Annotated in this window: 45 protein-coding genes (2 of these 45 only partly in view); 21 read left to right on the forward strand and 24 right to left on the reverse strand. The window is 48.3% G+C overall.

The window, feature by feature from the left end; genetic code table 11:
• The 3 genes from IC230_RS13635 to IC230_RS13645 all read right to left on the reverse strand — a co-directional run.
• A protein-coding gene (locus IC230_RS13635) for a response regulator (RefSeq protein ID WP_191039582.1) crosses the window boundary here: on the reverse strand, positions 1 to 847 show its 5' portion. It extends 260 nt beyond the left edge of the window; the window shows 847 of its 1,107 coding nt (coding positions 1-847); the start codon lies at positions 845 to 847; its stop codon lies beyond the left edge, outside the window.
• Positions 844 to 3,282 (reverse strand): sensor histidine kinase, encoded by a 2,439-nt coding sequence (locus IC230_RS13640; protein ID WP_191039583.1) that lies wholly within the window; start codon positions 3,280 to 3,282, stop codon positions 844 to 846. Before IC230_RS13640 ends, IC230_RS13635 begins: the two co-directional genes overlap by 4 nt.
• A 145-nt stretch (positions 3,283 to 3,427) precedes the next feature.
• Positions 3,428 to 3,835: a response regulator gene (locus tag IC230_RS13645; RefSeq protein ID WP_191039584.1), complete on the reverse strand. Its 408-nt coding sequence runs from the start codon at positions 3,833 to 3,835 to the stop codon at positions 3,428 to 3,430.
• 536 nt (positions 3,836 to 4,371) lie between these two features.
• Here IC230_RS13645 and IC230_RS13650 point away from each other — a divergent pair.
• Positions 4,372 to 5,235 (forward strand): sugar phosphate isomerase/epimerase family protein, encoded by an 864-nt coding sequence (locus tag IC230_RS13650; RefSeq protein ID WP_191039585.1) that lies wholly within the window; start codon positions 4,372 to 4,374, stop codon positions 5,233 to 5,235.
• Between the two features lie 115 nt (positions 5,236 to 5,350).
• On the forward strand, positions 5,351 to 6,688 hold the full coding sequence (locus tag IC230_RS13655) for a Gfo/Idh/MocA family protein (RefSeq protein ID WP_191039586.1): 1,338 nt from the start codon (positions 5,351 to 5,353) through the stop codon (positions 6,686 to 6,688).
• Between the two features lie 185 nt (positions 6,689 to 6,873).
• On the opposite strand, the gene IC230_RS13660 is transcribed toward IC230_RS13655, so the two are convergent.
• The 3 genes from IC230_RS13660 to IC230_RS13670 form a co-directional block, all read right to left on the reverse strand.
• Positions 6,874 to 7,059 carry a CsbD family protein gene (locus IC230_RS13660; protein ID WP_191039587.1) on the reverse strand — a complete coding sequence of 62 codons (186 nt, stop codon included), beginning with the start codon at positions 7,057 to 7,059 and terminating at the stop codon, positions 6,874 to 6,876.
• A gap of 57 nt (positions 7,060 to 7,116) precedes the next feature.
• Positions 7,117 to 8,274: a flavin-containing monooxygenase gene (locus tag IC230_RS13665; RefSeq protein ID WP_191039588.1), complete on the reverse strand. Its 1,158-nt coding sequence runs from the start codon at positions 8,272 to 8,274 to the stop codon at positions 7,117 to 7,119.
• A 78-nt stretch (positions 8,275 to 8,352) separates the two neighbouring features.
• On the reverse strand, positions 8,353 to 8,802 hold the full coding sequence (locus IC230_RS13670) for a DUF2147 domain-containing protein (protein ID WP_191039589.1): 450 nt from the start codon (positions 8,800 to 8,802) through the stop codon (positions 8,353 to 8,355).
• 217 nt (positions 8,803 to 9,019) lie between these two features.
• Between IC230_RS13670 and IC230_RS13675 the strand changes: the two genes are divergently transcribed.
• Together IC230_RS13675 and IC230_RS13680 are read left to right on the forward strand one after the other, a co-directional pair.
• Positions 9,020 to 9,535, forward strand: coding sequence for an acyl-CoA thioesterase (locus IC230_RS13675; RefSeq protein ID WP_191039590.1), 516 nt, complete (start codon positions 9,020 to 9,022; stop codon positions 9,533 to 9,535).
• An 84-nt stretch (positions 9,536 to 9,619) separates the two neighbouring features.
• Positions 9,620 to 10,891 (forward strand): dicarboxylate/amino acid:cation symporter, encoded by a 1,272-nt coding sequence (locus tag IC230_RS13680; RefSeq protein ID WP_191039591.1) that lies wholly within the window; start codon positions 9,620 to 9,622, stop codon positions 10,889 to 10,891.
• Positions 10,892 to 10,999: 108 nt separating this feature from the next.
• Here IC230_RS13680 and IC230_RS13685 read toward each other — a convergent pair whose 3' ends face one another.
• Positions 11,000 to 14,134, reverse strand: coding sequence for a TonB-dependent receptor (locus tag IC230_RS13685; RefSeq protein WP_191039592.1), 3,135 nt, complete (start codon positions 14,132 to 14,134; stop codon positions 11,000 to 11,002).
• A 269-nt stretch (positions 14,135 to 14,403) separates the two neighbouring features.
• On the opposite strand from IC230_RS13685, the gene IC230_RS13690 reads away from it, so the two are divergent.
• The 3 genes from IC230_RS13690 to IC230_RS34785 all read left to right on the forward strand — a co-directional run bounded on the left by IC230_RS13690 (position 14,404) and on the right by IC230_RS34785 (position 17,813).
• On the forward strand, positions 14,404 to 14,883 hold the full coding sequence (locus tag IC230_RS13690) for a hypothetical protein (protein WP_191039593.1): 480 nt from the start codon (positions 14,404 to 14,406) through the stop codon (positions 14,881 to 14,883).
• A gap of 230 nt (positions 14,884 to 15,113) precedes the next feature.
• Positions 15,114 to 17,171, forward strand: a complete 2,058-nt coding sequence (locus tag IC230_RS13695) for a M3 family metallopeptidase (RefSeq protein WP_223860654.1) — start codon at positions 15,114 to 15,116, stop codon at positions 17,169 to 17,171.
• A gap of 477 nt (positions 17,172 to 17,648) precedes the next feature.
• On the forward strand, positions 17,649 to 17,813 hold the full coding sequence (locus tag IC230_RS34785; protein WP_191039754.1) for a toxin-antitoxin system HicB family antitoxin: 165 nt from the start codon (positions 17,649 to 17,651) through the stop codon (positions 17,811 to 17,813).
• 43 nt (positions 17,814 to 17,856) lie between these two features.
• Here the strand turns inward: IC230_RS34785 and IC230_RS13705 are convergent, their stop codons facing one another.
• Positions 17,857 to 20,529, reverse strand: coding sequence for an MGH1-like glycoside hydrolase domain-containing protein (locus tag IC230_RS13705; protein ID WP_191039594.1), 2,673 nt, complete (start codon positions 20,527 to 20,529; stop codon positions 17,857 to 17,859).
• A gap of 256 nt (positions 20,530 to 20,785) precedes the next feature.
• Here IC230_RS13705 and IC230_RS13710 point away from each other — a divergent pair, with 256 nt between their 5' ends.
• A complete protein-coding gene (locus IC230_RS13710) occupies positions 20,786 to 21,298 on the forward strand; it encodes a GNAT family N-acetyltransferase (protein WP_191039595.1) in 513 nt (170 codons plus the stop codon).
• A gap of 25 nt (positions 21,299 to 21,323) precedes the next feature.
• Here IC230_RS13710 and IC230_RS13715 read toward each other — a convergent pair whose 3' ends face one another.
• Positions 21,324 to 21,914, reverse strand: coding sequence for a phosphatase PAP2 family protein (locus IC230_RS13715; protein ID WP_191039596.1), 591 nt, complete (start codon positions 21,912 to 21,914; stop codon positions 21,324 to 21,326).
• Positions 21,915 to 21,943: 29 nt separating this feature from the next.
• Positions 21,944 to 23,119 carry a serine hydrolase domain-containing protein gene (locus tag IC230_RS13720; protein ID WP_191039597.1) on the reverse strand — a complete coding sequence of 392 codons (1,176 nt, stop codon included), beginning with the start codon at positions 23,117 to 23,119 and terminating at the stop codon, positions 21,944 to 21,946.
• A gap of 322 nt (positions 23,120 to 23,441) precedes the next feature.
• On the opposite strand from IC230_RS13720, the gene IC230_RS13725 reads away from it, so the two are divergent.
• From IC230_RS13725 to IC230_RS13735, 3 genes are all read left to right on the forward strand, one after another.
• Positions 23,442 to 24,803 (forward strand): hypothetical protein, encoded by a 1,362-nt coding sequence (locus IC230_RS13725; RefSeq protein WP_191039598.1) that lies wholly within the window; start codon positions 23,442 to 23,444, stop codon positions 24,801 to 24,803.
• A 148-nt stretch (positions 24,804 to 24,951) separates the two neighbouring features.
• Positions 24,952 to 25,629: a response regulator transcription factor gene (locus IC230_RS13730; protein WP_191039599.1), complete on the forward strand. Its 678-nt coding sequence runs from the start codon at positions 24,952 to 24,954 to the stop codon at positions 25,627 to 25,629.
• An 80-nt stretch (positions 25,630 to 25,709) separates the two neighbouring features.
• Entirely contained in the window at positions 25,710 to 27,272 is a 1,563-nt protein-coding gene (locus IC230_RS13735; RefSeq protein ID WP_317171792.1) for a glycosyltransferase family 39 protein, read from the forward strand.
• A gap of 520 nt (positions 27,273 to 27,792) precedes the next feature.
• On the opposite strand, the gene IC230_RS13740 is transcribed toward IC230_RS13735, so the two are convergent.
• Positions 27,793 to 29,133, reverse strand: coding sequence for a hypothetical protein (locus IC230_RS13740; RefSeq protein ID WP_191039600.1), 1,341 nt, complete (start codon positions 29,131 to 29,133; stop codon positions 27,793 to 27,795).
• Positions 29,134 to 29,559: 426 nt separating this feature from the next.
• On the opposite strand from IC230_RS13740, the gene IC230_RS13745 reads away from it, so the two are divergent.
• Positions 29,560 to 30,207, forward strand: a complete 648-nt coding sequence (locus IC230_RS13745; RefSeq protein ID WP_223860636.1) for a hypothetical protein — start codon at positions 29,560 to 29,562, stop codon at positions 30,205 to 30,207.
• A 197-nt stretch (positions 30,208 to 30,404) separates the two neighbouring features.
• Positions 30,405 to 30,731, forward strand: coding sequence for a hypothetical protein (locus IC230_RS13750; RefSeq protein WP_191039601.1), 327 nt, complete (start codon positions 30,405 to 30,407; stop codon positions 30,729 to 30,731).
• Between the two features lie 37 nt (positions 30,732 to 30,768).
• Here IC230_RS13750 and IC230_RS13755 read toward each other — a convergent pair whose 3' ends face one another.
• Both IC230_RS13755 and IC230_RS13760 read right to left on the reverse strand, forming a co-directional pair.
• Entirely contained in the window at positions 30,769 to 30,918 is a 150-nt protein-coding gene (locus tag IC230_RS13755) for a hypothetical protein (RefSeq protein WP_191039602.1), read from the reverse strand.
• A gap of 44 nt (positions 30,919 to 30,962) precedes the next feature.
• The gene (locus tag IC230_RS13760; protein ID WP_191039603.1) at positions 30,963 to 32,450 is read right to left on the reverse strand and encodes a hypothetical protein; all 1,488 of its coding nucleotides are present in this window, start codon (positions 32,448 to 32,450) and stop codon (positions 30,963 to 30,965) included.
• A 245-nt stretch (positions 32,451 to 32,695) separates the two neighbouring features.
• On the opposite strand from IC230_RS13760, the gene IC230_RS13765 reads away from it, so the two are divergent.
• Together IC230_RS13765 and IC230_RS13770 are read left to right on the forward strand one after the other, a co-directional pair.
• On the forward strand, positions 32,696 to 33,679 hold the full coding sequence (locus IC230_RS13765) for a helix-turn-helix transcriptional regulator (RefSeq protein WP_191039604.1): 984 nt from the start codon (positions 32,696 to 32,698) through the stop codon (positions 33,677 to 33,679).
• An 81-nt stretch (positions 33,680 to 33,760) separates the two neighbouring features.
• Positions 33,761 to 34,177, forward strand: a complete 417-nt coding sequence (locus IC230_RS13770; protein WP_191039605.1) for a DUF1761 domain-containing protein — start codon at positions 33,761 to 33,763, stop codon at positions 34,175 to 34,177.
• Positions 34,178 to 34,389: 212 nt separating this feature from the next.
• Here the strand turns inward: IC230_RS13770 and IC230_RS13775 are convergent, their stop codons facing one another.
• The 3 genes from IC230_RS13775 to IC230_RS13785 are packed head-to-tail and all read right to left on the reverse strand — an operon-like array spanning position 34,390 to position 36,580.
• On the reverse strand, positions 34,390 to 35,880 hold the full coding sequence (locus IC230_RS13775; RefSeq protein WP_191039606.1) for a M28 family peptidase: 1,491 nt from the start codon (positions 35,878 to 35,880) through the stop codon (positions 34,390 to 34,392).
• Positions 35,881 to 35,921: 41 nt separating this feature from the next.
• Positions 35,922 to 36,278, reverse strand: coding sequence for a helix-turn-helix domain-containing protein (locus IC230_RS13780; protein ID WP_191039607.1), 357 nt, complete (start codon positions 36,276 to 36,278; stop codon positions 35,922 to 35,924).
• Positions 36,275 to 36,580: a type II toxin-antitoxin system HigB family toxin gene (locus tag IC230_RS13785; RefSeq protein ID WP_191039608.1), complete on the reverse strand. Its 306-nt coding sequence runs from the start codon at positions 36,578 to 36,580 to the stop codon at positions 36,275 to 36,277. The genes IC230_RS13780 and IC230_RS13785 overlap by 4 nt, the downstream gene beginning before the upstream one ends.
• A 427-nt stretch (positions 36,581 to 37,007) precedes the next feature.
• Between IC230_RS13785 and IC230_RS13790 the strand changes: the two genes are divergently transcribed.
• On the forward strand, positions 37,008 to 37,865 hold the full coding sequence (locus IC230_RS13790; protein WP_191039609.1) for a chromate resistance protein ChrB domain-containing protein: 858 nt from the start codon (positions 37,008 to 37,010) through the stop codon (positions 37,863 to 37,865).
• 60 nt (positions 37,866 to 37,925) lie between these two features.
• A complete protein-coding gene (locus IC230_RS13795; RefSeq protein WP_317171793.1) occupies positions 37,926 to 38,462 on the forward strand; it encodes a hypothetical protein in 537 nt (178 codons plus the stop codon).
• Between the two features lie 14 nt (positions 38,463 to 38,476).
• Here IC230_RS13795 and IC230_RS13800 read toward each other — a convergent pair whose 3' ends face one another.
• A complete protein-coding gene (locus IC230_RS13800; RefSeq protein ID WP_191039610.1) occupies positions 38,477 to 39,847 on the reverse strand; it encodes a mandelate racemase/muconate lactonizing enzyme family protein in 1,371 nt (456 codons plus the stop codon).
• A 227-nt stretch (positions 39,848 to 40,074) separates the two neighbouring features.
• Here IC230_RS13800 and IC230_RS13805 point away from each other — a divergent pair, with 227 nt between their 5' ends.
• Entirely contained in the window at positions 40,075 to 41,601 is a 1,527-nt protein-coding gene (locus tag IC230_RS13805) for a M20/M25/M40 family metallo-hydrolase (protein WP_191039611.1), read from the forward strand.
• A gap of 1 nt (position 41,602) precedes the next feature.
• Here the strand turns inward: IC230_RS13805 and IC230_RS13810 are convergent, their stop codons facing one another.
• A complete protein-coding gene (locus IC230_RS13810) occupies positions 41,603 to 42,487 on the reverse strand; it encodes an SDR family oxidoreductase (protein WP_191039612.1) in 885 nt (294 codons plus the stop codon).
• Positions 42,488 to 42,628: 141 nt separating this feature from the next.
• Here IC230_RS13810 and IC230_RS13815 point away from each other — a divergent pair, with 141 nt between their 5' ends.
• Together IC230_RS13815 and IC230_RS13820 are read left to right on the forward strand one after the other, a co-directional pair.
• A complete protein-coding gene (locus IC230_RS13815; protein ID WP_191039613.1) occupies positions 42,629 to 43,471 on the forward strand; it encodes a helix-turn-helix domain-containing protein in 843 nt (280 codons plus the stop codon).
• Between the two features lie 143 nt (positions 43,472 to 43,614).
• The gene (locus IC230_RS13820) at positions 43,615 to 44,163 is read left to right on the forward strand and encodes a YceI family protein (protein ID WP_191039614.1); all 549 of its coding nucleotides are present in this window, start codon (positions 43,615 to 43,617) and stop codon (positions 44,161 to 44,163) included.
• A 78-nt stretch (positions 44,164 to 44,241) separates the two neighbouring features.
• Here the strand turns inward: IC230_RS13820 and IC230_RS13825 are convergent, their stop codons facing one another.
• From IC230_RS13825 to IC230_RS13845, 5 genes are all read right to left on the reverse strand, one after another.
• Positions 44,242 to 45,294: a choice-of-anchor Q domain-containing protein gene (locus IC230_RS13825; protein ID WP_191039615.1), complete on the reverse strand. Its 1,053-nt coding sequence runs from the start codon at positions 45,292 to 45,294 to the stop codon at positions 44,242 to 44,244.
• Entirely contained in the window at positions 45,195 to 47,375 is a 2,181-nt protein-coding gene (locus IC230_RS13830; RefSeq protein WP_191039616.1) for a choice-of-anchor Q domain-containing protein, read from the reverse strand. The genes IC230_RS13825 and IC230_RS13830 overlap by 100 nt, the downstream gene beginning before the upstream one ends.
• 80 nt (positions 47,376 to 47,455) lie before the next feature.
• Positions 47,456 to 53,233: a hypothetical protein gene (locus tag IC230_RS13835; RefSeq protein ID WP_191039617.1), complete on the reverse strand. Its 5,778-nt coding sequence runs from the start codon at positions 53,231 to 53,233 to the stop codon at positions 47,456 to 47,458.
• 207 nt (positions 53,234 to 53,440) lie between these two features.
• On the reverse strand, positions 53,441 to 53,671 hold the full coding sequence (locus tag IC230_RS13840) for a hypothetical protein (RefSeq protein ID WP_191039618.1): 231 nt from the start codon (positions 53,669 to 53,671) through the stop codon (positions 53,441 to 53,443).
• A 190-nt stretch (positions 53,672 to 53,861) separates the two neighbouring features.
• On the reverse strand, positions 53,862 to 56,849 hold the full coding sequence (locus tag IC230_RS13845) for an ATP-binding protein (RefSeq protein ID WP_191039619.1): 2,988 nt from the start codon (positions 56,847 to 56,849) through the stop codon (positions 53,862 to 53,864).
• Positions 56,850 to 57,125: 276 nt separating this feature from the next.
• Here IC230_RS13845 and IC230_RS13850 point away from each other — a divergent pair, with 276 nt between their 5' ends.
• A complete protein-coding gene (locus IC230_RS13850) occupies positions 57,126 to 57,473 on the forward strand; it encodes an amidohydrolase family protein (protein WP_317171794.1) in 348 nt (115 codons plus the stop codon).
• Positions 57,474 to 57,513: 40 nt separating this feature from the next.
• Here the strand turns inward: IC230_RS13850 and IC230_RS13855 are convergent, their stop codons facing one another.
• Positions 57,514 to 57,671 carry the 3' portion of a gliding motility-associated C-terminal domain-containing protein gene (locus IC230_RS13855; RefSeq protein WP_191039620.1) on the reverse strand. Its footprint extends 2,221 nt past the window's final position, so only the last 158 of its 2,379 coding nucleotides appear in the window; its start codon lies beyond the right edge, outside the window; the stop codon is at positions 57,514 to 57,516.

Raw genomic sequence — 57,671 nt, forward strand, 5'->3', positions numbered from 1 at the left:
CGGCCACTCGTTTACGGACCGATTGATAAGCGTCCTTCAGGAGCTGGTTTTGCAAGTTGGCGACTTCGCTGGCCAGCATCTGATTAAACTGATTCGCGACCACTGGCAGGGTATCAAGCAGTTCTCTAAGGTCGGCCGCAGGAATCGTACAGACCAACGCATCTTCCAGTAGTTCGGCCGTATCGGTGTAGGGTCCCTGAGTTAATAGGGCCTGGTAGCCCACAAAGTCTCCAGGGCCGATTAACCCCGTTATGTATTGATTGCCAGCCACGTCGGCCTTAACGACTTTGCCTTTCCCTTGACTCATAAAATATAACGCGGTCGGCCAGCTTCCAGCTGTGTACAGGCGGTGTTTTCGGTTGTACTGCGTCGTCGGATAGTGATCACACAGGGACTGGCGGGCGTTGTTATCCTCTAAAATGGCCTGCCGTAGGCTCGTCAGGTGGTCGGAGCCAGCGTCAGGATTGGTTGGTATGACGGGCGCTTTTTTGAGCCGGAGCTCTACAGCACCCAGCAAGGTTACATCATCGAAAGGTTTGGTCAGGTAGTCATCTGCCCCCAAATTCATACCGACTCGAAAATCAGCGGCTTCAGCCATGGCCGTCAGAAAAATAAAGGGAACCGTGGCTAAGTCGGGGTCTTTGCGAAGGATATGGAGCACGCCGTAGCCATCCAGGTCAGGCATGCGGATGTCGCACAGAATCAGATCCGGATGGGTTTGGCGAGCCTGTTCGATTCCCTCTTTACCGTTGGCTGCCTGCACCACCTGGTAAGGAGCTAACTGGAGAATTTCAGCAATGTTGGTCCGCATAGTCGGCGTATCTTCGATGACTAGAATGGTTTTCATAGGATAGGGGGGGACAGAGGAAGTTGAACGGTGAAAACCGTTCCCGCATCAAGCTGACTGAAGGTGACCTGGCCGCCCAGCAAATCGACGCATCGTTTGACGGCGTACAAACCCAGGCCTATTCCGTCGACATGATTGACGTTGCGGGCCCGGAAAAAATTAATAAACAGCTTGTCTTTATCTGCATTGGGAATACCGATGCCTTCGTCCTTGACTACTAATCGGAGTTGATCGTCTATGACGCTTGTCGTGAGCTCAATTTGTTTGTTATCCGACGAGTATTTACTGGCATTGCTCAGCAAATTGATCAAAATATGCTTGATCAATTGTCCGTCAAGCGACATATCCGGCTCGCCCGATAGATGGGAATAGAGAATGCGCTGATCAGGCTTGATCAGGGTCTGCATGTGGTCGATGACTTCCTGGCAAAACGTGACGATATTAATTGGATGCGGGTGGGCTCGCTGGCTGGCCTGTTCCATTTGACTCAGGGAGAGAAAATCAGTCAACAGCCTGGTTAAGGTGGTCACCGCTAGTTTAATATGTTGCACATGCCGTTCCCGTTTTTCCCCATCATCCGTTCCGTTATAGCGTCCAATCAGGGACGCCGAGGAGAGAATCAGGCCCATGGGCGTACGAAATTCGTGGGAGGCCAGGGTAACAAAGTTAGACTTAAGCTCATTAAGCTGCCGTTCTCTAATCAGTAACTGCTCCGTTCGTTGGCGGGCAATGACCCGCTCGGTGACGTCGGTACATACCACCAGAATGCGATCAAGGATTCCCTTGGCGTTGAGCAAGGGTTCAAACACAAAATCAAAATAGATCGTATCCAGCTGTCTGTTACGTAGCAGTTGCGTGGGCACTTCTCGTCCCTCGTAAGCTTGTCCCGTCTGGCGCACACCCTCTAATAAGGTTTCGAAGCCCTGACCAGCTAATTCGGGTAGCGCGTCGAGCAGCGGTTTGCCAACGAGCTGGTCCACGGTTCGACTCATGATGGCGCAGAAGAGTAGATTGGCCAGTTCGAAAGGAAAAGCCGGTCCTTCGCCGACGATGGCTATGGCTACGGGTGCCTGTTCAAATAAGGTTTGGAGCCGGGTGGTGTTTTCTGCCATATGCTGCCGCTCCTCCCGGGCTTTAGTTACCTCTGTGGCCACGACCATAATGCGATCAATGGTTCCATCCGAGCTCCGAAGCGGCTCATAAACAAAATCGAAATAAACCGTCTTCAGCTGCCCATTGCGGTAAAGCCGTGCGGGCTGATCGGACCCCGTAACCGCCACACCGGTCTGGCGTACGGTATCCAGCATGGCCTCGAAGCCCTGTTCTCTTGATTCAGGGGAGGCCACAAACAGGGGCTTTCCCAGCAGTTCGTCCAGGGTATGATTCCAGAGTTGGCATAGCACCGGGTTAGCCCGTTCGATAATGTAGTCAGGGCCGTACCAAATACCCACGCCCAGGGGTGTTTGCCGGAACATGGCGTCTAACACCTGCTCATTGGTTTCGACCTGCTGGCGCGCCCGCACTGCCATCGTGATGTCGGTGAGAATAATGACCACCCCCGTAATAGTTTCCTCGCCGGTCACTTGATCGATTGTCCGGCGGGGCTGATAAACTTTGTCCAGGTAGATCGTTTCCCGCTGGCCATTTCGAAGCAGCACCACGGGTAGTTCCCGGTTCACCCAAGACACCCCGGTCGTCAACACCTGCGTAACCACCTCCCGGATACCTTGTTCGCCCAGTTCGGGCATCGCGTCCAGTAGTGGCTGGCCAATCAGGCAATCGGGGAGTCGGCCTACCAGGTCACAATAGAATGGGTTGGCCATTTCCAGGATAAAATCGGGGGCCGGTCCAATGATGGCCACCCCAACAGAGGCTTGCTCAAATAAAGTAGCCAGGTTCCGTTCGTGTTCCCGCCCGGCCCAAATCAGCTCCCCTTTTTGCTGCTCGGCCAATTGGGTATCAGTTGTTTCGGTAACCAGGCAAAAAACGCCCCCAATGTCGCCTAGCTCGTTGTAAATCGGGCTGTGAGAAAAACTAAAGTAAGCCGCTTGGAAAACGCCGTCCCGATTGATCACCAGCCGTTGATTGTCTGACCCGTTGGCTTGCCCCCCCGTACGTACGGCATTCAGCCTGGGTCCCAGAATAGCCCATAATTCTGGCCATACCGCCTGGGCTTTACTTCCCAGAGCCTGAGGATGTTTTTCGCCCAGAATAAGTCGGTAGGCGTCATTATAGAGCATAACCAGGTCCGCTCCCCAGCAGATTAGGATGGGGGAAGGCGCGTTCAGACATATACCCAGGGTTGACCGCAGGCTCTGAGGCCATTGCTCAGGCGGGCCAAGGCTGGTGTTGGACCAGTCTTGGGTACGAATGCGTTCACCCATCTCCCCGCCCCCAACCAGAAAGGCGGGCGTGGCGGATTTTTTTGCTCCCATAGTCCTTCGTTAATCAGCTTACCTGGTAGGCTGTATTATGGGACTACCCGATTTCGTTAATGCGTCACTTGGTGGCTCTACGTAAACATACATAAATCCCCCATACAATTGGTCTGGATAGTCATTGGCTGAATAAGCGAATATCTTAAAAACAGCTACGAATGGTCTGGGCAATCTGATCCAGCCCCGAATAGGAGACCGGTTTTTCCAGATACTGGCTGGCACCAGTTTGGTACGCGGTCGCTATTTGTGCGGGTTGGGCGTCAGTAGAGAGGATGACCGCCGGAATGTGACGAAGTAAGGGATTGGCCTTCAGGGCCGCGAGGGTCTCCAGGCCGTTTAGTTTGGGCATGTTCATGTCCAATAGAATTACCTGGATCGGTTGAGCTTTGGGAGTCTGGCTCCAGTTATCCAGCAGGGTCAATAGTTCAGCCCCGTCCATGGCTTCGACAATGGTCACGGATGGATAGACATGCTGGAGGGATAGGCGCATAAAATGCCGATCATCCGCATCGTCGTCGGCCATATAAATTACGGTATTCGTCTTGTTCATCAGGGAAGTTTGTTTTGCGGTGTTAAGTGCGTTAGTCAAAGTTGGCAAGGCGCGAAGGACTTACCTATGACGATGGATGGGTGCGGACATGATTGTTTACAGCCTGGACCAATGACTAACGCTGATGTTGGTGATCGGCCCGATTTGGATAAGGGTAATGTTGCTAACAGATGATAGCCAGAATTATATGATCTCGCTAAAAGTTAATCGGTGAAATCGTTTGTCATCTGGCTTGTTAAGATCGCTTAGATAGTTGACCAGATAATGATCGAGATTAACGGTTTGAAAAGAAATCTCAGCGCGTCTCTGATCCGTATAAATTGTCCTGTTTCTGGGGTTGAGGTTCATGGACCCGCAGAATTGCGTAATCAATCGATTTTGTCAATTAGTTACAAATTTTGGACTATTTACTCATGCGTGCTTTCCTAAACGTAGCCCGTGAAACTGCACTTGAGTTTAGGTCAAACTATGGCTGTTGTCAGTAGAAAAGAGGACGCCGGAGTTTTTAACTGAATAATACTTACCGGATACGTTTAATGACTACACGACGAACCTTTCTTAAAAATGCAGGTGGCTCAATTGCGTTAGCCAGTTTGTCTCCGGCCGTTGCGTCGGTTGCTGCACCAGAATCGACCAAAGCGGCCAGTGACGACTTGTTTAAACTGGCTATGGCGGGCTACAGCTTTGTTCATTTTAATCTCGACCAAGCGCTTGAGATGATGAAAAAAACGGACGTACACTATCTGTGTATTAAAGACTTTCATCTTCCACTCAACAGTACACCCGAGCAGATCAGCGCGTTTCACGAAAAATTGAAACAGTCGGGGGTTACGGGCTATGCCGTGGGGCCGATCTATATGAAAACGCAGCAGGAAATCGATAATGGATTCGAGTACGCAAAACGGGTTGGCGTAAAACTGATCGTAGGGGTACCCAATGAAGAGTTGTTACCGTATGTCGACAAAAAAGTGAAGGAGTATGATATGCGGTACGCTATTCACATTCACGGCCCCGATATTAAACTCTGGCCGAATGCGTCGTCGGTCATAAACGCGGTGAAAAATTTAGACCCACGTATCGGTCTTTGTTTCGATATGGGTCACGATGCGCGATTCGGCGATGACCCGATTGCCGATCTGGAAAAATATGCCAAACGTATTTTCGACATTCACCTCAAGAACGTAACGGCAGCTTCGAAAGAAGGCAAGACCTGTGAACTGGGCCGTGGGGTAATCGATATTCCTGCCTTTGTGAATATGTTGAGAAAGATAAAATACGATGGCAGTTGCAGTCTGGAGTACGAAAAAGATATGAAAGATCCGCTGGCAGGCATCGCCGAATCGGTGGGGTATTTTAAAGGGGTATGCGATGCAACGAGATCAGGCAAACGAAAGGCATAGGTATCATGGACCGGGCCGCGTTCGGCGTAAGTCCGCAAGAATATTCCAATCCAGAGTTAACCTTACGTAGTCATTATCTTTTAACCAGACGGACTTAAGTCCGTGATACCATTTTATGGAAAATACACGCAGAGAATTTATTAAAAAAGCGGCTTTGGGCACTGCGGGCATTACCGTGGGTGGACTGGGGATGTCGGCCAAAAGCTACGCTAAAATAATCGGTGCTAACGAACGGCTGAACGTAGCGATTGCCGGACTGGGTCGGCGGTTGGGTGCGTATTATGAGCCGATTGGCAAGAAAGAAAGCAATGTTGAGCTGGTGTACTTGTGCGATGTCATGAAGAAACAGCGCGAGTCGGCGGTGCAGAAATTTTCCAAGTTCATTACGTATACGCCGAAGCTGGAAAATGATATCCGCAAAGTGATTGCGGATAAGAATGTCGACGTACTGTTCAATGCTACGCCCGATCACTGGCACGCGCCCGGTACTTGGCTGGCTGTGCAGGGCGGCAAGCACGTGTACGTTGAAAAACCCTGTAGTCATAACCCTCGTGAAGGAGAGATCTTAGCGGAGATCCAGAAGAAGTATAAGAAGGTAATTCAGATGGGCAACCAGCAGCGGTCGTCGCTGGAGTCGATTGATATTATTAACCAGATTCACAATGGGGTTATTGGAAAACCGTTCAAAGCCGTTGCTTTTTACGCCAGTGCCCGGGGCGAGGTGCCGCATCAGAAGAAAGCGCCCGTACCTGACGGACTGGACTGGGAGTTGTTTCAGGGACCTGCCCCGCGCCGTGAATACACGTCCGAAACTTGGGATTACAACTGGCACTGGTATGGCTGGCTGTACGGAACGGCCGAATCCGGAAACAATGCTACGCATGAACTGGACGTAGCGCGATGGGCTTTGCAGGTAGATTATCCTGAATTTGTAACGGTGGAAGCTGCGAAGCGATATTTTGCTGAAGATGGCTGGGAAATGTATGATACCATGGATGCTACGTTCCGGTTTCCAGGAAATAAAATCATCAAATGGGACGGCAACAGTCGTAATGGGCAGAAAACATTCGGCAGTGATCGCGGAACCTACATCTACGGCACCAATGGAACGGTGTATGTCGATCGGGACGGGTATACGCTCTATAGTCGCGAGGGGAAAGTCGTTAAAGACAGTAAGTCGAAAGGAACGGAAGCGGGTACGGCCTTAGGGGGTGGGGGAGACATGACCACCCGGCACGTTGTGAATTTTTTCGAAGCCATCCGCGGAAAAGAAAAGCAGGCATCGCCTATCGAAGAAGGCGCCAAGAGCACATTGCTTTGTCATTTGGCCAACATTGCTTACCGTACCAACAAATCATTCGCGGTCGATCCAAAAAATGGGCATATTAAAGACACGGAGGCCATGAAATTATGGAGTCGGCAATATGCAAAAGGCTGGGAGCCACCTGTATAAGAAGATTGGAACTTTGACAAAGTTTTAAACTTTGTCAAAGCTGTATAAAAAGGCACGTAACGAAAAAGCCGGAAACTTGAGCTCCGGCTTTTTCTATCAATAGACTGCTTACTTTTCAGAGATTCGATTTTATGTTCCAGGTTCTCAACCTGAAACCGTGAATCTGAAATTTTGAAATTTCCTCTCTACAAATCAGCAATCGTTTTATTGATTTCGTCTTTGGTTTTTCCTGTCTTCTGCTGGAGTTTGCCCCACATTTCGTCTTCCTTACCTTCCTGATACGTTAGATCATCGTCGGTAAGATCTGCGTAGGCTTGTTTGATTTTACCTTTTAATTCGTTCCAGCCGCCTTTTAATGTTGTCTCGTTCATGACTGTAGTGTTTAACGTTGAATGATATCCATAATCACCTTGATTACAGAAATAGAACTATGCGGTGATGAAATTGTTTTCAAAAATATGTTTTGCAATTTTTTCTGAGTCAATGTTGAGGTGGTAAATGACGCCGGTTATGGGCGTAGAAAAGCCCAGAAAGTAAAGTCCCCGCAACGAACGATCATCAAACCAAAGATTTTTCGGATACCCTCGCTCATTTAAAACGTTGTCGGCTAATTCAGTCCCAATTACCGTCGTTAGAGCTGGTAGATAACCCGTTGCCAGAATGATGGCATCAAAAGGCAACTCCCGACCATCCGTGAACGTAACGGTTTTGGTCAGTCTGCTGTCGCGGCTGATACGTTCAATGCCCGGCAAAACGGTAATAGTTCCAGCTTTGATCTGGTCGAGCGTACCCACGTCGATAACGGGCGGCTTGCCCCGACGGAGATCTTGTGTAGGCGAGTGAGCAGGCTTCCCAAGGCCATATGCAGATAAGTCGCCAATACTTATTTCCCGCATCAGCCGGGCCATAAAGTCAGTGAACCACCCCGGGAATTTCTTCATCATGATGGCCATCTTTTGGGCCGGATAACCAAATAAATCCCGATGGATGATGTTGACGGGGCCTCGTACTGAAATGAACGGTTTTGCTCCATTTTCCAGCAGATCAAGTGCCAGTTCGGCCCCCGTATTGCCCATACCAACCACCAGCACATTCTCGTTACGAAAAGGGGCTCCATTCCGGTACTCATGGCTGTGCCAGATGATGCCCCGAAAATTTCGCTGGCCCGGTAATTCCGGTACGTGGGCCGCTCGATTGTACCCTGTAGCAACTACCACCCGGCTGGCCGTAAACGTATCGGTTTCGGTTTGAACCTGCCACGTGCCATCCACTGGATTTCTGGTAATGTGGGTGACCTTCTGATTAAAGATAGGTTTAATGCCAAAATGGGCAGCATACTGTTCGAGGTACTCAATGAACTGTAACCGTGATACGTAGGTTGGGTGATTGGCTGGATAAGGGAGGTGCGGCAAGGCAGAATGTTCTTTCACCGTATGAAGGTGAAGTCGGTCGTAGTGGTTCCGCCAGCTAAAGCCAATGTAATCGCTCGCTTCCAGGACCGTAAACGGCAACTTCCTATGAGCCAGTTGCCCGGCCATCGCCAGCCCTGCCGGACCTGCACCAATGATGAGCGTGTTTGTGGTCATGTGCCTGCCGTTATCCGATAGTCATTCAATGGGCGTTATCTGCATTGTATCATTGAAGCCATTAATGAGCTGTAATGACTACTTAATTCGAGTCCAGGTCTGGGTTTTGCCGAGAAGGGAGATGCCCACATAACCACGTACCAGCAACGTATTTTGGTCTTGTAAGGTCATCTTGCAGTTGTATTCCTTGCCGTCCTCAGGGTTATAGATTTTGCCATCACTCCAGACGTTCCCTCCGTCGAACTTAAAGTTATACATTAAGACCATGTTCATTAATGGTCTCGACCGCTTTGAGGCATCCGTATTCTTTTCATCCGTCCGGGGCTTACCCGTGGCCGGGTCAGTAGGCTGTCCCAGCCAGACAAGTTTACCAAAGTAAGTGCCGCCTTGTTTGTAAATCTGTACATGCCCTTTTTTGCTGCCGTTTAACCACGTTCCCAACACCGCGTCGGCATCATCTTTAGGAGCAAACGAGGTTAAGATAATAAAGAGCGAAAAAGCAGGCAGGAGATAACGTATGATCTTCATGTGTGTCTAGGAATTGATAAAAACAACGAATTTGTTGTATTAACGTAAAGATTGTGCAAAAATTCTGAACTGGGATTTCCTGGATTGACTAGGATTCGCGGGATTTTGTTTAACATTGATTGTGGATGTTGCTTTCTGCAAAAGCTGTTCATCATGTTAATCCCAATAATCTCGCTAATCTGATAAATTCTACCGGCTTACCGGTGCCATTCCGACTATGTTTCATCGCGACCCTAACCGCATTTATCCGACCGAAACCGAATCGCGGGTGATTGTTCGATTTCAGGACTGTGACCCGCTGCAGCACCTCAACAATGCCAAGTACTTCGACTATTACTTTAACGCCCGGGAAGATCAGGTCGCTAAATTATATGATTTCAGCCCAGGGCAGTTGTTTCGCGAGTTGAAAACGAGTTGGGTGGTCTATCAGCACCAGATCGCCTACGTTCGTCCAGCCCTGGTAAGCGAGTGGGTACGGGTTAAGTCGAGGCTGATTTACTTCAATGAAGACACGACCGTAACGGAATACGTTATGACGGACGATGAGAAAACGCATCTTAAAAATGTGCTTTGGGTTACGTCAAAATACGTTAGCATCGTTACGGGTAAACGTATTCCGCACGATGAGAAAGTGAACGAACTACTCCAGACGATTATCGTTCCAACTATTGATTTTCTAAGCCTCAACTTCAACGATCGTATCCGCGAAATAAAACAGCAAATAATCGGATAAAAGGGAGTAGCGGGAAGAAAGGGACGGGGGGCACTAAGACCAACCTTTTCCCTCTCTTCCCTCTCTTCCCTCTCCTCCCTTCTTATGAAACTCCTCAATAACCTCACTGTTCGCGTTCTGATTGCCATTACGTTAGGGATTCTAACGGGGTACTTCTTCCCCGATACAGCAACAAAGCTCAAACCCCTTGGCGACCTCTTTATCAACCTGATCAAGATGGTCATTGCGCCGATTATTTTCCTGACCATCGTATTGGGGATCAGCAACATGGGCGATTTGAAAAAAGTGGGGCGCGTAGGAGGGAAAGCTCTGTTGTATTTTGAAATTGTTACGACCGGCGCGTTAGCAATCGGCCTTGTGCTGGCGAACTTGATTCGGCCTGGCGATGGGATTCAGACGACTGCTGTAAAAGGAGGAGACATCAGTAAATACGCCGAGCAGGGTGCTGAAATGGACTGGACCGAGTTCTTCCTGCACATTGTTCCAAGCAATGCGGTCAAAGCCTTTGCCGATGGGGAGATTTTGCAGGTACTGGTTTTTTCTGCTCTGTTTGGCATCGGGCTGACGCGCATGGGTGATCTGGGAAAGCCACTCATTCAAACCTTCGAACGACTCTCGAAAGTGTTTTTCAATATTCTGAGCGTAGTGATGGTGTTGGCTCCGTTAGGTGCCTTCGGGGGAATGGCCTTTACAATCGGCAAGTTTGGCCTCGGTACGTTGCTGCCACTGGCTAAACTGATGGGTACTGTTTATGCGACGATGTTTCTTTTTGTATTTGTCGTATTGAATTTGATTCTACGCTATTACAAAATCAGCCTGTGGGCTGTGCTGAAATTCATTAAAGAAGAGTTGCTCATTGTCCTTGGTACGTCGTCATCAGAGTCGGCACTGCCACAGATTATGGATAAACTTGAGGCCATGGGTTGTTCGCGATCGGTGGTGGGCCTAGTCATTCCGGCAGGCTATTCGTTTAATCTGGATGGAACGACCATTTACCTGGTGATGGCCATGATTTTTCTGGCGCAGGTCTTTGGTGTCGACCTTAGCTTTGGTCAGCAATTAACGATTATCGGTATTCTGATGGTGACGTCAAAAGGCGCAGCGGGCGTAACGGGCAGCGGCTTTATCGTGCTGGCCAGTACGTTGACGGCTATTAAAGTAATTCCGGTTGAGGGACTGGCGTTGCTGTTGGGCGTTGACCGGTTTATGTCGGAAGCTCGCTCAATCACGAATATTATCGGCAATACGGTCGCGACCATTTTTATTGCCAACAACGAGAATGAGTTCGATCGAAGTAAATACGAACAGGTTTTGCAAAAACAAGACAAGAACGAACTGGCTGATTATAAGTATTGATACGCGTTAACTCTGTCAAAGTTTTAAACTTTGACAAAGCTCGGGTAAAAGCGGGGAGCCAGCATTGTCTGACTCCCCGTTTTATCGTTAAGGTAGACCAGCCGCGATTTAAAACGAGTACCGTAGCCCGAACTGCATTCGCCAGCGTGAAATGAGCTGAGCGTCGTTAAAGAACGTACTTTGCTGGCTGGTGTCGAAGCTATAGGTTGGTACTCTATTGGCGACCGTAACGCCCAGAGGCTGAGCAAGACCAGTGTAAGAAGCAAACTGCCGGACACCCCAGTTCGAATTGAGCAGATTCCCGAAATTCAGGATATCCAGGCTGAGCTGGATGTTATGTCGATTGGCCAGTGTGTATTCCTGAAGCAGGCGCAGATCGACAGTCGAGTACCATGGTGTCAGCGCGGCAAATTTTCCGGCTACCTCCCCACGATGCGCGCTGAGGTATTTATCCTGCTGAATATATGCTTCAAAAGCGGCTCGTTGTGTTTGTTGTTGAGCATCCGTACCCGAAAATCTCATCTGCGCCAGTTGCGTCTGCGTTGGGATAAAGAGTTGGTCGTTGTCGGCAGCTCCGTCGTTATTAATGTCGCCTGCGTAGGTAAAGCTGAACCGATTTCCCTGTGCATATTCGGCCACGGCCGAGAGGGTAGTAGCCCACTGACGTTTCTGGCCATACGCAAACCGTTTCGAGATCGAACCCACAAACCGGTGCTGACTACCGTAATAAGAATAGCCCGCAACCGCCTGGTTGACGTTACCATAGGCTGGGTTACGGTCGTAGGCATCCGACGAAATTTCAGCACTTAACGACGATACGTCTCTGGCATTCAGGTAATTATAGGCCACGCTGAAAAAGAAGCCGTTCTGAAACGTTCGCTGGAGTTGAACACTGGTGTTGAATGTATACCCTAAGCTCGCGTTCGTAAAGACAAATGCATCTGTCTGACCACCGAAGGCATTCAAGGCCCGATCGGTAGGTAAATAAATCGGTCGATTGCTGGGGTCCTGTAACGTACCGGTTGGCGTTTTCAGGCCATAATTCCGTACCAGTACGGAATTGATATCCTTGTTGTACAGTACATCAATCGAGGCAATCCAGCCGCTACCAAACTTTTGGTCAAAGCCAAGCGAACTTTTCCAGACCTGCGGAAATCGGAAATCGGGGTCGGTGGTGCAGTAGAAGAAAAAGCTCGGATTCGCCACCTGATTGCCAATCCAGACAAACGGGAAACGCCCGGTGAAAAGGCCTGTACCGCCCCGTAATTTACTGGTTCCGTTGCCCGTAACGTCGTAATTAAAGCCAAAACGGGGTGAAAACAGGGGAGCCGTAGTGGGTAGGGTTAGCGAGTTGAGTTTAATCGGGTTGCCGTTTGCGTCGTAATACTGGTTATCGGGTTGGTAATTGGCCTGATTCCGTTCAATGTTCTCCTGGATTTTCTGCTGTGTATTAAAATACTGCGGTATATCGATCTTCAGGCCATAGGTAAGCGTCAGCCGGGGATTTACCGCAAACTCATCCTGCGCATATAAGCCTAACTGCCCAACGCGCGTCTGGGCCAGCGCCCAATTACCAGCCGCAAACGTTGCTTTCGCGTCTGATACGGATTTAGCAAAGTCGGCTCCTCGGGCAGCAGTTACAAAATCGGCTACCGACGCATATTCCGGTCCGAACACGCCAGCATAGGCGCCCAGATTAAATGAGTTGTCGAAACTGAACTTTTCGAAGTTTACGCCTAACGTAACGGTATGTTTGCCAGCGTAGATGTTGAAATTGTCGGTAAACTGGAATACATCCTGACTCAGTCGGTTGTTGATCGAAAAGGGTTCGTGACCAGCGACAATGTACCGAACACCATCCTTGGCGATATTAACCGACGGAAAAGGTGTTGAAAATGGGTCGCGGGAATCTCGGAAAGTGGTATAGCCGACCTGAAGTTTATTGGCAAATTTCCCGTTAAAGTTTGAGTTCAGCTCAACGATACCTCCGTTAAGTTTATTGATGATCCGATAGCCCGAACTTTGATATTGGAGGGTCAGAAAATCAGGTCCACGACGGCCAATAGCTGATGGATTAGCGGGTAAGTCGCGGAACGCATCCAGAAAATTATAGATAACCGAGAGCTTATGCGTCTGGTTGATGTTCCAATCCAGCTTAGCGATACCCTTCGAATTCTGGGTGCGGTGCGTGAAATTCTCATAAGGCCCTGTTTCGTAGCCATACACGGATTGAAGCGTACTCGATACCAAATCTAGATCAGTGGCCGTCACACGCGATACGTTCGAACCCGTCAGACCCGGTCGGGCGGCCACCCAGCCCGCCGTACCCAGATCAGAGCGACGGTCGAATTCCGCATTGACAAAGAAAAACAGCTTGTTTTTGATAATCGGTCCGCCGAGGCTGATTCCATACTGCAATTGATTCGACTGAGGTACGGTAATATCAGTGCCTTTGATCCGTTTGCCTGTCAGGTCCTGATTGCGGTAGAAGCCGAAAACCGTGCCATGAAACTGGTTAGTGCCTGATTTAGTAACGGCATTGACACCCGCTCCCGTAAAACCCGACTGCGTTACGTCGTACGGCGACAACACCACCTGTACCTGTTCAATGGCATCGAGCGAAACCGGCTGAGCGTCTGACTGACCACCCGGCGTACTGGCGTCCAAACCGAAGGGATTAACGAAAATAGCACCGTTGAGGGCAAAGTTATTGAAGCGGCTGTTACGTCCCCCGAATGACCCATCGCCCCCCGACATCGGATTCAGGCGGGTATAATCGAAAACGGACCGTTTGATGGTGGGCAGCGTTCGAAGTTGCTCTGAATTAATATTGGTTTGCTGACCCGTCCGGTTATTGTTCAGCACATCGTTGGCACTGGCTCGAACCTCTATCTCCGATAGTTGGCGGGCATCTGCGCGAATCACTACGGTTAACGGTAATTTTTGACCCAGACTAAGAAATACATTCTCAATGGTTTCGGTCTGGTAGCCGACGTAACTAATGGTGATCGTGTAAGGGCCGCCAACGCGCAGGTTCGGTAGCGTGTACTCACCTTCTGAGCGGGTTGTGACGCCATAGGGCGTGCCGGTGGGCGTATGGATGGCTGAAACGGTTGCCCCTGGTAAGTTTTGACCTTTGTCGTCACGGATAAACCCATAAATAGAGGCTGTTGTCGTTTGTGCATGGGCTGAGAAGTAACTCATGACGAGTTGGATAAAGAGTAGTAAACGGCTGATTTTCATGGAGAGTTTGTTTAGAAATGAAGGAAGAGAACATAATCTTAAATGTAAGAAATGAGATAATGCTCAACCAGTGGTTCTTTATTCGTTCGTAGCCTTTCCTGGATTAGTACCATTTATGTGATGTTACGATGCTTTAAACTCAAACTGTCTTAAAGTCAATTGTTTACGAATAGGCGATTTCTTGAATATACTTTTTTGAAGAATTAATTAAACCATTTGATGGGTATTCGTTCAAAGGGACAAATACAACCTGAAAACAATACACGATCATGAAAAAAGTACTGATGACAGCCGCTACGTTGGTTGCCCTGATCTCAACCGGTTCATTAGCGCAACGTTACGATTATCCGAACAACAATTATCCCCAGCAGCCCGGCTATAACCAACCTGGCTACAATCAAGGGTACGGTCAGCCGAACTACAATTACGATTACGACGACTACCAGTTTGATCGTCATCTTGACTGGTGGGATCGTGAACTGAATCTGTCGCGTAGGCAGGAGCGCGAAATTCGCCGGATTCGTGACCGGTTCAATCAGCAAACCCAGACTACCAACCCGCGAGATCCACGTCAGCGTGATTTTCTCCGGCAGGCGCGTCAGCGCGAATTTTTCGATATGATGGCCGTGCTACGTCCCGACCAGCGTGATCGCGTAATCGAACGGATGCGTCCTTACGAACGCATGGCCGGACGGGGTCGGGGCTACGGAAATGATCGTCGGTCAGGTAACGGACCATTTGGCTATTGAGGTGAGAGGGAAGTGGAGAAAACAGTCGACCGATTTGGCCGACTGTTTTTTTTTGCGGTAACCGCTGGACCACATATACAACCGATCATGCAATGGATAACGGCTACGTTATTTTTACTTCGTATTTTTCCGGGAAACTCATTGGCCAAAACTGTATGTTTACCCATCAGCAAATCAAATTAACAAGTGCATTGCTGGCCGTAGCCGTAACGACTACAATTGCCCAGCCTATGCTCAAACAAGCCGCAATGACCCAAAATCCATTCTTACAGCCGTATTCGACACCGCATCAAACGGCTCCTTTTGACAAGATCAAGAACAACGATTATTTGCCTGCCCTCAAAGAAGGATTAGCCCAGGGCCGTAAAGAGGTAAACGCTATCGTCAATAATTCAGCGAAGCCAACATTCGAAAACACAATTGTTGCGCTTGAACACTCAGGTGAGTTAGTGGGAAAAGTGGCATCCGTGTTGTTCAATCTGAACAGTGCTGAAACCTCGCCCGAACTCCAGACCATTGTGAAGGACGTATCACCCATGCTGAGCGAGTATAGCAACGACATTACGTTGAATGAGAAACTGTTTGCCCGCGTAAAAGCCGTTTATGATCAGCGAACCAGTCTCCAGCTTGATCCGGAAAGCGCGATGCTGCTCGAAAAATCCTACAAACGCTTTGCTCGTAATGGGGCTAATCTGGACGCTAAAAGCAAAGAGCGGTTGCGGGAAATTGACAAAGATCTGTCGCAGCTCTCGTTGCAGTTCGGGGAGAACGTACTGAACGAAACCAATGAATACGTACTGGTTGTCGAAGATGAGAAAGACCTGGCAGGCTTACCTGATTTTGCCCGGGAAGCTGCGAAAGCCACGGCTAAACAGAAAGGGAAATCGGGCTGGGCTTTCACGTTGCAGGCGCCAAGTTATGGTCCATTTATGCAGTATGCCGATAACCGGGAGTTACGCAAAGAGCTTTACCTGGCTTATAACGGTCGGAGTTTTCATGGCGACAAGAACGATAACTCCACCATTATCCAGAAAATTGTGAACCTGCGTTTTGAACGGGCGAATCTGCTGGGCTACAAAACCCACGCCGACTTCGTGCTGGAAGAAAGCATGGCTGGTTCGAAAGATAAGGTGCAAAGTTTCCTGGATGAACTCGTTACGTATGCCCGCCCGGCGGCTGAACGCCAATTAGCTGAACTGACGACCTATGCGAAAGCAAATGGGTTTACGGACGATAAACTGCAGGCCTGGGACAATAATTACTACGCCGAGAAACTCAAGAAAGAGAAATACGATCTTGACGATGAAACGCTGAAACCGTATTTTAAACTGGAGAACGTACTGAACGGCGTATTCACCGTAGCGAATAAACTTTACGGCATCACGTTCAAGGAACGTACTGACATTCCGGTGTACAACTCCGAAGTAAAGACCTTCGATGTATTCGATAAAGACGGCAAATTCCTGGCGGTGTTCTATGGCGATTATTTCCCGCGCGAAGGCAAACGGAGTGGGGCCTGGATGAATGATGTGCAGGGGCAAAAAATTGAAAACGGCGAGAATATCCGCCCGCATATTGTAAACGTCTGCAACTTCACCAAGCCAACGGATACTAAGCCGTCGCTGTTGACTTTCAACGAAGTCACTACGTTGTTCCATGAGTTTGGTCATGCCTTGCACGGTATGCTGGCCAACGGAACGTATGAAAGCCTGAGTGGCACCAGCGTTCCCCGCGATTTTGTTGAACTGCCTTCGCAGGTGATGGAAAACTGGTGCTACGATCCCGAAGCGCTGAAAATTTTTGCGAAGCACTACCAGACGGGCGACGTTATCCCGAATGAACTGATCGAGAAAATCCGCGCCAGTCAGAACTTCCTGGCTGGTTTGGCTAATCTGCGGCAATTACGGTTTGGCCTGGTCGACCTGTATTATCACGGGCAGCAACCCACGGGCGAAACAATTACGCAGGTTGAAAGTAAAGTTGATTCAGTTGCGAATCTGTTCCCACGTGTTGAAGGCGTAGCGTTTAGCCCGGCCTTCACGCACATTTTTGCGGGTGGGTATTCCGCGGGCTACTACAGCTACAAATGGAGCGAAGTGCTGGATGCTGATGCGTTCGAGTTCTTCAAGGAGAAAGGGGGCTTAGACAACAAAGCGGCCGCCGATAGCTTCCGCAAGAACGTACTGGAGAAAGGAGGAACCGAAAAGCCGATGGAACTCTACAAGAAATTCCGGGGCCGCGAACCGTCGCCCAAAGCGATGTTACGACGTAGCGGCTTGATTTTATAGCGATTGCAATAGGTTGGTCAAGAATCGAGACACTCCATAAAGACGATGGATGTGGTGTCGATTCATTAGGTCTTTATAGCCTTATAAAAGCAAAATGCACATTTTGCTTTTATAAGGCTATTTCAGTTTTTGTTACGTCGAATTTGCCACTGCCAGATCAGCCCGTCGTTGGGGTCGTTAAACTCGTTTAGTAAGACGGACGTATTGACTGTATGCATATACGAAAAGCAAGAAATGGTCTTTCCGGAAATATGTTGATCACTAATCTACACAGCCTATTTTGCAACTAACTCAAGTCTTAGATTGGATGGAAAATGTACTTCGTTACAAAGATTTTGTCGGGACGGTTCAATACGGCACCGACGATAAGGTTTTTCATGGAAAGCTGGCTTTTATCACTGATTTAGTAACGTTTGAAAGAAGTAGGTCAGCGAATTGGAAACAGCCTTTACAGAAGCTGTTAAAGATTATTTATAACTGTGTGAAACAGTTGGTAAAAAGCCAGAAAGAAGTTTTACCGGTTCATTCAGTATTCGCGTGAAATCCAAACTACATCGCCAGGTAGCTACTGCTTCTTTGGAAAAAGCAGTATCACTTGATTGGGTTGCTGTTGATGCCCTGCGTAAATATGTGAGGCAATAAAAAACAAAAAACCGAACGTTATGCTCGGTTTTTTGCTCAATTCTTATTTCTCCACTACGATGGCTACCTCCTGAGTCTGGTATTTATACCGGTATTCGATCAGATCGGCTATTAAGCCTGTCCAGCCGGTTTGGTGGCTGGCCCCCAAGCCCATGCCATTGTCGCCATTGAAATATTCGTAGAACAGATACAATCCCTGGAAATGCGGATCGTTCTGCTGTTTTTTATCCTGGCCATAGACCGCAATATTTCCGTCGGCGTCGCGCCTGAAAATATTGATGATCCGCTCAGTTACCTGCATAGCTGCTTCTTTCAAGCTCATAACCTGACCCGAATTGGTAGGATATTCGACCTCAAAATCGTCGCCATAGTACTGGTAAAATTTCAGCAGTGAATCAATCAGAGGGAAGTTGAGCGGGAACCAGATCGGACCCCGCCAGTTGGAGTTTCCGCCGAACATACTCATCTCCGACTCGGCTGCTACGTAGCGAACCTGGAAAATCTCGCTGTTCAGCTCAAACTGATAGGGCGTTTTCTCATGATATTTCGACAGAGCCCGGATGCCATAATCTGACAAAAATTCGGTTTCGTCGAACATCCGCTTCAGAATCATCTTCATCCGGTGACCACGTAGCAAACTCAACAGGTGGGTTTCACCCTTGCCCGGTTCGTGCCAGCGCGATACCAGCGATGCCAGGTCAGGGCGATTGGTCAGTACCCACTCGACCCGGCGTTTGAAATCGGGAAGTTTCGAGAGCAAGGCTTCGTCCAGAATTTCGACGGCGAAGAGCGGAATCAGGCCGACCATCGAGCGGATTTTCAGCAACCGGGCGTTGTTGTCGGGCATGTGCAGTACGTCGTAGTAAAACTGGTCTACCTCGTCCCACAAGCTGATGTTTTGCCGACCCAGGTTGTTCATCGCCGACGCGATGTGCAGGAAATGCTCGAAGAATTTGCTGGCCATATCCTGATAACTGGGCCGTGTCAGCGAAATCTCACAGGCGATACGTAGCATGTTGAGCGTATACATCGCCATCCAGCCCGTGCCGTCAGCCTGTTCAATACGTCCACCCATCGGCAATGGCTGACTCCGGTCGAAAACCCCGATGTTATCCAAACCCAGGAAGCCACCCCCGAAAATGTTATTGCCCGATACGTCTTTGCGATTCACCCACCACGTAAAGTTCAGCAGCAGTTTATGAAACACCCGCTCCAGAAAGTTTACGTCGCCCACGCCGTTCAGATCGCGGTCAATTTCATACACTTTCCAACAGGCCCACGCGTGAACCGGCGGATTTACGTCGCCAAAATTCCATTCGTAAGCCGGAATCTGCCCGTTCGGGTGCATGTAATACTCCCGCAGAATAACGGCCAGCTGTCGCTTGGCAAAGTGTGGATCGAGCCGGGCGAGCGTCAGCGTGTGGAAAGCCAGATCCCAAGCAGCAAACCACGGATATTCCCATTTGTCGGGCATGGAAAGGATGTTGGCAGTATACATATGCCGCCAGCTTTCGTTCCGCGCATACACGCGTCCCTGAAACGGCACCGGCATTTTGGGGTCACCTTTCAGCCACTCATTGACGTTGTAATAATAGAACTGCTTGTTCCAGAGCATACCGGCGTAGGCCTGTCGCTGAATGGCCACGAGTTCGGGGTCCGTTACGTTCTTTTGCAGATTGGCAAAAAACGCATCGGCTTCTGTTACGCGCTTGTCCCAGATCGTATCGAAATCGGCGAAGGGTTGAGCCAATGTTGTTTGATCGCTGAAACGCAGTCGAATACTTACACTCTCACCCGGTGGGACCTTCCGGGTATACTGCGCCGACGCTTTCGTACCTATTTGATTCGGATTGATAAAGCTTTTCTTGCCACCCGACGTAATGTAGTTGTTGATCCCATCTTTCGGATACTTCGCTACGTTCGGTCGACCATATAACCGTTCAGTATTGGTATCGTTATCACAGAAGAGCAGCGCGTCAGCGCCTTCGCAGTAAAGTTTGTATTTGCCTAACTGCTTGTGATTGACTTCGATCTGATTATTCGCAATGCCGTTCAGCATGGGACGGGCGTTGTACTGCTCATATCCCCATGACCACGTGTTTCGGAACCAGATGGTGGGCAGCAACGTCAGCGGGGCTGTTTTGTCCGAGCGGTTATGGGCCGTAATGGTTACCAGCCAATCGTTCTGATCCGCTTTCGCGTATTCAATAAAAATGTCGAAGTACTCGTCTTTCTCGAAGATGCCCGTATCCGTCAGCTCAAACTCGGCGGCCTGCCGATCCCGACGCATGGTTTCAATTACTAACCGATTATAGGGAAAATCCTGCTGCGGATATTTGTAGAGCATTTTCATGTACGAGTGCGTCGGGGTGCTGTCTAAGTAATAGTACAGTTCCTTGACGTCTTCGCCATGATTACCCTCCGGACCTGAGAGCCCAAAAAGCCGTTCTTTTAAAATGTTGTCTTTGTGATTCCAGAAGGCCAGGGCAAAACAAATGTGGCCTTTATTATCAGAGATGCCCCCGATGCCCTCTTCGCCCCAGCGGTAGGCGCGGGAGCGGGCCATATCATGGGTTACGAAATTCCAGGCATCGCCATAAGGACTGTAATCCTCACGAACTGTTCCCCAGGCCCGTTCGGAAAGATAAGGTCCCCACTTTTTCCAACCTTTATTATCAGCTCGTTCGTAGATGCGCTCTCGTTCAGCTATACTCATGCTATTTAGAAATGTCTATTGGACGGTAGATAATGCGTATGATAAAAACATGAACGCCAAATATAGTATGCATGCTGAGTATTTTCTGGAAAAATCACGCATATTTCCCCTGATTTTCACGTACTCAACAAAAATATAAGGGTAGTAAGATAGTTATCAACCTGTTTTGGTGCATACTGTTTATACTGAATAAATACTTATTTTAATCATTGTGGTTACAAGAATGTTTCCTGATTGATACACCTATTCAGCGCTCATGAATCTTGATTGCGGTCCTTGCCAACTTCGACCCTGGCGCCTTTCCGACGCAGATACGTTGGTAGAACACGCGAATAATTGGGCCATCTGGCTCAATCTGCGGGATCGTTTCCCCCATCCCTACACGCAGGCAGACGCCGACTGGTGGGTGAAGTTTGCCTCCGAAACCACACCGACAACAATTCTGGCCATTGCCGTTGATGGAGAAGCTGTTGGCACAATTGGTATGGAGATTCATACCGATATTGAGCGGTGTTCGGCCGAAGTTGGCTATTGGTTAAGTGAACAGCACTGGAGGAAAGGAATCATGACTGCCGCTTTACGCGCCTTTACAACCTACGCCTTCGACCAGTTCGATTTAACCCGCTTGTATGCGGTGCCCTTTGTACGAAATGAAGCATCCGTGCGTATTCTGGAAAAAGTCGGTTATCAGCGAGAGGGACTAATGCGACGTAGCGTTATCAAAGACGGCGTTGTGCTGGATCAGTTTCTGTATGCCTACGTGGTATAAAACGACTTGCCAGCCCCATACTACGTTACCTGATAGACCAATAAAAACTGGCACCAATTGTTAAGCCGAGTAGGGCGCCCGCGATAATCTCAGATACTGTGTGTTTTTTTAAAATAAATCGGGAAAGGGCAATCAAAAGTGAGAATAAGGCCATGCTTATACCAATTGTCGGGCTTAGTAGTGCCATAGCCCAGGCTAAAAAGAACGAAAGCGAGGTATGTAGAGAAACCTTTATGAAAAAATTAAGCAGGTACGAACCTACGATGAGTATGAGCGAGAATAACGTACCGTAACAAAATGATCGCGGTTGATTTGTAGCGAAGAGAAGGCCGGTAGCCAGGGTCAGTAAACCAATAACGATGGGATAAAACTGATAGCGCTGTCTTTGATCGGAGACATCAAAATTAGTGAATCGCCCCTGCCTGACCTTCCGGTAGTTTCGCCAGGAAATCGGAAGGACGACACCACCCAACAATAAGCCAGAAATAATAACGGCATTCTTGAGGGGCAATTGCTGAAAGGTAACATAGCCAGTAAACAGCGATGTCGTTAAAAGCGGATGCCCAACAATGGAAACAAGTTTAGCAAACTGGATAAGCGGTGAACCCGTTTTCATGGTTGGGCAATGATTGAGATCGCTTTCCACTAGTTCTTCACTGCGGCCAGTACACGTTTGATCAGTTCATTGGGACTGCCGTTATGCCATCGCCAGACAATTACAATGTCATGTTCAGGGTCAACCCAGATCGTGTTTGAACCTGCACCGATCGCGGCAAAACTGGTCGCTGGTGCGTCAGGCCAGGCTTTCTTTCCCGTTGAACTCGTACCCGTATTCAGCCACCATAGATACCCATAATCGGGGCCAACTGGGCTGGGCGTGGTTGCCTGTTTCACCCAGTTCGGGGAGACAATCTGTTGATTACCCCAGCGACCCTGCCGCAGAAAAAGATAGCCGAAGCGGGCTTCGTCGCGCGCATTGATCCATAAACCACCGCCCCAGCGCGTACCGCCACTTACCGACGGCATTTGTTTCCCGCCAATATCGACTACAGCGTTGGGATACGTAACGTAGCGCCAGGTATCCGATGCGCCGATCGGATTCATGATTTCGTCGCGCACTACGTCGGGTATGGGCTTTTTCCACAAACGTAACAGCGACAACGCCATTCGGTTGATACGTACGTCGTTGTATTCGTAAAAAGCGCCAGGTTTCTGGAGCGTACGATGTTTGCGTTCGCCTTTGCCGAAGGCTTCTTTGCCCACGAAATCACTGTTTTTGCCCCAGAGCGTTCCTTCCCATTCGCTGGTTTGGGTGAGATGGTTTTCCCACGTAATGGCGCGGTTTTGCTCCGAATCATACCCGCCATCGTGGATAAGTTTCGCAACCGGATCATGAATGTCGGGAATCATACCCCGCTCGATCGTAATTCCTGCGACTGTCGACAGTACGCTCTTCGCGACGCTGTAGGTTGGGTCGGCGCGTTGTGTGTCGCCCCATTCAGCCACGATGTAGCCATGACGAAGAACGATGCCGTTGGTAGCGGCCCGGCTGCTGGGCATTGGTCCGAGGAGTTTACCGAAGATCTCTTCCTGGGTCGAGAAATTGGGCGTCATCTGGGTAGTCTCCTGCGTTTTGGCGAACGCTACGGCCTGGTCGAGTAATGTAGCATCCATGCCCACTTTTTCGGGTGACCGATGGGCCCAATTATCGCCTTTGGGTGGAAAATAGTTTGTTGAGGTAGCTGGCTGGCGGTGGCAGGCTGTCAGCGTAGCCAGGACTAACGTATAGAGGGTAAGTTTGCGCAGAAAAAATGGCGTCATTCGTGGTTGAGTTTGGTTTTGGACCGCTTGCTGGTGATTGTCGATACCAGAGTCCGAAGATAAGCTGTTTTCGTAGAGAATTTGCCTGTTTCGGTCAATTGAAGGCATTTTTAGCGAAGGAGGTATTTACTTTTAACCGAACATTAACCCCTGCTTTATCCTCTTTTCAGGTCATCTGACGACGTTTGTCGTGTCAGCAAAGAAGCCGATTCTCTGGAAAAATAAGGCCTGAGTTTTCGAAGATTCGGCTTCCCTGCTGGTACGTATATAACCTGTTACCTGAACGATGTTTCAACCGCATCACATTTCGTAAAAATCAATCATGAAAGCGCTCATCCATTTTATTTCGACAAAAACAACGCTGCTCACACTCGGGCTGCTTGTCGCAGGATGGCAATCAACTTTTGCGCAAACTACAGAAGCTGAACAGCAACCTGCACCCACTGACAACCAAACCATTGTGTCGGCCATTGCTCCGTACCGCGACGATGTTCGCCGGTCGATTTTATTAGCCAGTGAACAGCCGCAGATCTTATCGGGGCTGTCCCAGCAACGCGCTACCAGTCAGCAGGCGTTCGAGACTATTATTCAACCATACGGCCAGAACAAACAGGCCTGGTTTTATAATTTGTCACGTTACCCTGACATCTTACATGCACTGGCAACTATGCCCAAAGGCGCTGATGAGTCGTCGGTGAAGGCGTTGACCAAAAATCTGACGGCCGATCTACAGGAGTCAGCCTGGAAAGTCTATCGCCATCACTACGATGATCTGGTTCAGCTGGATAACATCAATCAACAGGCACAACAGTCGTTCGACAACCTGATTAGTTCGCTGGACGTACCGACGCAGGATGCGTTTCGCCAGTTGATCGACATGCCGGACGTATTGACTCAACTGACCGATCAGCTCGATAAAACGACGCAGTTAGGCGAAGCATACCGGGCTAATCCAGATCAGGTGACGAAAGATCTGACGGCTTTGCACGATAGTTTGGCCGTACAAAATCAGCAGGAGCTGGCAGATTACCAACGGGAAATCAATAACGACCCGCAGGCAAAACAGGAGTTACAACAGGCAGGGCAGGCCTATGCGCAGGCAAACGGCTACAACACGGGCATTAATCCTGATCCGGGTTGGGTCAATACGTCGTACTATTATCAAAACCCTTATCCATACTGGTTTGGGTATCCATATTGGTACACCTCCGCCCTCTGGTATCCATCGGCCTGGTGGTATGGCACGGGTTTTTATTACGGACTTGGCGGAAATATGGTGCTGTTTGGTATGCCGTCCCTGGGCTTCTCAAACTGGTTTTTCCGATCGGGCTACGCTACGTATCCTCACCTGTATAACCGCTTCAATACGTATTACACTCAGAATATTGGGCAACACCACATCCTGACCGCCGGAAACACAGGGTTTATGTCAGCGGCTCGGCGGGCCTTTAACCCAGCCGCCGGATCGGCTAACGCCCGCGCCAACTGGCTGACCAATCCCCGTCAATATACCCGACCCGGTAACTGGACGAATACCGCTCGTGGCGCAACCGGTCGATATCTGGATGCCAACGCCGGCGCTTACCATACCCAATCCTGGGGCGGAGGTGCCCGTATGTCGGGCGGTAGTTTCGGTGGGGGCTTCCACGGTGGTGGTTTTCATGGTGGCGGTGGCCGACGGTAAGGATCACACTACGTTGTAAGCTTGTGTTAGCTCATTAATAGCACTGAATAAAAACCCCGATCTAACCAGAATCGGGGTTTTGTGTTATACTATGAGTTCAGTAAACCTTCGTTATTTTGCTGACTAAATTACATGTAGTTCATAACCCATGCACATACTCATCGTTGAAGATGAAGCGTCGATTGCCGCGTTCCTGCGGAAAGGTCTGGAAGCCAGTGGATTTATGGTTCAGGTTGCTTCTGATGGACTAGCCGGACAGCGGTTGGCACTGGATTATCCATTTGATTTAATTATCGCTGATATAAACATGCCCCGGCAGAATGGCCTGGATATGGTTGAGACGTTACGTAAGCAGGGTATTGAAACACCGATACTGATGCTAACAGCCTTTGGCACAACCCCTGACGTAGTAGCCGGCCTGGACGTAGGCGCCGACGATTATCTGGTAAAACCTGTTCCGTTCGAGATTTTGCTGGCCCGCATCCGGGCGCTAACCCGGCGACATACGGGACACCTACAACAGGAAACGACACTAACGATCGGAGATCTGGCTATCAATCTGGATAAACGTACTGTCCAGCGGGGTAATCGAGTGATCAATCTAACCGCGAAGGAGTTTCAACTGCTGGAGTACCTGATGCAAAATCGGGGACGCGTGGTTTCCAGAGCCGCCATCGCTGAGCAGGTCTGGGATATGCAGTACACCATGAGCAGCAACTCCATTGAAGTATACGTAGCGTTGTTACGAAAAAAAGTCGATCAGGCTGGCGAACCCCGACTGATTCATACCGTCATCGGCGAAGGCTACGTACTGCGGGAGCCGTAGCTTGGTACCCATGGGCTTATTGAGTTTTATCAAATACCGCCGATACTATTTCATTCTTGCCGGGTTAAAGCCCGGTAAGAATGAAAAATAGAAACCTGATCATTAAGTTCAACCAGGCGCTAATGACCAAAAAGACAGCCATTCTGACTGGATTCGTTCTGCTTAAGTTTGTCCTGCAGTACGTATTAATCAGCCCGGAATACGACTTGCAACGGGATGAATATCTGCACCTCGACCAGGCGAACCATTTGGCCTGGGGGTATTTGTCCGTGCCGCCGGTTACGTCCTGGATTTCCTGGATCATCAAAGGGCTGGGGAATTCAGTGTTTTGGGTCAAGTTTTTTCCCGCTCTGTTTGGCGCGTTGACCATTGTCGTGGTTTGGAAAGCGATTGAGACACTGAACGGGACACTGGCTGCCCTGATTCTGGGCGCGACGGGCGTATTATTCTCGGTGTTGCTGCGACTCAACACCCTCTACCAACCCAATTCATTAGACGTTCTGTGCTGGACAGCCTTGTACTACGTCCTGATCAAGTACCTCAACTCTCGAAAAACGCAGTGGCTCTACGCCGGAGCGGTTGTATTTGCGATAGGCTTTCTGAACAAATACAACATCGCTTTTCTGCTGATCGGATTTGTACCGGCTCTACTGCTGACCCCGCAACGGAAACTCCTGATCAATCCCCACGTGGTAGGAGCTGGTTTGGTTGCTCTCTTACTGATCCTGCCCAATCTGTTGTGGCAATACACGAATCAGTTTCCGGTACTATTCCACATGAAAGAACTGGCCGAGAAGCAACTGGTCAATGTCGACAGAAATGCGTTTCTGAAAGCGCAGCTGCTGTTTTTTGTCGGTTCTTTACCCGTTATCATTGCCGGGATATATGCCTTGCTGGTGTACAAGCCGTTCGAAACGTATAAATCATTCGCCTGGGCTATCGGCCTGACACTGGGCGTTTTTCTCTACCTGAAGGCCAAAGATTATTACGCCATTGGGCTGTATCCCATCTACCTGTCGTTCGGTTCGGTGTTTGTCGCCAACCAACTGCAGACAGGCTGGAAACGGTATCTGCTACCAGCGATCATAGCCCTGCCGGTTTTGTTTTTCATTCCGATGTACCAGGTAGCGTTTCCCAACAAAAGCCCTGATTACATGGTAAGCCATCGCGCTACGTATCAGAAATTAGGGCAACTGCGTTGGGAAGACGGCAAAGACCATGCCCTGCCGCAGGACTACGCCGATATGTTGGGCTGGAGAGAATTGGCCGCTAAGGTCGATAAGGTGTATACGACCCTTCCAGGCAATACGCTGGTTCTCTGCGACAACTACGGTCAGGCGGGCGCGATCAATTTCTACACCAAACGGAGCGTCCAGGCGGTATCGTTCAATGCCGATTACCTCAACTGGTTTAACCTCGACCAACCCTACGCGAACCTGATCCGAGTGAAAGAGGCTGAGAACCAACGTGACGAGTTGAACGAAACGAGTCCTTATTTCCGCACCTCGCTAGCGGCCGACTCCATAACCAATCCGTTTGCCCGAGAACAGGGCACCACCATTTTCCTCTTCACCGGCGCAAACGTTGACATTCGCCAACGCATTAAACACGAAATCGACGAAGTGAATAGTCAACGCCGATAAAGATTTTATGTAGAAGAGACGAATTCGCTTGCCTTGGTGAGTGTCATTCGACAGAATATAAGAGCCACAATTACCACCAATAGTTTTTTACAAGGCTTCGATATTGTATTTACGCAATTTATTACAATGTGTACGACCGTTTGTATTGTAACAAGATGGTAATACACGAATGAAGCATTTCTCGTCTCAAGAAAGAGCGTTTATTGATGCGTGAATAAGTTTGTAAAGTTTGCCAGATCGCTCAACTATCGCCTTTGACAAAGTTTAGAACTTTGTCAAAGATCAACCCTAAAATTTCTTTACGGATTAATTCACGGATCAATAACGAGATGACGGAAATTTCTTAAACGGGGCGTACTTCAATCTTTACACACCCGTTTAGTTGGGCTACTCTGCCTCCTCCGAGAGGGTGCTGCCTATTGCAAGAGCGTCGGCAGTGCAGAGCAAAAATCATAATCTATTCACGCATTCAAGCCCCGCTAAATACTTCCGTGTTGAATCCCTATTGACTGGAATAACATCAATTATTAGAAGTAACAAGTATCACTGTATAAATATCATCTTCGATGCGGATTCCAATTTCAATATTAAAAGATGACTGAGATCTTTTGGCAGTTTTTTTGTATATATCCACCTTATCTTCGTTTCTTGTATAAACATAGCCTTCCACAGAAAGTGAATTTTTAATTTTCTGATACCTTTCTTCCGAGTCTGTAGCAAAAACAAGAATATTTTTATGATTTAAGTAATCTTTTTTAAATCCTAAAGCTAATTCATCATCATCACCTTCGCGCTTTAAAAATTTTATACCATCCTTCTCTCCGGCACTAGTAAAACTATTATTGGCAAGATAAGTATCGAGATCTTTTTTGTTGAAGTTGGCTATCTTTTCTAAATCAGAACAGCTTTGAGGTAATGAATTAAACATTGAAGCTGATGTACTAGTAGCCCGTATTATTTCATAATTCACAATAAATTGACCCTCATCATCATCCGTACTGTTATCATTCACCGCCAGACTTAAATAGCCTGGTTTATGAACCGTAAGGGTATTACTGCTACCTAGAAAAGTCCAATCAGAGCCCCCAAAACGATAAATCAGCGAACCATGTTTTGCATTGGTCGTGGTACTGTAGGTAGCAAATCCCCCTATTCCATTTGGTCCACCATAACCGGCGAACATTCCCAGCCTTACCGACCCCTCAGCTCTAATAATCACCTTATCTCCAGGTTCTAAAGAAATTCTGGTCTCAGTGGAAGTTGGAGTGACTACCAGTGTTCCTTTGTCACTATTTATGACTGAGTTTACATACGTATTATGCGCATCAGAATCGATGTTAAGTGGATTTTTGTAGGCGATCACTGATCCAATTTCAGCAGTTTGGGAATTATAATCATCCACATATTTTATAGTTTTCTGCTCAGTTGCGCCAGGTTTCACCCAAAATGAAGCATCTTCATACATAGTCTGACCCGTAGTAAGACGAATTTTTCGTATGGCTTTTACCTTAGCATACTCTGAGCATGTGTTCGTAAAGACTCGATAGGAATAATAGGTTGACGGAACTTTTACTTCCTTTCTAATTTTGTTTCCGGGTACTAAATATGGGACTCCCGACGGACTATAGTCAACAGCTGACTCTGTACGTTCTTCAACCTTTGTATACCCAGCCTCACCTCCTGTTTCGGTACGACTCGTAATGCAGGATGGGTTGTTTGTGTAGCGATCCTGTATGTGATAGACATCAAAAAGGGAGTACTGATAGGTAAGCTGAAGATCCTGGTTTTGAGCCGTTGATTGGGCTGTAAAGAAGCTAGAAATAGAAAACAGCAGAATGAGTTTGTGGATAATTAATCTCATGACATGAAGAAGTTTCGTGATACGGATGGTTGTGGGACGAACCGGGTTTTTCGCTTAAAATAATGGAAAGATGTAAGGCTGCACAACTCTATACCCACCAAACTGGCGTAAGTAACGCTTGCCAAAAAATCTTTTTTATTAAAAGGGGCCAAATGCAAACCGGCCCATAAAACGCCCCAATTGAGAAGCAGATACATGAATGCTCCTTCGTATCAGTTAGGAGCGTTTTTGTAAGACAGTCGTGTAGACAACATTATTGTACAGTATATCCCACTACGTAGAGGCCAAAATCCATAGCACTCTGTAAAATCGGACGGCATAGGCCACCCTGCGCCGAAGCGTCGGAGCGCCGAAGCGGCAACTTTTACGTTTCGTTAACATTCTTTTACAGGTCGTTTATAGACGACAGGATCGAAACTTTTAGCTTTGCTGCCCACCGCAGTGGTTGAAATCCTTGAAAATAAAAAGAAGGCCTTAAACGGATCTGATTTATCAGGAGATAGATCTATGTTAGTTGAACCGACAAAAAACATGAAAAAAATCATTTATGCGCTGGTCTTACCGCTGGTTGTAGTAAGCGGACTCGTATTGGCTAATCGTGAAATTAACAATGAAGCGTCTAAAAAATCAACCTCAAAACCACTCTCTGTTGCTGAAATGAAAGCCGGAAGGAAAAAATGGGAGGCTACCCCTGATGGTATAAAGTACAAAAAATGGGAAGCGTCTCCCGAAGGTAAAAAAGTGTATGCCGGTGAAGCTAAAATAAGGAAGCATATAAGTGCTTTTACCAATATGGAGGCTGTTGTAACCTCTCTTTCTCTTCCGCCAGGCTCACGATTAGGTTTCGGAGTGATGGTCAGGATTAATGGTGACGATTATATCCTTAGTTTTGGACCGGAAAAGTCTAATGAATTTCAGCAATTGCATAGCCTGAACGTTAACGACAAACTAAGTATAAGAAGCCATTGGGTATCGCACGCGCCTAAGTATTCATATCCAATCGTATCGGGCGACTATGTAGAACGAGATAGTAAACTAATTTATAAACGTCCCCCTCGCAAAGGCGGTTGCTAAGTAAATTATGAAATACGTATAGGCTTTATTCTTAACGGTTGTTTTTTTACCTCCTGCGGACAAAACCAAACAGGAGATAAAAAATAGTATCAAGTCCGAAACCAAAGACGTATCCACTTCCAGATGGATTGACCCCAACTATGAGTATACTGATTCTATCGGTAAGAGCCTGATCGTACAAAACAGCCTCCCAAAAGGTGGAACAAAATACACTGACCCTGATGGCGAGGGATACATTATGCTGTATGTTCCCTCGAATAATTAATGAAACAGATAACCCTTTTGAATTGACGATTGACTTTCCTTTAGATTCATTTGAGATTCAACCCAATCGCTACGTAAAAATAATTCTTCCTTACGACACAATGACACGTGATAAAGAGGATTTGTTTGGTTATGGTCTGACAGATTTAGTCTCTTTTATAGATAATAGTATTCATAAATCTTCTTCGTTGAAAAGAATGATTAATCCAAAAGAATCGAGTGGTTTTTATGTCGTAATGCTTTTTATCAAACCAATGTAACGAGCTGAACGAAACGAGTCCTTATTTCCGCACCTCGCTAGCCGCCGACTCCATAACCAATCCATTTGCCCGAGAGCAGGGCACAACCATTTTCGTCTTCACTGGTGCCAAAATTGATATTACCAAGCGAATCAAACACGAAATTGACGAGGTAAATAACCGGCGCATATAAAGGGTAGGTGTGCAAATATCTATAAATAGAATTTGAGAATAATGTTACAAAACTATCTTTTATTTATGCACTATAGAAAAAGCAATTCTGTAACCTTTATTCCTATCAACATAGTCATATTTTATAACTGAAATAGTCTTATTGGAAATTTTTAAATTCTTGCTTTTGCCATTTATTATCGCTTTTGTGATTGCATTTGGTAAATCGTTATCTAAAGCAGATCTGTATAAATGTTTGACGTATTCGTGAAATTTATTAACAGATAATTTCTCATCATTCTTCGAATTAATATGTAGAATTAGTTTCAATTGAATTACTATAGTGCTATTGCCAGAAACGTAATAAGCTACGTTATCAGCCATGCAATACGTTTCACTATTGTCAATTGAATCCTTGTTGAGTTCAATATACGGTGAACTGGCTTGCCACTCATCGCCATAGCATTTATTGTAAAACCCAGTCGCAATTCCACTATCTTTAAGGAAGTCTTTTGATTTATGGGGCGACCATCCTTCGTTACTATCTACATTAGGTGGGTTTTGTTCAACAAGTTTTAATTCTTTAATATTATTGATAGACTTTTTTACATCCTGCTTGGTTTTGGGTTCCTCTAGAAATAATGTATTGGTCCATCTTACTAAAGATTCTTTGTCATCTTTAAAGTTCAATAATGCCTGTTTTTTGGCATATAATAAAATATCGTCATCTTTTATAATAGACTTTATCGCAGAAAATCTTGATTTGTAATTCATATATAGATATAGTATATAAAAGAATGGAATAAAACATAATGTAAGGATTATAGATAATGAAAATTCTTCAGCTTTTTCAACTATACTGATACTTATTATATTTTGAATAATTTTTGATAAAGAATAATATAGCATTATTCCTGCTATAATTATAGTTACTATATTTAATAATTTTCTTACATCTTTGTATTTTTCTTCTTTAGAGTAAAGAAGTAGGCCTCCAATAAAGAAACCTATTGCTGTGAGTAATATTTCAATAAATATGTTAAAAGTATGTTGCCCAATAATAAATTCAATTATAGCAGAAAATGTCACTGTTTCCAATACAATTTTCTTGAAGTATTTTTTGTCTGTATTTGGCTTACTTATATTATACATAATAACTGATCCTGTGAAAACTAACCATATTATAGCGTCTTTCCAAAGAGATTGTTTCCAGAATCCAATAAAATATAGAATTGAAATAACAATAATTAAATTCAACAACAGTAATATATATACTATTATTATATTTTTTACAAAGAAGGCATTTATAACGCTTTTTATAGAAGTTCGAACTTCACTAGAACGAAAATAGATGATACAAAAGGGGATGATTACACATATAAAAATTGCTATTTCTCTAGAGTTGAAAATTCCTATTTCTCGAAAATCTAATATTTCTATTATTGATAATTTCGATATGATTGATTGAAATAGATGTGAGAATATTATATGTAAGATAACAGCTATAACAATAAGTATTAGCTTTATTGTATCTATTTCTCGCAAATCCAGTATCTCGATTAATGACATTTGGAAGCCGTAGCTAGTGTAGGTTTCTAATGCAATTTTTACATTCTAATTTAACAAATAAATGTGTTAGCTAATTATGATATATTGATGTATGGTTATTAAAAGACTATATAAGGTCAAAAAGATAGATGTGGTCAATTTACTACGTCCCAGCTGTTCTGCTAAATTCACTTCGTGATGCTTATTACTTTTGGCGTATTGATGCGTTCATCGAATGAAGCAGACGTCAACGATAGCGATAATCCATGATTGATCACGAAACAACCCGCCTTGCCCGACTGGTAGCGCTACTGACTCTATTGCAAACCAAGCGGACGCTGACGGCCACCGAGTTAGCCCAGCGTTTTTCGGTCAGTACCCGTACCATTTACCGCGACATCCGAACCCTCGAACAGGCGGGTGTTCCGGTAGTCACTCAGGAGGGAAAAGGCTATTCGATCATGGATGGTTATCGGTTGCCGCCGGTCATGTTTACCCGCGAAGAGGCCATCGCCCTACTCACGGCCGAAAAACTAGCCGCCGGACTAACCGACGGGCCCACCGCTCAACTCACCGGTACGGCTATGGACAAGCTGCGATCCGCGCTACGTCGCACTGACCGGGACCACCTGGAAACGCTGTCGCCCAACATTCAGGTACTGGGGGCAGTTAGTCTGCCCGGCCGACCCAATGCTTATCAGCAATTGGTGACCGCCATTACGTCCCAACAAGTGGTGCGCCTGCTGTATAGTGCTGCCGATGCCGACGAGCCAACGTTGCGAGACGTGGAACCGATTGGGCTTTATCTGAATCAGCAATGGCACGTAGTGGCCTACTGTCGGCTGCGGCAGGCATTCCGTAATTTCCGGCTCGACCGAATCAAAAGTTTGGCAATCAGTCAGGAAACCTTTACCGCCCGGCCCGAAAGCCTGCAGCAATACTGGGCTAATGAGGCTAATCGGCGGGGTAAAGAAAAGGCCGTTATCCGCTTTCAGCCGATGGGGGTATGGGTCGAATCGGTCCAGCGGTTGCACGATACCAAACACCAGTATGGATGGGTACACGATCAAGCGCTGCCCGATGGCCAGTTGGAGATGACCTTTTTTATCGGCTCGCTGCCGTATTTAGCCGCCTGGCTACTCCCTTACGCGGGAGCCGTTACGGTGCTCGAACCGCCCGGGTTACAGCAGGAACTAGGCAAACTGGCTGAGCGGGCACATCATTTTTTTGCGACCCCAACTAGGGTATGACATAAGGCTGTCAGTGGGTGCCACGACCTTTGTAACGTCGAAGGACAAGCATCCTTATTTCACCAACTAAACAGTCAATCCATGTTAAACGTATTGGGCAACATCAACTGGTTCAGTGTTCTGGTCGCTTTTGTTGTGTATTTTCTGCTGGGAGCCCTGTGGTATATGCGGCTCTTTCCTCAGCTCTACAAAGTGTCGTTGGGTAAAGCAAACGAAACCCTCCAGAATCAGAGCCCTCTGTACATCGCTGGTCCCGGTTTGTGTGTGCTGGTAATCGTTGTCGCCAGTGCGATCTTACTCTATGCGCTGGGCATCGATTCGTACGGGGCTGCACTGGTGTTTGCTCTGGTCGTTGGGGTTGGGTTTCTGGTTTCGAATACGACGAACATCGCCATCAATCCCAACATACCCCGGCCGTTTCTGTACAGTTTAATTACGAGCAGCTATCACATGGTCGGTATTACGCTGACCAGCCTCATTCTGGTCGCCATGCGTTAATCAATAAATCCTGGTCCGATACGTCATTGTACGTAGCAGGGCCAGGGTTTATTTGTCGTAGCCTTCTGCGATCTGTGTTATTCGTTAACGTGAATAATGGCTTACTCTAGCTGAATATAAGATCGCTGGATTTGTAGTGCCGACCGTCCCGGTCGGATGAGGGTATATACACGCCCGACCGGGACGGTCGGCACTACAGACCAATACCAACTCTACCGCTCCAGCTTAAAGTCGGGGTCTAGGCGTACCCGTTGCGGTCGATTCGCTACGTCCCATCCCGTCAGGTAAATCCATTTGGCAATGCGCGTTACCTTGGCGGTATTGATCCGGTCAGGTTCGTCTTTCGGGGTGTGGTAATCGGGGTGGAGCAACGTAGTGAACGCGATGGCCGGTACGTTGGCGCGGGCGTAGGGGAGGTGGTCCGAGCGGAAATACCAGCCTTCCGGATGATCGGGTTTATCCCAGAGCGTATCGAGCTTGAAATGCGCTTCCGACTGGTTCACAGCTAAGGCTGCGTTGACCAAATCCGCTGAATTGCGGTGCGGAGGTTGCTGACCCAGAATACAGGCGCTATCGGGTGCGTTACGGCCAATCATCTCGGCATTCAGCACGGCTATAATGGATTCTTTCGGTACCGTTGGTTTATCGACGTAGTAGCGCGAGCCCAGCAAACCTCGTTCTTCAGCGCCGTGAAACACAAACAAAGCCGACCGTTTCCCCGGTTGTTTGGCAAACGCCCGTCCAATAGCCATTGTCGCGACACAGCCACTGGCGTTATCATCGGCCCCATTCCAGATCGAGTCGCCAGCCACAGCGCGACGAACGCCATCATGGTCCTGGTGCGTACTGAACAACACGTATTCGTTTTTGAGAGTTGGATCGGTGCCCGGCACTTTCGCAACGATATTGACCGACGGATAATTAAAACTCTCGACGTTCACTACGTTGGTAAACTGCTGGTTAGGCTGTTTGATCCAGTCCAGTGCACTGGCGGGAAGCCAGACGGTCGGTGCCTGCGAGAACACCCGCGTATTCGCTCCGCCCGGCAGATCATAGCGTCCGCGTTCGAGGCCGGTGGTCCAGCGTTCGAAATACGATTGGGCCTCTGCATTAGACACCCAGATGACCGCCAACGCGCCCGCTTTCACCAACTCGGCAGCCCGGCGCGTCATCGTGCCGAACAAGAACCGTCGGTAACTCAATTCGGCTGGCCCTGTTCCCGAAAACTCCAGCGCCACCGCTTTGCCTTTGATATCGACTTTCGACATTTCCTCGGGCGTGCCTTTGCCTACGAACACGAGGGGCGCATCGACGGAAGCAATCGCCGGGGCCAGAATAAAGGCATCCTGTCCGTGCGTCAGTTGGTGCGTGCCGATGTTCAGGCGGCTGGTTTCGGTAATGCGAGTGCGCTGAATATGAAAAAACTGGAAGAACGTACCGTCGTCACCCGCAGGTTGCAGACCCATCGCTCGTAGCTGGTCGGCAATCCAGACCGAGGCTTTTAATTCATCGAGCGATCCGCCTTCGCGTCCCCGGAAGTGATCGCCCGCCAACGCAAACAGGTCACGTTTAATGTCGCTTTCCTGAATAGCCGACAGCGCATTCGGGGATTTTGTTACGTTACGTTGAGACTGAGCGTAACTGGTGGTCAGCAACAACGAATAAAGTAATAGAGAAGTGATGAAGGAAACGTAACGATGCATGATGAGTAGGGTTAACTTGAATACGATGACTGAAATAGTTATTAAGCGCGCTCTAGGATGAAATTTCCGTCGATGCCTAATTTTTCGTGCAGTCGTTTTGCGAGGTCAAGGGTTATACGCCGTTTTCCATTCAAAACTTCAGAAACACGCGAGGTTTCGACGCCTAGTAATTGGGCCAGATCTTTTTGTTTTAGTTTCATCTCATACATTTTCCACTCAATCATGCCCGTCAGCGTTGTGGGTTTGGGAAAACTCATAGTAGTTTGTTCATAGCGCTGAAGCGCTTCTGCCAACGTGCGGGCCTGATTTTGTAGTTGTGAATCGTCGCCCATCCGAGCAAGGAGGGCATCAAAATCGGCAAACGCCTGTTTGTAATCGGCTTCGTTCAGAATGGTCATGGTTTGTACTCGATTAGCTTAGCGTCAATTTTATCGTAATCGGCATGGGTGCCAATAAATTTGATATAAACAGTTCGGATACTAAATAAAATGGCAACGATTAGTCGATATCGATTTCCTCGTATATTGAAAACAAACCGCTCATTGCCGACGTAGTCAACAGAGTTAAACTGAGCACGAACACCATTTATATTCGACCAATCGGCTTCGGCAACTGTATCGTACCACTCCATTAGAGCTATAGTAGCATCAGGATGCGTTTCTGCAAACCGAATCAGTGTAGCTTTTGCAATTATTACCATAACGTAATCCTGACTAAGAAATTCCAGATTTGGGAATTTATTTCTATTTATATGAGAAAGCATAGCTTTATCTTCACTTTATACGTGACTTTTTTCGTTAGTCACCTCCTCGTTGCACAGACAAAGAAAACCACAACCGACCCCGCTGCCCGATATGATATGTATGTGTAACAGGCCGTTCGGGGCCAACTAGTACTATTGTGAAGGATGGGCAAGTACTTTATACCGGTAAACTCGACCACTGGCATTATAGTACGTTCCAACTAAGCAATAACCAGTTCAGGTAGGGGTACGATGCCGTTAGTTTTGTGCTCAATACGCAGGGGGAAATTGCTGCGCTACGTTTCCTTGGTGGCCAACTGGTGAAAGCATCGGAAGGAACGGGCAAAAACAGGTCGTTTCAATAAACAGTTTATTCTCTATTCTAATGGTTTGGATTACGCGAGAACGACCCAAAATTGACCGGCTGGCCTGCCCCTGGCTCATCCGGCGCTTTATTGATCCGACGGCCGAGATTGTTTTTGTACCCGAGTCGCAGGTCGGCGTGCAGGCTCAACTGTTGAACGCAACTCCCTTCGATGTACCTGGAGTAGAATATAGCCATTACGAAGACCAGTGTACGTTTGATTACTTTCTGCAAAAGCACAATCTGACAGATCCTGCATTACTGGCCATAGCCCCTATTGTGCGCGGGGCTGACACCGATGATCATTCGTTAGCTCCACAGGCAGCAGGTTTATGGGCTATTTCAGCCGGGATGGCCTTCAATATTCCTGATGATCAACAACTTTTGGCACAGGGGATGATTATCTATGATGCGCTCTACAGTTGGGCAAAGCACATGCAATCTGTCAAACATACGCAAAGCCCCACGGAGCGACTACTGCTGGAAGTACTCCATACCTATCTTAAGCCGACGGGCAAACGGAAGACGCCCAACTGGGTAAAGGAATTGAAGGAACTGATTCAGGATCAGATTGATACAAATTTAACCCTTAGTTTAAACGAATTGTCCGAAAGTTTAGCGGTCAATCCTGCCTATGTGTCACGGGCCTTTTCGCGCTACTTCGATGACCTGTCGTTTGGCGAATATATCCGCAAACTACGTATTAATAAGGCCGTTCATTTGCTGGAGTCAACCCAATACAGTTTGTCCGAAATTGCGTATCTGACCGGTTTCTCCGACCAGAGTCATTTCACCCGGATATTTAAGAAACTCATGGGTCAGAATCCGTCAGACTACCGGAAAAGTGGTCGAAAAAGTAAAGCAGATACAAAAGGTTAAATACGTTCTATTTTGTGCTCATCAGGGGGCTTAATCTTGTGGTAAAATCCATAAGAAGTCGTGAAACAAGTTTTAGAATTCATTCGATGTTATGCCTTCATTTGTCTGTTGTTAGTGATGGCATTCCTATCCCAACACGTTCGTGCCCAGGCACCAGCGCCACCGGTTTATCCGCGTATGGCGGCTTATTTGGGCGTGCTACACCCGATTGTAACCGCCAGTCAGACGGGATGGGAGCCTAATTTTAGTGACTACTACGTAGTTGGATTTCCAATTGGTATCAATCTCTGGAAAACGCCCAAATTGGGTTTCTCCGTGGAAATTGTGCCTATCATTCGAGCGGAAAATCAGACCAGTCGGGTAACCAACGTTTTGTTCCATCCGGGTGTGTTAGTCAATTTAGGTAACGATTTTACGCTGGCTGGCCGACTGGCGTTTGAAACATCGGGGCGTTACGGACTTACGCCAGTGCTCAATAAAATCGTTAAGCGAACCCCAACCAACAGCTACTTTATTGCCGTACCGCTTCCCGTTCGCTTCGGAAACGACCGGCCTACGAGCGTAACGGCTGGTTTTCAGTTTGGGATTGTTTTTTAACGTGAGTTGAAAAGTCAACGGAACATAGCCTTGTAATGAGCAGATGGTTGTAAAATGCCACCGCTCTCGGCATAGAACGTATCGTCCAATTCGAAAACGCCTTGTTTGGCTCGTGTCCAGCTGGCTGTGCCGCGTGGATGATAGCCCACCATGGTTTGCCAGTTTCGATAATTCAGATCGCCGTTGGCTTCCAGTAGTTGCATGTCCAGACCCGGAAACGGTTTCAGTCGGGCGGCCAGGTTCTTGTTCCAGTCGATAAGAATTGGGTTTACGGTAAGGTCGGCGCATAGACACGGAATCCCGCGCTCATGGGCGGTTTTCGCCATTTTCATCGACTGACTAAGTGTTTTGGCAATGCCCTTCAGGACCAATGCCTGATAGCCCTGATCCAGCCGCCGGACGGCTCCTTCGTAATCGTGCGCGCTTTCGTCAGCGCATAGCCGAACGCCCACGTCACCGACCAGCTCTTCGTTGGTTTCGAACAAGGGTTCTTCGATCAGCAAGATCTGGTCGAACGCACCGATCTTCTTCGTATGGTCGAGCAGACGTAGCAACGTTTCTTTGCGTTCGTAGCGGGCGTTTGGATCGAGCGTATAAATGATACGTCCGGAAGGTGTCTGCGGAGTCGTCAGATTCTTTAGCGCAGTATGAATTTCCGTCAGGCGTTGTTTGTCTTTCTCCAGCATCTCGGCCTGGGTTCCCGGCTGTCCAAGCTTGATCTTAACCACAAAATACCCCTGCTGCTCCACAGCCCGGCGAATGTCGGCGATCGGCAGCGAATACGACGCGGAATATAGAATGGCTATGCGTTTATTTCGGTAGCCGAGTGCCGTTCGGTACGGTTGCGGAATCAGTTCATCGAAGGTACGGTACCCATTTTCGGCTGCGTAGAGTAACCAGGCTGCATTATCGGGACCAACCAGGGCATTAAGCGTAAATAATTTGTTGAGTGCAGGCCGATTCGTCAACTGTATTCCTGCTTTATGGATCGGTTCCAGCAACTGATCCATCAGGTCGATGGGCGTTTGAAACGGTACGTCCCGCATCATCCGTAGCGCCTGATCGGTCAGGCTGAATAACAACGCATTGGCTCCCGCTTCGGAGTAGAGGCTGTAGACATCGGCATCATCATACAACACATTCTGCGTCGCCAGGCCAATCTTACGCAGCCCCGATTCCGTTTCGACCAGCGACGCTGATTGCCAGCATTCGTGCATAAAATTGCCTTTGAACCCAAACTGGCGAATCAGCGGCTCTCGTTCGAAATTGGCGTTTGTCCGATTGATACGTAGTGTTTTCGATCGATGTGCCTGATTGGGCGACGGATGCAGGAGGGGTAGGCCAGCTACGGCCCCGGTGGTTTGCAGAAACTGACGACGGTTCATACGTAACGGAAAAACGTACTGAATGCCTCTTTCTACTTACGCTTTTGTCCAGATGAACTGGTATATAGAATGATGAACTGTACTGATTATGCTGATTGTGGTGTCGGTTACTTTTAACCGGCACAGTGAAGTTTCCAAAATCGATCGACACGGCATTGACCAACTGGTTGCAATCGAGTGAATTTTGCTGTATACTGTGACAGTACTCTTTAATCAACCTGAAACATATGTCCAAAAAATCTGTACTTTTCTTCGTCCTGATCACGGCTTTTTCGGCTCGTGCCCAATCTCCCCAGCAACGTGTTCAGCAGTATCGGAAGGCGCACGAAATTGCGTTAATGGATGAATACCGGCAATTTCTGTCTATTCCGAACGTATCGGCAGATTCGACGAATATTCGTAAAAATGCGGCTTTTATTGTGCAGATGATGCAACAACGGGGTATCGCTGCTACGTTGCTCGACGTACCAGCGCCGGGCACCAATCCGGCCGTATTTGGCGAAGTAAAAGTACCGGGGGCGAAAAAGACGATTGTTTTCTATGCGCATTACGATGGACAGCCGGTTAATCCGAAGCAATGGGCCGAGGGGCTTCAACCCTTCGTGCCTGTGTTCATTATAGCACCCGTTGAGCAGGGTGGGAAAATCGTAACGACTTACAAATCCGGTGATCCAATCGACCCCACCTGGCGACTCAGCGGGCGGGGTAGTGCCGATGACAAAGCGGGCGTTATGACCATCCTGAATGCGTACGATGCGTTAGTCAAGAGCAAGATCACCCCAGCGGCTAACCTGAAGTTTTTCTTTGAAGGCGAAGAAGAAGTTGGCTCAACGCACCTGGGCGAGATTTTTGAAAAACACCGCGACAAACTAGCCAGTGACCTCTGGGTGATTGCCGACGGACCGCGTCACGTATCGGGGAAACGCGTCGTGCAGTTTGGCGTTCGGGGCGATGTCAACATGCACCTGACGGTTTACGGTCCAAAACGCCCCTTGCACAGCGGTAACTACGGCAACTGGGCACCCAATCCGGCCATGCGGATGGTCAAACTGCTGGCCAGCATGAAAGATGACAACGACAAAGTGCTGATCAACGGGTTTTATGATGACGTAGTACCGCTGACCGCCAGCGAGAAAGCCGCGCTGGCTAAAGTGCCGAACATGGAAGCGTCGTTGAAAAAAGAACTCGGCATTGCCCAGCCCGATGGCAATGGCACGCCCTTTGTCGAGTTGCTGATGCGTCCCACGCTGAACATCAACGGAATGCAAAGTGCTAACGTTGGGGCAATGGCCGGCAATGTGATTCCGACTAAAGCCGAAGCCGTTCTGGATTTGCGACTGGTTCGTGGCAACGACGTAGCACGACAGACCGGACGAGTTATGGACCATATTCGGGCACAAGGCTACCAGATAATCGACCATGAACCGACCGACGCCCAACGGCAGCAGTATCCGAAACTGATCAAAATTACGATGGGCCACGGCTACAACGCCCAGCGAACGCCGATGGATTTACCCATCGCGCAGGAAGTCATTGCCGCCGTGCAAACTACCAGTCCGGACCCCATTGTTGTGTCGCCTTCGTCGGGAGGGAGTTTACCGCTGTATCTGTTTGAGGAAGTTCTCAAAGCCAACGTAGTGTCGGTGCCCGTCGTGAATTACGACAATAACCAGCATGCCGAAAATGAGAACGTGCTTGTTCAGTATTTATGGGATGGCATTGAGATCATGGCTGCGATTATGCTCATAAAATAGGCTAGGCAAAGGCAGGCGCATAGTCACGGGCAAAATCGGCAAAAGTCCGGGGCGGCTTACCCGTTACGTCCTGCACATCTGACGTAACGGCGGCCGCTTCATTACGGCTGTAGTGTGCGTAATCTTCAATCAGACCATCGGCCTGCCAGACTGGGAAGCCAGCTCCGAGTAACGCTTCCCGCATGGCATCCGATGGAATGTCGATAAACGTAACGGGCTTGCCGAGTCCTGCTGAAAGGCTATCCGCCATTTCGACGTGGGTAAGTGCCTGAGGACCTGTGAGTGTGTAAATCTGTCCTTCGTGACCGGATTCGGTCAGGGCTTTTGCCGCAACGGCTCCAATGTCACGAATGTCAATGAGGCTGATTTTGGCGTCGCCAATGGTCGCAAAAAACTTGCCCTGGCTGGCAATCGAATCCCGGAAGCCTAGTAATCCCTGCATAAACAAATTCGGACGCAGGAACGTAAAGGGTATGTCCGACTCTCGAATTGCCTGTTCCACGATAGCATGATAGCGCAGGAAACGCACGGGAGAGTCTATACTGGCGGCAAGTTGTGATAGTTTAACAATATGCCGAATGCCCGCCCGCTTGGCTTCCGCAACAAACGTAAGTTGCTGGGCTTCGGCCTGATCGGATGAGTTGGTTAGCAGAAAAGCCTGGTCTATTCCCGTCAGTGCCTGCGCAATCGTAGCCGGGTTATTAAAGTCACCTTCAACGACTTCGGCGCCTTCGAGCGCGATTAGTGTGTGCGCATCCTTGAGTGATCGGATCATTGCCCGAAAAGGAGTGCCTTGTGCTGATAGCGTTTTGGTTAGTTCGGTGCCAATGGCACCTGTTGCCCCGGTGATCAGAATGGTGGGCGCGGAATTTACGGTCGTATCCATATGTTTGTTCGATAAATGGTTTGCTAGAGCCTGTTAAGTCAAAACATGGAACAATGGAAGCTGAGCTCTTATGTGCAGCGCTTTGACTTAACAAAGGTCTGAAAGCAGAATTCACTAAAATTGTAAGAAAACGAACTTATCATGACTTTGCCAGCGAACAGTCAGTTGATTGAAGCCGACGAGCGGCTGGCTACCGTGTTCAGTCATTTCTACTGCGTTCAGCAGCCGAGTCAGGCCATCTCGGTGTCGCAACAGTTACTGCCCAATTACGAGATGCTGCTCGTTTTTAACTTCGGTCCTGCGATTCCGTTTGCACTGGGCGATTCGGTTTATGAAGTTCAGCAGATAGCGGTAGTGGGGCCTCTGCAAAAAATGCTACGGTACGAATTACCACCGAACACCGATTTGATAGTCGTGAACTTCACGCTCAATGGCTTCTATCGACTTCTGGGCGTTCCGATGCACCAGTTTAAAACAACGGAGTGGGAAAATCCAGACGTGTTGCTTAATTCCAATTGTTTTGACGAATTATGGCAGCAGGTAGCGCCTATGACTACATTGGCGAATCGATTGCAACGGATTAGCGAATATGCTTTAACGCATTTAGCCCCCATCGACGTAGTGACCGATTCGTTACTGGAAAGCATTCCGTATTTTAAGCAGACGGCTGTCGATCCTGTAAAAGCAATTGCCCAACAAAACCAGGTTTCGACGCGGAGTATCCAGAATCGATTTCAAACGCATCTCGGATACTCGGCTAAGGAACTTACCCGGTTTCTACGTTTTAAAAAAGTGCTTGGGTTCCTGAGCGAACAACAGCCTGGGCCGGTCGACTGGTTGGCCCTTGTTCTTGACTTTGGATACCATGATCACAGCCATCTGATCAAAGATTTCCACTATTTTCTGGGCGTTACGCCCCGTCATTTTCTTAGCCAGTTGGCGCAGGGTGGAGTCTGCATCAGTAAATCTGGTAAATTCTATTGACTCAGTTCAGTGCTGGTTAGTCAGTTAGCTCTATCACGCCCAAATTAATTTTGAAGAAAAAATAGCCCGACGCGAACAATCCTGACAAATTAAATGTATATACATCAAATACCTTAACACGTAATCCGATAACACATACAATTATGGCAACTGAAGCAGCCACCGCTACCATCTGGGCAATTGACCCTACTCACTCTGAAGTTCAATTTAAAGTAAAGCACCTGGTTATCTCGACCGTAACGGGCTCGTTCGGCCAGTTTGAAGGGCAGCTTGAAACCGTTGGTGATGACTTCACCGACGCTAAAATTTCATTTTCTGCGGATATCGCCAGCATCAGCACGAACAATGAGCAACGGGATGGCCACCTCAAATCCGGCGATTTTTTCGATGCCGAGAACTTTCCCAAGTTAACCTTTACGTCAACGAGTATCACCAAAACCGGCGACGATACGTATAATCTCGTGGGTGATCTAACGATTCGGGGCACGACCAAACCAGTAACCCTGAAAGCCGAATACGGCGGACAGATGCAGGATTTCTACGGTCAGACGAAAGCCGGTTTTGAACTGACGGGTACGATCAAACGTAAAGAATTCGGTTTGACCTGGGATGGCGTAACGGAAGCGGGTGGCGTTGTTGTCAGTGACGACGTTAAACTGGTCATGAATATCCAGGTAACGAAACAGGCATAACTAGTTTTTTTTCTACGTAGCTGGCCCCGCATGAGCCGTCATTATCGACGGCTCATGCGGGGCCAGCTAGTTTACAACTCACTGTTGAAAATACTCGATCTTATCAGAGTCCACGTTATTGCTAGATCTGATCTCGCTGGGAATGTTGACCAGCACCCCACTAACCGTCAGCATCCCCACCGTTGCCCCTGGCGTCAGCGTGCCCGTCAGGCCTACTGATAACTTATCGCCCCCGGCAATAGGCTGAGTAGTAGTCAGAACGTAGTAGTTGGCATCGCTGGTGTTCAACTGCCAGAGACTATTCTGCACTGAGCGGTTGGCCACACTGGTGGCGCTGCTGGGCAGGCTGAGCGAGACTTTGGCATCGCGGGTAATCTTGAGGGTAATGGTCCCGGTAATCGTCACGCCGTTGAGCTCGACCACATCGGCCACTACGCTGAGGGGACTGTCGCCGGTGAGTGTGGTAGGTCGGGCGTAGAGAATCGGAGTCAGATCAGGGACGGCCGTCACCGAGAGGCTGAAAGGCGTGGAGGTCACGCTGTTGCAGGGGCTGACGATGACCACTACGTAGTTGCCTGCATCACCGGCTTGTACATTGTTCAGCGCTAGGGTGGCTGAGGTCTGCCCGCTCACCACATTGCCATTTTTGTACCACTGATAACTGCTGACCGTACCGGTGATACTCACTGCTACGGTGACTGTGCTCCCTAAGGGTACGGTGCTACCGCTGCGAGGCTGAGCTGTGATGGTCGCCGGTAGACTCTGAGCACCCTGATACTCAAAAGCGCCCATGTCGATGCGGCTATTGTTGTAGAAGCGCCCATTCCCTGCTACGTCCGTTGTGCCGTTGGTTGCCGTGGTGCTGGCCGGGTCACCAGCGTTGATAGCCGGTGAGCAACTGTTCAGCACCGCGCTGCCCGTGCTGGCAAAGGGCGAACTGGTGGTGGTCAGGTTGTTGGTACCACTATAGTCGGTAATGGAAGCCTCGAACAAACTGTAGCGGGCCGTTACACTACTATTGTTCGCGTTAATCAAACTGTTACTGCCGCCATTGTTGAAGAGCACGCAGCTGATAAGCTGAGGCTGGCCGTTGAGATTAACCATGGCTCCTCCATTACCGGTATTTCCCACAAACGTGCAGTTAGTAAGTTGGGGACTACTGCCGTTGTTGAACAGCCCCCCCCAGCGGAAATGGCTGAGTTGAATTGAAACGAGCAGTTGATCAGCAGGGGATTGCTGCTGGTGTTGTAATAGTAGATAGCTCCGCCAAAGGTGGCTGTATTGCTGGCAAAGATGCAGTTGCGGATCTGCGGACTGCTGACGATGTTGAGCATGCCGCCCCCATCGTTGTTGGGATCGCTGCCGGTAGCATTGCCCGCAGTGATAACAAAGCCGTCCAGAATAGCTGAGTTGGTCAGCCCGTTGTTATTGTTGAAAAGGACGTGGTAGCTGTTGTCATCGGTGCCCGACCCGCCAATTTCGCCCGACAGAATAGTGGGGTTGCTGGAGGTGCTTCGGTTGGCTAGGGTAGGGGTACCAGTAGGGGGAAAGCCGCCGTAGATGACTACGTTGTTTTTCATTGAAAAACTAACGGTACGGTCGGTGCTCGAGGTGGGCTTATAGGTGCCAGCCCCCACCCAGACTTGTTCGACGCCAGCCGCGTTGATCATCGCTTGCAGGTCGGCGGAGGCATTGGACCACGAAGAGCCGTCGCCCTGCCCACTGCTGGATTGCCGCACGTAGCGGATGGGCTGGGTAACTACCAAACTAAAGACCGTTGAGGTCACCGTCGTATTGCAGTTGCCCGTTACCACCACCGAGTAGCTACCGGCATCGCTTATCTGCACTGAAGGCAGTGTGAGCGTGGCTGAAGTCTGGCCGCCTAGCGCACTGCTGTTCTTGTACCACTGATAGGAACTGACCGTACCGGTGGCACTGACCGACGCGGTAACCGTAGTGCCCACTTGTACTGTTGTGCCTCTGATCGGTTGTTGGGTAATGATTGGGGTATCTGTAGTTTGGTACTCGAAAGCGCCCATGTCGATGCGCCCCCCGTAAAGACGCGGATTGCCGGCCAGATCCGTCGGCGTAGTGCCGGTGATCCCACTACTGTTTGGGTCACCGGCATTGATCGCTGGCGAACAAGGCCTTAGCGTTTGTTCGGCTGAGCTGGTGAAGGGTAAGGTGCTGGTGATTATATTATTAGATCCCGAGTAATTGGTGACAGAGGGCTCAAACAGACTATAGGTTGCATTAACCGAGCTGGAGCCGTCGAACGTATGCGCTCCGCCGTTGTTCCAGGCGATACAGTTAACCATCTGATTTTGACTACTCCCCGTGGTGACGATGGCGTTACCGACGTTGTTAACGGTGGAGTGTGACACAAAGGTGCAATTGGCCAATTGGGCACTGCTCGTCGTATTCAGATACAGGCCGCCCCCCGATTGCGCCGTGTTCCCTCGAAAGAGACCATTGATGACGAGCAGATTACTGGTAGCGGTGTACATGCCACCCCCAAAGCCCTGGGCCGAATTGCCCTGAAACGTGCAGTTCAGGATGATGGCCAGATTTCTTACGTTAGCCATCCCTCCTCCGGAATTGAATGCGGCATTGTTCCGAATGAGGCAGTTAATAATTTTGGGGCTGCTCTCTTCATTGTATATGCCGCCCCCATAGATGCCGGTCGCCGGTGAGGATATATTAGCGTTCCCTAACGTAATGGTAAAACCATCCAGAATGGCACTTTGGTCCAGGTTGTTTCTATAGTTATAAACAACGTGGTGGCTGTTGCCCGCCAGCGTGCCGTCGTTATCAATATCGCCCGATAGAATGGTCGTGTAGTTGATCGGGTTGCGATTCGTCAGCGCCGGATTGCCAGTAGCCGGAAATCCACTGTAGATGGTCACGCCGTTTTTCATGACAAAGCTGATGGAGCGGTCGGTCGTGCTGGTGGGCTTATAGGTACCCTGAGCTACCCAGATCTGCTCGACACCACTGGTGTTGATCATGGCCTGAAGATCACCTGAGGCAGCTGCCCAGGAGGTGCCATTGCCGCTACCGCCCTGGCGAACGTAGCGGATAGACTGAGCCAGGCTGGCTGAAGCCGTTAGGAAAAAGAGGCTTAAGAAACACAAGCTAACTGTCGTTAGACGAATTGCTGGTGGGGAAAATGCGCGTGCGAACACATACCCACGTTGTAGAGAAGAAAACATAGAGAGTTTGGTTAAAAGAGTACAAAGCCAAGATAGCTAATCACCGGTGATTAGCTATCTTGGCTTTGTACAGAATCACCTTACTGCGGGAAGTAGTCGACCTTGTTGGAGCCAACGTTGTTTATAAACCGGTATTCTTTGGACACTCCTAACATAGTGGCACTAATAGTCATTTTTCCAGTCGTCGCACCTGGGGTTATCACACCATTGAGACCAAAGCTTAGTTTGTCGCCCGGAGCAATGGGTTTCGTGGTCTTCAGCACATAATAGCCGGTGCTTTCCGTTGACGAAAACGTCCAGGCGTTATTCTGTACTGATCGGCCATTTAATTGAGTAAGGCTACCATCAAAACTGAGCGTCGTTTTAGCGTCCTTAGTCACTTTGATGATGATCTCTCCGCTTGTTGCTATATTATTCACCTCGATTGCATCGACCACTACGCTGAAATTGCCGTTACCATAAAGGGTGGAAGGGCGGGCATACAGCAGTAGAGTCACATCCGGGTCTACAGCCACTACGGTTGTTGATGCAATAGCTGAGCAGCCATTGGCGGCTGTCAGGCTCACCGAATACACACCGGGCGTAGTCACTGTAGCGGTATAAGGTTTCAATACAACCTGAGTGGCACCATAACCAAAGCGGTACGTAGTTGCCCCTTCATTAACCATTAACGTAACAAAGGTACTAGTCTGCGAGAGCGGGCCGCTGGCAATCAGTTTGACGTTGCCTGGGCAGTCATCGTCGGTGATGATGGCTGAGACCGATGTAACTGCTCCCATTGTATAATCGCCCCCTGCGGTTAAGACAACAAGGACACTTCGATTAGCTTCAATTTTCGTGTTGGCAATAGGTACTATCGTCAATGAAACAACCGAACTGCTATTGGAGAGCACGATTGATTGTAAGACTCCCGTTTGGGCCGCTGTTGAAACGGGTTGACCTGATGGATATTTAATCGTATAATCCGTATTCAGTTGTGCCGTTCCCGATAGTATATAATTGATAGTTGTCGGTTTCGTCGCATTTTGCGGCAGCTTAAAATCAATGATGACAGGCGTACCAGCATCCTCTATTACCGATGGGTTGGTAATCGCCAGAGATAGGGCCGTTGTGCCCGTTGTGCTAACGCTACTGCCAACAACGAACTGAATAATATCAGATGTCTGTTTGATATTACCGTACTGATCCGGGATATTGCTGAGCGTAACCCGAATCGATTCGCCCGATAGAGCGCCCAAATTGGTTAGAGGAGTCACAATTAACCGACTTCCACTGCACGACAGCTGAGCTGATAAGGTAGCGTTATTGCTTAGGCGAACCATCGACACATTGGCAGCGGCAACGGCAGCAGCACATCCCAGATTTTCGGTATACGTAGCTGCGATCAGATCACCTGCTGTATATCTGTCATCTGTTGGATTGGCTTTCCCGAACAGGGAAGGAGGTGTTCGATCAATGATACCAGTGCTCGTTTGAGAATAGGTTGTCCCACTGGCGCAGCTGAGTTTAAGCCGTATAACGTACTGACCATCCGCCAGGCCGATTGTATTCCAGTAGGTAGTGGTGCCAAAACCACTGTCATCAATCTGCGTTTTGGGTAACGTGAAGCCTGTAAACCAGCTATTGGAGCCTAGTGCTTTATATTCCAGCGAAACACTAGTCAGGTCTGTATATATATAATCTTTAAATACTACGGTTACCCGGTTATTATCGCTTGCCGTGCTGACCCAGTTGGCCTCGGGCATAACGAGCGTAATCGGACTACAACTGGTCTGAAAATAAGCCTGTAACGTGGTCGAGATACTGGTTGTACTACAGGCATCAGAGAGTGTTAGCTGTATGTTATCAAACGTATAAATGCCTGAGCCAGGATCCCGCTCTACATAAATAGTATACGGCCCTGATACACCAGCATCCAGGTTGATGGGTGTAACGGATCCAACAGAGCCGAGAACCTGACCGTTCTCACCATTCAACTTAACGGTAAGTCCATTAACGATCGAATTCAGGGCCAAATTGTAAGTGCGGTTTTCGCCAGTAGAACTAGCATTCCCTATAGTGAGAGGAAACGAAGCCTTGTTACCGACAATTCCAGTTTTTACCGGCGATGTTGAGTAAAGCTGCATTACATCGCGGGCAAAGGTTCCAGGCATGTGTGGGCAACTGGTTTCTCCGGCTATCAGGTCAAAAACAGGACTCCCATAAACAGGATCTTTTTTTACATTAACATTAAAACTATTTCCTTTCCCGTTACTAATCGTACTAGCATCTTCAGCGAGCGTATAGGCAAACGTAATTTCTTTCATATTGGTGGTGCTCTCACTTTGACCGTTGTCCATTTTTACGTTCACAATGACTCCCCCAGACACGCCACTACCCGCAAATTCAAACCCTAATTCGCCTGCCGTTTGTGAGTCGATAGACAATCCAAATTCAACGGTGTTATTACTGGACGTACGCGTTGTTTCAGAAAGCGTTTTAAACGATCCTGAACCAAAAGATACATTCTCGACGAAGCGAGCGTTTCGTTTGTTTTCTTCATTATTGGCTAACAGCTGCTCCCACATCGAAACCTGTTTCTGGTAATAGTTATATTTATTTGTTTTGATGGGTGCTGCAGGATCTTCGGCATTACGGAGATTTTTAAGATTCGGAATGACAGTATTCAGGATATGGGCTTGTGTATAAAAAAATGTAGTTCTTGAGTCCTGGTTTTTATCACTAGCTATCATGAGCCTTGATACTGAATCGATTTGGCAGGCTGCCTGGTTAAAGCTAAACTGCACGGATTTTCCATAGATCAAATTCAGCGCCTGGCCAATAAATACGTCACTGGCTGCACCCGGACTTCCACCTTCTTCGGTTCGGTATTCGCTTTGAATGGTAGAGGAAAAAATGGCTTCCGAGCTGGTTGTGTTATACTTGGTTGTATTGACGCTTTGGTTGACAGATCCCCAGGCTTTTGATTCGAACACTACGCCAATACCGGTTGAAAAATCCGTACCGATCTTGACCTCAACCCAGGGTTCTACGCCCACCGCTTTCTGGCTATAGAATCGAACGGCCCGTTCATACGTCTGCGACGTTGACCATGCACTGAAACTTTTGTTTCCCGGTGGGTCATGCAAAACCATCGTAACGAGTTCTGGTGACGTTGTCGTAAAGGTTGTACCAGGCCTCACATCACCCTGAATAAATACGGTTTTAAACAAATCGTCTGCTTTTTGCCCATATTCATCCGTAAATCTCAGGGTTAGATTCCGTAGAAAAGGAGAAAGCGAATTCGGCTCGCCTGGTACCAAAGTGAAGCTGGCGATACCATTGACCACCGGCGTGGCGGGAAGATTTTCCTCCTGAATCGTGTTCGATCCGGTTACCGTACCACTACTAACTGAACAACTATTCGCTGTTGCTGGATTTCCTTCATAGACTTCCACGGTGAATGGCAAGGCTACCCCCTGCCGGCCAACTGCGAAGGTAACAGAGGTGCAGGCATTCGGAAGGCTTTGAGCAGCGAACTTTAGGTAGGGTTTGCGATGAAACGTTAAATCTAGCGTAGCGTCACTTTCCGTTACATCACGTACCAGCATAGTCAACTGCGGTTCAAAAAAAGCCTTTAGCTGTTGTGGGCTAATGTATTCAGCAGCTTGCACATTAAGCGTCGATGGTTTATAGTCGATGCTGATAAGCCTGTATTTTCGGGCGGGCAGTTGAATGTTATAATAGCCCGTTGCGCCAAATTGACTACCATTGATCACGACCTGTTGTCTAAAGCAGGAGCTACGCTGTGTGCCATCGGCAGCATCGGGTAGTACGTCTGAAAACGTCAGAGTGGCTGTGCCGCTGAGGGGTTTCCCGCACCCATCTCGTAGATAACCGGTAATTCGGTGCATCTGAGAATCAATAAAGTTGATACCCGTCTGGACCGTTGACACGTTGAGCGTATAGACAGCGGGCGTGAGGGTATGGTTACCATAGCTGGCCGTAACGGTATAGTTTCCGGGCTCATTGACGGCAATGGCATACCGGCCATACGCAGCGGGGGGTGGTGTATCCAGATAACCAGACTTGCCCTCTTTCTTTGTAACACCGTTTTGGAGCAACTTTATGGTCGCTCCATCCATCGGGCACACCGTTGGGTTCTGAACAGAAGCGTCTAAGCAAAAAACGCAGGTCTGCGAAACGGTTCCTGTGACGCCAAGTGCCGTTTCGTCTTCGAAGTTAACTCCATTAAAATTATCACCTATCCTCGGATTAAGTGGATCAAGCGTTCTGACTATACTGGTAGGCTTGAAGGTATGTAGAACTAAAGACGGTGTAATGGTGAAGGATACAGGGGAATTGTTATTGGGCGGTCCGTAGTAAATAGGAGAGAACCTATAGTTACCCTCATTATTGGTCGTTGTGCATTGCGTATAACTGGCTGGACTACCCGGTACGTTGGCTTTCACGATGCAAACCTTCACCCCAGACACAGCTGCACTACCGTTAGCAGCCGTAGTCTGTATGTGTCCATCAATAAATCCATTTGATAAGACCATCGTTAGCGACACATCATTTGTAGTCACTGTTCTGGAACAGCCGTCCGTAACTTTTAGATGGAATTTAAATGGTACGGTTTTTAATTCTGAAGGAGAGGGATTGGTAGACGGTTGTAGGGCTGATAAAGAAAGAGTACCTCCTGTAACCCCGGTAATATGAACAAAACCTCCGTTACCTTCACTTTTTTCCCAGGCATAAGTAAATGGCCCAATACCTCCACCCGAAAAGTTGAGCGACGCCGTCGGTACCTCCAGAGGATTAGGAAGAAGATTATTGTAGACATTCGATGTACTTATTATCGCTGGCGCTACCGGATACGTTTCTATCGATAAATTAAAGGTTCCTTCATCCTCATATTTTGCGCCTTCAACAATAACGGCGTACCGACCGCTACATAAGCTTGTTTGTAGATACGATTTATTGCTACCGAGTGCATCATCGTTAGATCCGATATAAGCGCCTAGTTTAGGCCCTGATTCATCATACTTAAATAGATGAATAACGGTATTAAAATCCGTTTGATCGAAAAGGGTTGATAAAATTACATTACTAGTTTGAGACAACGTGAAGGTATAAACTACGTCTCTCCCCCCCGTTGGTTTGGAGGGAGTCAACTCAAAATTATTAGCATAGCCCATAAATGGGAGCGCGCCGTCTGGTGCCTTTCGATTGCTATTGATATGCGACTTTGTATTGCTATCAACAATACCAAAATTCAAAGGGTTATTGATAGCAGCGCCACCATAATACCGCCAGGTGTGCTTCATGTAGTATCGACTGGGACCACCATAGAAACTACTGTAAACGAGGCCATTGAATGGCGTCCATACATTAGACGGATCCAGCGTAGGTTTCATCAATTTAACTTCATACCCATCTAATTGATCACCTTCATCCCAGTTACAGTTTTTGCTATAGTCAATCCAGGTAAATACTTCCAGATCATACTGTTGTGACCCATCGACATGCTGCAGGATAACGCCATCGACAACAGGGCCCAGACTTTCAGGAGCGTAATTGTTATTGTCATTTGAATAGCAAAATGAACTTTCCATTTGACCCTTAATGTGATTAAATTGATTCGTAGGTTGATTATCAGTATCTACAGTGGCTTTAACCTTGTAGGAAGTATTAGAAAAAGGGTAACCTGGTGAAGATGGCTTAATACTACCCTGGACAAAGTGTACTTCGGTGTTAATTGTCGTGTTTAATATTTGTGCCTGTACCACCGTGCCCAGTAAAAGAAGCAGGAATAGCAGTGGTCCTGTTTTTCGTCTGGTCAGCAGACTGAATTGCCTTGATAAAATTCGTTTCATAGGATTAATGAGTAAAGCGAGAAATAAAGGAGTTGGGTAATGCAGATTTTTGGCATCGCTACGTATTGTAGGCGAGCTAATACGGGAAAATGGGCAAAAAAGGGACGTAGCGTAGCCGGGCTTCGTTCAGAACAGATTTTTTCTGTTCAACAAAGTCAATAGAACAAGTCGATTTATAGATTGTGCCTTATTTAGGCTACATCCCTTCTACCCAGAGCAGATGTCTGATAAGTAGTCGTTAGAACCCGGTCGTAACCGGGTGCCATTGGCCTCAGATGCACGTGTTGCAGACCCCGCGCGTTCAGCATTCTGCGACTGCCCGACAACGAACCAGGATGGCGCATTCGTCGGACCCGGCAATGGAGCCATTTTGGACTGGAGAAATCGGTAGTGGCTCATTAAATAGAACAGGAGGAGGATGAGGAGCGGTTGTTTCATAAAAGAGGGAAGTCGGTTAAAAAGAGAAAGAGATGTTCGGATTGATTTATGGCGTGAATAGTGCCTTATCGATCTAATTCAGGTTGTATTCGTATAGGCAAAGCTCGCTACTAATCCGGGGGGATGGGTATAAGAAAAAGGACAAATGCTATAACAAATGTCGCTTTTGAGTCGCTGGACCGTTTTTTTGTTATAAATTAGTCTGTCTGGTGAACTCAATTGGGGTTCGGCCGTATACTTCCCGAAAGCACTTGGTAAAGTAAGCCGGACTTTCGAAACCTACCTGATAGGCTGTTTCTGAACTCGACAAGCCTTGCCGTAAATACGTAGTGGCCTGCTGAAGCCGGTAGTTACGCAGGAGTTCACTGGTCGACAGTCCCGTCAGGGTTTTGACTTTTCGGGTGAGTTGTTTACGGCTTAGAGCCATCTTGTCGGCCAGTTCTTCGACAGAGAAGGCGGGGTTGCTGAACTGATTTCCCAGCACTTGATAGAGCTGAACCAGGAAGGGATTCGCTGGCATTTCTGGCGGTTCCTCTGCAGGTCGAATGGAGGTTAAGCTGGCCTGTACGCGCTCCTGCAGGCGCCGTTGGCGGCTGAGCAGATTCTGAATTCGCAGTAGCAATTCACCCATACTAAACGGTTTAGTCAGGTAGTCGTCGGCTCCCTGCTCTAGTCCGGTAAGTCGGTTCTCCTGGGCGGCTTTGGCGGTTAATATCACCACCGCGATATGGTCCGTATGAGCATGACTTTTGACCAGATGAGCCAATGCATAGCCATCCAGGCGGGCCATCATCACATCCGTAATAACAATATCAGGTAGTTCGCTTTGGATAAGAGACCAGCCTGTTTCCCCATCAGCAGCCTGGAGGACGTGATATAGGCCAGACAGTTCATTCACGAGAAATCCCCTTAACTCGTCATTGTCTTCTATAAGCAGAATCTGGGCCCTGAACGACTCTTTGCCAGAAGGAATCGTAACGGGAGCAGGAGAAGCCAGCGACCACTCCCAGTCAGCGCTCGGTTTAACGACAGAATCGTTAATAGCGGGCAGGTCGAGGCTTGTTGATACAAACTGTAGCGGCAGGGTCAGGCGGAACGTAGTGCCCACACCGGGTTCGCTCTCTACGGTAATGGTACCTTCCAACAAGTCAATCAATTCCTTGACCAGCGCCAGGCCAATACCGGTTCCTCCATAGGCACGGGTACTCGATGTATCGACCTGGTAAAATCGGTTGAAAATGTGCGGTAACTGGTCGGGGGCAATACCGATACCCGAATCGGTGAGTTGAATCTGTACACGTCTTCCTTCACCAACTTCCCAAACTGGATTGATTGTAAGGCTTATCTGCCCCCCGGTGGGCGTAAACTTGAGGGCGTTCGCCAATAAATTCGTCAGAATTTTTTCCCACTTATCCGAATCGAATACCTGCGGTTGTGGCGGAAATTGACCGACAATGCACGTTAACGTTACGTGTTTCTGCTCAGCGGCCCGTTGGAATACATCCACAATAGGATAAATAAAGCTGGTTAGTTCACCCTGCATCAGCGAAACGGCCATGTGGTTGCCCTCTAGTTTCGATAGATCCAGCAACTGGTTGACCAGCCGAAGAAGTTGTCTGGCGTTCCGTTGGATCAGCGTTAGCAGGGGTCGATCGAAGCGATTTTCCTGAAGTAATTTCTCGACTGGCGATATGATCAGCGAGAGCGGGGTCCGAAACTCATGAGTCATGTTGGTCACAAAACGTGACTTAACCTGATCGAGCTGCCGGAGTTGGCTGGCTTGCTGATGGAGTTCCTGAGTTCGCTCAGTTACCTGTTGTTCCAGTCGCTCATTTTGTTGAGCCAGAAGTTGCTGACGTTCCTGCTGTTGGACTAGGTTGCGGGCCGAGAGAAGTTCGACCTCATCCAGTTGGGCTCTCAATTGCCGGTTGACCCAGCCGTGTTCCAGGGCCAGCCGAAGGGATAAGGTAAGCGGGAAACATAGAAAAGAAACTACATAAAAGAAATTGATCAGCCATTCATGATCGGCGGCAGTAATGTGCAGAGCAGTCAGGATCAATATAGTGACCCACAATCCTAGGTTAAAGAAAGCGCCAACCGTCACGATGCGCGCTCCAAGCAGGTTACGCTGGGTGGCCATTAATGAAAGCCGAATAAATTCGAACAGGATAAGCCGGTCAAACCAAGAGAGCCAATAAAAGCTATCCGATGCTGTAATAAAAGAAAAGCTGATGCTCCCGATTGCTAACCAACAAAGCCACCCCTTACGAAAGTCAAACAGACTATAAAACGTTAGAAGCGCCATGGCGGGTACCCAGAAATCAATGAGTGAAGCGTAATGAATGATGAGACGATCATATAACGAGTGCGTGTAATTGTCAGCTGCTCTCGCCAAAAAAGTAATGCATAGCATCAGATACATACCTGCCGCATACAGATTCGTCCGCTGTGTAGTTCGGTACGCCAAAAAAAGACTCAGATGCAGGATGAACAGGATGAATGCGATCCCGACTTTAAAAGCAGACGTACCGATTTGCTCTGTATCGTATGGTTTTAAGGTGGGGGTTGACGAGGATGAAAACAGCCAGTATTCAATAGCGTCGGTATGCCAGTTTTGGGATCGTATGTTGTAATAAAGACCGGGTTGACAGGCAATGCGTAGAGCCAGTACGTGTTCAGACGAAGGCTGGAGAGGCAGGCTAAAGGTGGCTCTTGGATCATAAGCCTTTACCTGATCTGGATAGGCACTGACTATGCCGAAGCGGTATAACAACCGACCATCCAGGTAAATTTCTGAAGCAACCGATTGAAACACTTTAATCATGAGGGGCGGCAATTCAGGGCCGGTGTGCAGATGCAGCCGAAGCCAGCCAATACCGGCCTGTCTGAGTTGTGGCAAATCCCGAAGGGTTTTGGTTGGATCGATACTACGCCACTGTCTGTCATTCAGTTGTGGACTGGCTCCGTCCGGATTGTCGCCAGCCTGAAATCGCCAGCCTTCTTTTAGCAGAAATCCATCCGTGGGAATATGATTTAGGGAAATAAGGGTAGGTGGCTTCTCGGTGTTGATACTTGTCGAGGTAAGGTTATGGGAATGGTAGGGTTGGGCCTGAGTATAACGTACCCAGGGGCTTACCAGCATAAGTAAGCAACTCAACCACCGAGTAGAGGTAGTCATGAAAAGAAAGTTCAAAAGAGGGAGTTTCGGGTGACTATCTGCCATACCCACACTGGCTATAACAGCCAGACCTGTGTACGGTTGACAAAGTCTATTTCAGTTTACATATATAGTTAGTTGCCTGATGATTTATTTACTATACGGTAGCCATGCCAATGGATGTTTCGTTGCGATAGTTATCTTAGGCTCACAAACGCCCAGGCTATGCGATCAATTGTTTCCTCATCGACTTTGTCGTCATGACGTGTTCAACCAATTGCAGTAAATCGTAAAGAAGTGGGTATTGTTCATCCCCGAACGTTGGGGAACTTTGCCCGGCTGCTTGGCAAGTACGTTCGCGATGAACACGTTATGCCACTGGAAGAAGCCGTTCGCTGGTTGACGAGTTTACCCGCGATCAACCACAAACTTCCCAAGCGGAGTTTGTTACGGCTCGGTTATTTCGCTGACGTAGTGATTATTGACCCAGCTACCATTGCCGATAAAGCACCCTTCGCTGATCCCTTCCAGTATTCGGTGGGCGTTCAGTACGTATTGACCAATGGAAAGCACACAAACGTGTTTCCAGAACGTAGCGTGGACGGCCACGTCCATGTAATCATAGGCTTAAAAACGCAGTTATAAATTAGCCTACGGCTACGCGGACGTGGCTGTCCACGCTACGTCAGCGAACCAGCATGAGTCGTCCTCGTAAAACGGGCTTTTCCGGCACAGTACGGACAGTGTATGCATACACACCACCGGGCAGCGAAACGCCATTCAACGTACCGTCGAAGGGGAGCGTATAGCCTTTTCCTGAAGAATAAATTACCTCACCCCAGC

This window comes from Spirosoma validum, from assembly GCF_014699035.1.
In the GTDB taxonomy this organism is placed as follows: domain Bacteria; phylum Bacteroidota; class Bacteroidia; order Cytophagales; family Spirosomataceae; genus Spirosoma; species Spirosoma validum.

Coding starts and splice junctions, on each gene's coding strand:
- IC230_RS13720 (WP_191039597.1), bottom strand. CDS start 23,119: ATGACGCCATTTTTTCTGCGCAAACTTACCCTCTATACGTTAGTCCTG.
- IC230_RS13770 (WP_191039605.1), top strand. CDS start 33,761: ATGTTAAACGTATTGGGCAACATCAACTGGTTCAGTGTTCTGGTCGCT.
- IC230_RS13710 (WP_191039595.1), top strand. CDS start 20,786: ATGAATCTTGATTGCGGTCCTTGCCAACTTCGACCCTGGCGCCTTTCC.
- IC230_RS13785 (WP_191039608.1), bottom strand. CDS start 36,580: ATGGTAATAATTGCAAAAGCTACACTGATTCGGTTTGCAGAAACGCAT.
- IC230_RS13775 (WP_191039606.1), bottom strand. CDS start 35,880: ATGCATCGTTACGTTTCCTTCATCACTTCTCTATTACTTTATTCGTTG.
- IC230_RS13645 (WP_191039584.1), bottom strand. CDS start 3,835: ATGAACAAGACGAATACCGTAATTTATATGGCCGACGACGATGCGGAT.
- IC230_RS13640 (WP_191039583.1), bottom strand. CDS start 3,282: ATGGGAGCAAAAAAATCCGCCACGCCCGCCTTTCTGGTTGGGGGCGGG.
- IC230_RS13705 (WP_191039594.1), bottom strand. CDS start 20,529: ATGAGTATAGCTGAACGAGAGCGCATCTACGAACGAGCTGATAATAAA.
- IC230_RS13845 (WP_191039619.1), bottom strand. CDS start 56,849: ATGACTACCTCTACTCGGTGGTTGAGTTGCTTACTTATGCTGGTAAGC.
- IC230_RS13835 (WP_191039617.1), bottom strand. CDS start 53,233: ATGAAACGAATTTTATCAAGGCAATTCAGTCTGCTGACCAGACGAAAA.
- IC230_RS13830 (WP_191039616.1), bottom strand. CDS start 47,375: ATGTTTTCTTCTCTACAACGTGGGTATGTGTTCGCACGCGCATTTTCC.
- IC230_RS13670 (WP_191039589.1), bottom strand. CDS start 8,802: ATGAAGATCATACGTTATCTCCTGCCTGCTTTTTCGCTCTTTATTATC.
- IC230_RS13695 (WP_223860654.1), top strand. CDS start 15,114: ATGCTCAAACAAGCCGCAATGACCCAAAATCCATTCTTACAGCCGTAT.
- IC230_RS13725 (WP_191039598.1), top strand. CDS start 23,442: ATGAAAGCGCTCATCCATTTTATTTCGACAAAAACAACGCTGCTCACA.
- IC230_RS13790 (WP_191039609.1), top strand. CDS start 37,008: ATGGTTTGGATTACGCGAGAACGACCCAAAATTGACCGGCTGGCCTGC.
- IC230_RS13660 (WP_191039587.1), bottom strand. CDS start 7,059: ATGAACGAGACAACATTAAAAGGCGGCTGGAACGAATTAAAAGGTAAA.
- IC230_RS13655 (WP_191039586.1), top strand. CDS start 5,351: ATGGAAAATACACGCAGAGAATTTATTAAAAAAGCGGCTTTGGGCACT.
- IC230_RS13665 (WP_191039588.1), bottom strand. CDS start 8,274: ATGACCACAAACACGCTCATCATTGGTGCAGGTCCGGCAGGGCTGGCG.
- IC230_RS13820 (WP_191039614.1), top strand. CDS start 43,615: ATGGCAACTGAAGCAGCCACCGCTACCATCTGGGCAATTGACCCTACT.
- IC230_RS13730 (WP_191039599.1), top strand. CDS start 24,952: ATGCACATACTCATCGTTGAAGATGAAGCGTCGATTGCCGCGTTCCTG.
- IC230_RS13780 (WP_191039607.1), bottom strand. CDS start 36,278: ATGACCATTCTGAACGAAGCCGATTACAAACAGGCGTTTGCCGATTTT.
- IC230_RS13740 (WP_191039600.1), bottom strand. CDS start 29,133: ATGAGATTAATTATCCACAAACTCATTCTGCTGTTTTCTATTTCTAGC.
- IC230_RS13805 (WP_191039611.1), top strand. CDS start 40,075: ATGTCCAAAAAATCTGTACTTTTCTTCGTCCTGATCACGGCTTTTTCG.
- IC230_RS13680 (WP_191039591.1), top strand. CDS start 9,620: ATGAAACTCCTCAATAACCTCACTGTTCGCGTTCTGATTGCCATTACG.
- IC230_RS13840 (WP_191039618.1), bottom strand. CDS start 53,671: ATGAAACAACCGCTCCTCATCCTCCTCCTGTTCTATTTAATGAGCCAC.
- IC230_RS13650 (WP_191039585.1), top strand. CDS start 4,372: ATGACTACACGACGAACCTTTCTTAAAAATGCAGGTGGCTCAATTGCG.
- IC230_RS13735 (WP_317171792.1), top strand. CDS start 25,710: ATGAAAAATAGAAACCTGATCATTAAGTTCAACCAGGCGCTAATGACC.
- IC230_RS13765 (WP_191039604.1), top strand. CDS start 32,696: ATGATTGATCACGAAACAACCCGCCTTGCCCGACTGGTAGCGCTACTG.
- IC230_RS13690 (WP_191039593.1), top strand. CDS start 14,404: ATGAAAAAAGTACTGATGACAGCCGCTACGTTGGTTGCCCTGATCTCA.
- IC230_RS13715 (WP_191039596.1), bottom strand. CDS start 21,914: ATGAAAACGGGTTCACCGCTTATCCAGTTTGCTAAACTTGTTTCCATT.
- IC230_RS13675 (WP_191039590.1), top strand. CDS start 9,020: ATGTTTCATCGCGACCCTAACCGCATTTATCCGACCGAAACCGAATCG.
- IC230_RS13760 (WP_191039603.1), bottom strand. CDS start 32,450: ATGTCATTAATCGAGATACTGGATTTGCGAGAAATAGATACAATAAAG.
- IC230_RS13810 (WP_191039612.1), bottom strand. CDS start 42,487: ATGGATACGACCGTAAATTCCGCGCCCACCATTCTGATCACCGGGGCA.
- IC230_RS13815 (WP_191039613.1), top strand. CDS start 42,629: ATGACTTTGCCAGCGAACAGTCAGTTGATTGAAGCCGACGAGCGGCTG.
- IC230_RS13685 (WP_191039592.1), bottom strand. CDS start 14,134: ATGAAAATCAGCCGTTTACTACTCTTTATCCAACTCGTCATGAGTTAC.
- IC230_RS13800 (WP_191039610.1), bottom strand. CDS start 39,847: ATGAACCGTCGTCAGTTTCTGCAAACCACCGGGGCCGTAGCTGGCCTA.